Below are 57671 nucleotides of genomic sequence, written 5' to 3' on the forward strand. Positions count from 1 at the left end.
GCTCGTACTCACCCGCTCTGCCCGCCGCGACCAGCAGTGACCTGTAGCTGTAGGAAAGAGCCTTGCGTGCGTCCACGTTGTAAGACGGCAGTCGCTTCGCCTCGACGATGGCGCGCTGAAGCAACGCCTCGCCACGGGCACGGTCGCGCTCCATGTAGAAATGGCCCTCGATGAATGTTGCGAGCGCCATCTCACCTGGAGAAAGACTTCCCGTTCGTCGGCGCGACTCGAGCCCCACCAACAACCGCTGATCCTGCTCTGGATTCGGGCTCAGACGCGAAAGGTCTGCCATGGTCTTGGCCCCCGCCAGCGATAGCGGGCCTTCGCAGGACAGCGCTTCGCTCATGCGCTGGCGAGCCGCCGCGACCGACAACTCGCCTAGCAGTGCCAATGCATCATTGGCTCGGACGAAGTGGCGAACACCACAGTCTTCGGGCGCCCGAACCAGCGCTTCTTCGAGCAAGGCCCGAGCGAGTGCGCTTTCACCTTGATAGCGAGCGTTCTGACCGAGCAGGAGAAGAAACCGGGTTTCGCCCCAGCGACCGTCATTCCGATAAGCCGCGCGAGCCGCCAGCACCTGCGAATTGGACTCGGGGAGGCGATGCAACTGTCGGTAGAGGTCGCCCAGTACCGCGTGGATGGGCGCGCAGCGGTAATCCAACTGCTGCTCACGGCAGCGGGCCACCGCGCCGAGGTAGATTTGTTCCGCCTCAAGCAGGGCTCCACGAGAGATGGCCTGCAACCCCTTCTCGTACTCCGCCAGCAGCAGGAACCACGGGTCCCTCACCTGGCTCGCGACTTCCGTGAAGGCGCCCAGGTGCTTCGACACCTTCTCTTCGCGCACCAGCGCGCCCAGGAACAGGTCCCGCTCCCCCGCGCGCCGCACCTCCTCCAGGTAGGCCTCCAGGCCCCCTTCGACCTTGTGCGTGCGGTACAGCTCCAGGTAGCGCGCGGCGAGCGGCCCCCGGCGACGGAAGTCCCGGGCCTCCGTCCAGCGCAGGGTGTCGCGCAGCGTGGACCCGCCGAAGCGCGCATCGAGCGTCTCCGCCACCGGCCACAGCGCCTTCAACCGCTCCACCGACGGCGCCACGCGCATGGCCTCGTACAGGAACATGCGGAAGACACCGGGACGGGCCTGGAGCTGCTCGGCGGACATGGTGCCGGTCCCCGCCACCAGCGCCTCTCCGGCGGCGACCGCCGCGCGCCACTCCTTCAGCCCGTCCATCCGTCCCCGGAGCGCCTTCGCCCGCGCCCTCGCCTCCGCCGCCCAGCCATGCTCTCCCAGCTCGGCCACGGCCTCGAACGACTGCGCGGCCAGCAGCCACAGGTCCAGCTCCCTCAGCACCAGCCCCCGGTTCCACAGCGCCTGGGCATGCTTCGGCTGCGCCTGGAGGGCCCGCTCCAGCAGCGTGAGCGCCGTGGCATAGTCCTTCCGGTCCAGCGCCATCACCGCCTTGTCGCTGGCCACGTCCGGTGAGTCGCCTGCCTTCTGCAGGTACGGCACCGCCATCTGCGCGTTGCCGCGCACCAGGTAGGCCGCCGCCAGCCCGTGCACGTCACCCGCCGCTTCCATCCGCGCCAGCTCGCGCAGTGGAGCGGGAGGCGGCCCTCCAGCATCGCCCGAGCGCAGCGGCCCGTACGGACGGTGAAGGTCCGCGCCCGGATAGCTCACCCGCGCTTCAATCGTCCGCGTGGGGGCGTCCGCCAGGAACAGGACCGGAGGTACGGACTCGGCCTTGGCCTCCTGCCGCGACCTCACGCCCACCACGGCCACGACCACCACCGCTGCCGCCAGCGCCACGAGCGCGACCTGGCGCGGTCGCGAACTCCCTGAACGAGGCTTGTCGTCAGCCAAGACCGCGCTCCCTGCTTGTGTGCCGTGGCAACCCACGCCCACCCAACGGCGGCGCCCAGGAATCTTCCCGGCCACGAAGCTATGCGGCTTTCAGCGGCGTCGCGACTTTCACTTGCGCGGTGAAACAGCCCACCTTCTGGGAAGCCGAGCAAGGAAGTCCGTCCGCCCGGGCTGCAAGGCGATAGCGGGCAGCCCCCACGCTGCCCGGCCAGCACCGCGCGGAAGCCCCCCTGCTCGGCCGGGCCCGGAAGCACCGCACCACCGCGCCTCCACCGAATTACTGGCCGCACTGCGTTCCGGATATTACTCCGTTCCGGAACGCGCCTCGTTCCCATATTCGAGACCGGCGAGCAGGCTGGCGAGGAGTCCCGGAATGTCCCCGAAGGTCACGAGCGAAGCCCCGGCGCGGCCCGGCCGGCCGCGTGACAGCTCGCGGGACCCGGAGATTCTCGCCGCCGCGCTCGAGGTGCTCGGAGAAGTCGGCTACGAGCAGCTCACCATGGAGGCGGTGGCGGAGCGGGCCCGCGCCGGCAAGGCCACGCTCTACCGGCGCTGGTCCTCCAAGGAGGAGCTGGCGGTGGATGCGCTCGCGTCCCTGACCTCGGTGGACGAGCGCTCCGAGGATGGCCGACAGACGAGCCTCCGCGCCGACCTTCTCACCGCCCTGGGCCACGGCGGTGGCGCCCGGATGCAGATGCTCCAGCGCGTGCTCAGCGGCATGGTGTCCACCGCGTGCGGCCATCCCGAGCTCGCCACCGCGTTCCGCAAGGAGCTGCTCCAGCGCCAGCGTCAGGCCCTGCGCCGCGCGCTCGAGCGGGCCTCGAAGCGGGGCGAGCTCGCGCCCGGCCGGCTGCGCGCCCTGCTCTCGGGCCGCTCACCGGTGGTGCTCGACGTGGGCCCCGCGCTGCTCTTCCACCGCTGCGTCATCTCCGAGCAGCCCATCACCGACGGAAGCCTCGAGGACGTGGTGGACCAGGTCCTGCTCCCACTCATCCGCGCCGGTCAGGAGACTCCATGAACCTTCCCCTCTCGGTCCTCGACCTCGCCCCCATCGGCAGCGGTGCCACCAGCACCCAGGCCCTGCGTGACAGCCTGCGCCTGGCCCAGCACGTGGAGCGGCTCGGCTACCACCGGCTCTGGTACGCCGAGCACCACGGCATGCCCGGCATCGCCAGCTCCGCGCCCGACCTGCTCATCGCCCACGCGGCCCAGCTGACCTCGCGCCTGCGCCTGGGCTCGGGCGGGGTGATGCTGCCCAACCATGCGCCGCTCGCCGTGGCGGAGCGCTTCGGCATCCTCGAGTCGCTGCACCCGGGCCGCATCGACCTGGGCATCGGCCGCGCTCCCGGCGGCGACGCCCGGACGGCCCACGCCTTGCGGAAGGACCCGCGCGCCGTGGAGGACTTCACCTCCGACGTGCGCGAGCTCATCGACCTGCTCTCCGGCAGGACGCCCACGGACCAGCCCTTCGGCGCGATGCCGGCGGTGCCTCGCGCGGAGGGCGTGCCGGAGGTGTGGCTGCTGGGCTCCAGCGGATTCAGCGCACAGCTCGCGGGAGTGCTCGGCCTGCCCTTCTCCTTCGCGCACCACTTCAGCCCGCAGAACACCCTGCCCGCCGTGAAGCTCTACCGCGAGCGGTTCGCCCAGGCGGGCCACGCCCACGCGCCGCGAGTCCTCCTCGCCGTGGGCGTGGTGGCCGCCGACACGCAGGAGCGCGCCACCGAGGTGGCCAGCTCGCTCGCGCTGTCCTGGGTGCGCATCCATACCGGCAAGACGGGCCCCATCCCCTCGCCGGAAGAGGCGCGCCGCCATCCCTGGACGGACACCGAGCGCGCCATCGCGGACAGCTTCCTCTCCACGCAGGTCATCGGCGATGCGGCGGCGGTCCACGACGGCCTCACGCGGCTCGCCAGGGCCACGGGCGCCGACGAGCTGATGCTCAGCACCATGGCCCACCGGGTGGAGGACCGCATGCGCTCCTACGAACTGGTGGCGGAGACGTTCGGGCTGGCGACGGACTTGCGCGCTTCCGCTCGGTGACGCATCCGGGACGCGGACGGCGCGCGCATGGAGGGGGCAGCCCATACGAAGCGAGCGCGGCCGTGAATGCCCAACCGGTACCGCGTGGGGACCGACTCCGCCCCGTGGGGCGGGCCCTGGCCGCTGCGGAATGAACATCCCCTCCAGGCGGCTCCGGCAGCGGGCGGCCTTTGGAATGAACGTTCCTTCCAGGCACCCGCCGGGCGGCAGGAGCCGCGGAATGAACGTTCCTTCCAGGCACCGCCCCGGGCAGCGGGGGTCCTCAAGGAGTGTTCCTTCCGCGTGCCCCCGGGCAGTAGGGCCTGCGGAATGAACGTTCCTTCCAGGCGCCGCCGGGCGTAGGGGCCCGTGGAATGAACGTTCCTTCCGGCCTCACCGGTCGGCCGGGTCCTTGAAGGGACGAGCCTCCGCGCCGGGCCGCGTCTCGCCACCCCACGTGGGCCCTCGGCGCTGCGGCCAGAGGGCCACTGCCGCGTGTCCGCGAGCCCACGGCCTCCACCGCTCCGTCTCGGGGTCTCAGGAATGCCCGGGCTGGCCCGGACCTTGCTGCACTCCCGGCCCGCCTCTTCCTCCCACGGCCCAGGAGCCACGGAATGCCTCAGCCCCACCCCTTCCGGCACGCACGCGCCGGACTGCTCGCACTCGCCACCCTCGCCTCCACCCTCTGCACCGCCGCGGAGCCGAAGCCCGCCGCCCCCGCACACCCGGGCTGCTTCCTGCTGATGGACCTCGCGACGGGGACGGTGACACGCAACGACGCGGCGAAGTGCGCGAAGCGCCTGGTGCCGGCCTCCACCTTCAAGGTGCCCCACGCGCTCATCGCGCTGGAGACCGGCGTCGTCTCCAGCACGGACGAAGTGCGCAAGTGGGATGGCACGAAGCACCGCGTGGAGATGTGGAACCAGGACCAGACGCTGGACACGTCCATGCGCCGCTCCGCGCTCTGGTTCTTCCAGGGCACCGCGAAGCAAATTGGGAAGAAGCGCATGGAGGAGTGGCTGAAGCGCTTCCGCTACGGCAACGCGGACACCTCCGGAGACATCACCCGCTTCTGGCTGGGCGGCCCGCTGCGCGTCTCCCCCGACGAGCAGCTCGCCTTCCTCGCCCGCATGTACAAGGGCGAGCTGCCGGTGAGTCCGAAGACGCTGGAGGCGGTGAAGGCCACCCTGGTGCAGGGCCCGGACACCGTGGCCAGCATCCGCGACGGCATCAACATGGGCGGCCCCTGGAAGGACGGCGCGGTGCTGAGCGCCAAGACGGGCACCTACCCTCACGCGGAGGGAGACATCACCTGGCTGGTGGGCCACGTCGCCTCGTCCGGCGGGCGCAGCCACGTCTTCGTCAGCGCCGTGCAGTCCCCACCCGGCAAGTCCGTCGCGCCGCAGCCCGCGCTCGCCTCCGCCATCGAGGCGCTCACGGCCCACGGGCTGCTCTGAAAGCACCACGGGCCGCCTCCCCAGGTGGGAAGCGGCCCGCGAGTCTCACGAAGAGCGTGCGGCCTAGACGGCCTTCAGGCGGCTGGCCGGCGCGGTGCCACCGGCGGCCTCACGCAGCGCGTCCTTCTTGTCGGTGCGCTCCCAGGTGAACTCCTTCTCGGAGCGGCCGAAGTGCCCGTACGCGGCCGTCTTCTGGTAGATGGGCCGCAGCAGGTCCAGGTACTCGGTGATTTCGCGCGGGCGCAGGCCGAACACCTGCTTCACGGCCTTGGCGATGCGCTCCTCCGGCACCGTGGCGGTGCCGAAGGTCTCCACCATGACGCTGACCGGGTCGGCCACGCCGATGGCGTAGGACACCTGCACCTCGCAGCGCCGGGCCAGGCCCGAGGCCACCACCGTCTTGGCGATGTGACGGCCCATGTACGCGGCCGAGCGGTCCACCTTGGACGGGTCCTTGCCGCTGAACGCGCCACCACCGTGGCGGCCCATGCCGCCGTAGGTGTCGACGATGATCTTCCGGCCCGTCACGCCCGAGTCGCCCATGGGGCCACCCACCACGAAGCGGCCCGTGGGGTTGATGAAGAACTTCGTCTTGTTGTCGAGGAGCTTCTTGGGCAGCGCCTTCGCGATGACGTCCTCGCGGATGGCCTCCTGAATCTTCTTGTTGGAGACCTCGTCCGAGTGCTGCGTGGACACCACCACCGCGTCGATGCGCACCGGACGGCCGTCACGGTACTCCACCGTCACCTGGCTCTTGCCGTCCGGGCGAATCCAGTCGTGCTGCTTGCGGCGCACGTCCGCCAGGCGGCGGGTCAGCGCGTGGGCGTAGTGCAGCGGGGCCGGCATCAGCTCCGGCGTCTCGTCGCAGGCGAAGCCGAACATCATGCCCTGGTCGCCGGCGCCCTGCTCCTTCTTGTTGTCCACGCCGCGGGCAATGTCCTGGCTCTGGCCTTCGATGGCCACCATGACGCCGCAGGTGTTGCCGTCGTAGCCCATGGCGCTGTCGGTGTACCCGATGCGGCAGATGGTGCTGCGGACGATCTTCGGGATGTCCACGTAACAGTTCGTCGTCACCTCGCCCGCGACGATGGCGAGACCCGTCTTGACGAGCGTCTCCACGGCGACGCGCGCCTGGGGGTCCTTGGCGATGATGGCATCCAGCACACCGTCGGAGATCTGATCGGCGATCTTGTCCGGGTGGCCTTCGGTGACGGATTCGGACGTGAACAGGAAGTCGGTAGGCATGTCGTCTCTATACGGGCGCGTCACATCGCGCGGGGGCCGGACACTAAAACTCTGATCCTAGAGGAGTCAAACGTACAAAAGGGGCGTGACATTCGCCGCAACCGCCCGGCGGGCAGGCATGCCCGGATGCACGGCCGCTCCCCTTGGCCAGTGAATTTCGCGAGCCGTCAGCCGTTCCCTTGCGCTAACAGAGTGACCGCGAATTCCCCCTGAGAGGACCGCCCGACATGAACGCCCGCTTCCGTACCCTGACCTTCCTGGCCACCCTGGCCTTCACCGTCCCCGCGCTCGCCGCGCCCAAGGACGATGCGGTCGCCAAGCCCGTGAAGACGGTGGTGCAGTCCGTGCGCTACGAGCGCGACGCCGCCGCCCTGAAGCACTTCGGCAGCGAGGAGCAGGGGAAGTTCCTGCTCGGCGACGCGTGGACCAAGGGCACCGACGCCCAGCGCAAGGAGTTCGTCCAGCTCTTCCAGGACCTCTTCGCCGGAATCGCCTTCCCGCGCGTGCGTGAGAACTTCAAGAACCTGGACTCCATCACCTACGAGCCCGCCGAGGTGAAGGGCACCGAGGCGACGGTGGCGTCGACCATCTTCATCAAGCACCCGCTCAAGACGCAGGAGATGAAGCTGAAGTACCGGCTCGCGAAGGACGCCGCCGCGTGGAAGGTGGTGGACGTGACGGTGCTCGGCTCCTCCATGCTCACCGACATCCGCGACACGCAGGTCAAGCCGCTGATGGAGCAGGGAGGCTGGGACCTGCTGCTGACGCGCATGCGCACGGAGCTGGCGAAGGTGAAGAAGAAGTAGCTCAGTGTCACCTAGCGGCCAGGCCACCAGGCTCCTGGCCGCTGGAAGGGTTCCGGGGCGGCGCGTCATCGCATAGTCTCGCGCCCCCCCCGAGTGCCTGGACGATGAACACCTCTGAAACCCACCCCGTCCTGACCACCCCCGCGCCCGTGCGCGGCCCCGTCCCCTCCGCCCGCGAGGTGGACGCCTTCTGCGTGCAGTATGCGCCGCGCGCCCCCGGCCACTCCGCCGTGCGGGACCTCTACCGGCTCCTGTACGAGGTACCCGAAGACGGCCTGGAGGCGCGGCTGGAGTGGGTGGAGCGCTGGACGCTGTGGCTGAGAGACCGCATCCCCGCCCATGGGCTGGTGGACCCGGCGGAGCCGGAGCTGTCCTCGTCCGACAGCCGCCTGCTGCTGATGGCGCGGGTGATGGAGGGTGAGCCCGCCCTGCGCGCCACCGTCACCCGGCTGGTCTCCGCGGTGTGCGATGGCAGCCGGGGGCTGAAGCTCTTCGCCCAGGTGGGGCTGCCCGCCGGCCAGGGCTTCTTCTCCGAGGCCTCCGACCGGCTGGCGCGCGCGCTGCTGCCCGCGCCGCCGGACCCCGGAAAGCTGTCCGAGCTGCTCCTGCGCCTGTGCCCGGTGCCCGAGGACGCGGACTGGCTGGCCGGGCTGTCGCCCGCCCTGCTGGCGAAGCTGGCGGCGCTGGTGGGCGACGCGAAGCCGCCGGAGCCGGTGCCCGCCACCCGCGTGCGCGCGGACCTGCTGGACGCGCTCTTGCTGCTGGCGGTGCAGACGGCCGCGCTGGGCATGGCCGAGGACGTGAGGGACCGCAGCCCGGAGACGGCCTTCCGCGGCTCGCCCTTCCTGCGCATCCGCCTGGTGTGCGACGCGGTGCTCGCCCGGGACGCGGCGGCCGACACACTGAGGGATTTGTCCACGTGCGTGGCGGACTGCCGGCAGGTGGTGGCCAGCGTGTCGCGGCACCTGGAGGCGGCGGGCGTCAGCGTGGACCTGGTGTACCGGCTGGAGCGCATCCGCCGGAGCCTGGAGCGGATGGAGGCCATTGCCCGGGTGCTGGGCGCGCCCCGCGGCGAGCCCCGCTGGCGCGAGGCGGTGACGCTGCTGTCGGACCTGCTGCGGCGGGCGCACGCGGACCGCTCCGTGCTGGAGCTGGTGAAGCGCAACGTCCGGATGCTGGCCCGCAAGGTCATCGAGCGCGCCGGCCACTCCGGCGAGCACTACATCACCAGCACCCCCGCCGAGTTCCACGCCATGGTGCACTCGGCGGCGGGCGGCGGGCTGTTGACGGCCCTCACCGCCGCGCTGAAGTTCTTCCTCGGCGGGCTGGCGCTGGCGCCCTTCTTCGCGGGCTTCTTCTCCGCCCTCAACTACGCCGGCAGCTTCGTGCTGATGCAGTTTCTGGGCTTCACCCTGGCCACCAAGCAGCCGTCCATGACGGCGGCCACGCTGGCGGGCGCGGTGGGAGAGTCGGGCTCCGCGGCCGGCCGGCAGGAGCGCCTGCTGGAGCTGTTGCCGCGCATCACCCGCTCGCAGCTCGCGGCGGCCCTGGGCAACCTGGGCTGCGTGCTGCCGGCGGCGGTGGCCCTGGCCCTGCTGTACGGCATGGTGATGGGCAGCCCCCTGCTGAGCGAGGACAAGGCCCGCTACGTCGTGCAGTCGCTGCACCCCTGGCGCAGCGCCACCCTGCTGTGGGCGGCCTTCACGGGCGTGCTCTTGTGGGTGTCCAGCGTGGCGGCCGGGTGGCTGGAGAACTTCGTCGTCTACCGGCGCCTGCCGGAGGCCCTGGCGCAGCACCGGATGCTCAAGGCGGTGCTGGGAGAGGCCGGCGCGCGGCGGGTCGCGGACGGCTTCCTGCACCACGTGGCCGGGGTGGGCGGCAGCGTCACGCTGGGCTTCCTGCTGGCCATGATTCCGGTGACGGGCAGCTTCTTCGGGGTGCCGCTGGACGTGCGGCACGTCACCCTCTCCTTCGGCTCGCTGGCCTTCGCCGGCTGCGCGCTGGGGCCGGAGGCCGTGTTGCACCCGGACTTCCTGGCCGCGATTGCCGGGGTGGGCGTCATCGGCCTGCTCAACTTCGGCGTCTCCTTCGCGCTCGCCCTGGGCGTGGCCATGCGCGCCCGGGACGTGTCCACCCGCGAGGCGCTCCCCTTCCTGCGCGCCGCCATCGTCCGCTTCGTGAAGAACCCCCGCTCGTTCCTCCTGCCCCCCCGGCAAATCCAGGAAGACGTGCTCCGGCTGTCCCCCCCGCCCGTGTCCTGAGCCGGGGGCCCGCCGTGACACGGGCATGACATGGGGAGGTATCCGAGGCCGGGGACCGGCCGGGCGGCCGGGCTCTGCTTCCTGGCAGGGGCATTTGCCGGTAGGGTCGCCGCCGCATGAGCGGCGCCCGAAATCCGAACTCCCATTCTCGCTTCGCCTACGCCTTCGCCGGCCTGCTGGTCCGCCGGCCCGGGGCCGTCCTCCTGGTGCTGCTCGCCCTGCTGGGCCTGTCCGCCTGGGGGACGTCGAAGCTGCGCATCAACTCCAACCAGCTCGACCTCATCTCGCAGGACCTGCGAGAGGTGAAGGACGTCAAGCAGGTCATCGACATGGTGGGCGGCAGCGGCTTCCTCATGGTCGCCCTGCGCTCGTCGGACGAGGCCGCCCTCAAGCGCACCGCGGACGACCTGGCGAAAATCATGGAGGCGGACAAGGAGAACGTCCGCAACGTCTCCTACAAGCTGCCCGTCGAGTTCATCCAGCAGAACATGGTCCTCTTCGTGAAGACGGAGGACCTCGTCGAGGGCAAGCGCCGCATCATGGCGTTCCTGCGCGACAAGCTGAAGCGCAGCAACCCGTTCTTCATCGACCTGGGCGGCTCGAAGCCCGTCGAGCTGGACATGCAGGACCTCGTCGACAAGTACTCCTCCGTCGGCAAGAAGAGCATCCGCGACGACTACAACATCTCCACCGACAAGAAGATGGTGCTGATGCTCGTCAAGCCGATGTGGGACACCACGGAGATTGGCAAGACGAAGACGTACCTGGACCGGCTCAAGGGCCAGCTGGACGCGTACTCCGCGCAGCCCGGCGCGGTGAAGCTCGTCGAGGACTACGACAAGAACTCGTACACCCGCGACGGCTCCAAGGACGGCAAGGGCGCCACGAGCATCGCCTACGGCTTCACCGGCTCCTACAAGACGACGGTGGACGACTCGTTCGCCATCGAGGAGTCGCTGCACCCAGTGACGGTCATCGCGCTGGTGGCCATCTTCCTCATCACCATCGTCTTCTTCCGGAAGCTGGCGCCCACGTTCATCGTCGTCAGCGGCACGGTGATTGGCACCATCTACACGCTGGGCTTCACCTACGCGACCATCGGTGAGCTCAACATGATTACGTCCATCCTGGGCGGCATCCTGATGGGCTTCGGCATCGACTACGGCATCCACTTCATGTTCCGCACCCGGCTGGAGCTGGGCGCGGGCAAGCCGTACGACGTGGCCATCCGCGACGCCTTCGTCAACGCGGGGCGCCCGGCGGCGGTGGCCGCGGTGGTGACGGGGGGCTCGTTCTTCGTGCTGATGGTCAGCGAGTTCCGCGGCTTCAGCCAGTTCGGCTTCCTGGCCGGTTGCGGCACGCTCATCCTCGGCCTCACCCTCTTCCTGTGGAGCGCGGCGCTGCTGGCGCTGGCCGGCCGCATCAACCCCGCCCTGCCGCAGAAGCTCATCGGCGTGATGAAGCCGCCGCCCAACACGTCCGCCGCCACGGGCAAGGAGCTGCGCATCCCCAAGCCGGGCCTGGTGCTGGCCATCAGCACCGGCGTGGTGGCCCTCATCTGCGCCGCCGCGGTGCCCTGGGCCGGCCTGGACGCAGAGGTCCCCAAGGGCGTGAAGCTCGGCTTGTTCGAGCGCCTCAAGTACGGCGTCGGCTTCAACTACAACACCCGCGCGCTCATCCCGGATGGCATGTCGTCCGTGCTGCTCCAGGACGAAATCAACGAGCGCTTCAACATCTCCAGCGACCCGATGGCCATCTACACCAAGGACCTGGACGAGGCCGAGGGTGTCTACCGGGAGCTGACGCAGAACCCGCGGAAGTACCCGTCCATCGACCAGGTGGTGAGCATCTTCACCTTCGTGCCTCCCGCGGAGACGGCGAAGGCCAACGAGAAGGTGCTGGCGGAGTGGAAGGCGGAGCTGAAGCAGCTCGAGGACGAGGGCTTCTCCACGGCCGCGCTGCCGCCGGAGATGCAGGACAAGGCCGAGTTCTTCAAGAAGGTGCTGGACGCCAAGCCCTTCGACGTCCACGGCGTGCCGCCCAACTACACCGCCCAGTTCAAGAACCTGCCCAGCGCCCAGCCGGAGAACCACGGCTACCTCACGTTCATCTACGCGAGCGTGGACCTGATGGACGGCAAGAAGATGATGCAGTTCGCCGACGAGACGCGCTCCATCCGGGCGAAGTACTCGCCGGGCGCCTTCGACAAGGACGCCTGGGACGCGCCGGGCCCCACGGCGGAGAAGGAGTTCCGCGCCGCGGGCGCCACGCAGCTCTACGCGAAGCTGGCGAGCATCGTGCTGTGGGACGGCAAGCTGACGGTGGTGCTGACGGCGCTGTGGATTCTCGCCATGCACTTCCTGGACTTCCGCAACGCGAAGCTGGCGCTGGCCTCGGTGATTCCGCTCGGCGTGGGCGTGGCGATGATGCTGGGCATCATGTCGCTGACGGACCTGCGGCTGAACTTCATGAACATCATCATCCTGCCCATCCTCCTGGGCTTCGGGGTGAGCCATGGCCTCTACCTGCTGCACCGCTTCCTGGAGGGCACCTCGCCCCTGGTGGCGCTGCGCAGCGTGGGCGCCGCGGTGGCGTCCTCCACGCTGACGGCGGTGGCGGGCTTCGCGGCGCTGCTGGCCGCCGCCCACAACGGCCTGCGCTCCATGGGCCTGGTGGCGTGCATCGGCCTCATCACCACGCTGGTGGTGTCCTTCACCGTGCTGGCCGCGGTGATGCAGCTCATGCACGACCGCCGTCAGCGCGAGGCGGGCACGCCCTCGTCCGGGACGGACGCGGCCGGCAGCGACGACAGCAGCACGCCGAAGGCGGCCTGAGCTTCCGCCGGCGGTGGCAGTGACGGAGGCCCCTGCCGGACAGAGGGGGGCCTGACGGAGGCCCCCTTCTTCCACGAAGGGGGCCGGGAGAGAGGGACATGACGACGAAGCGACTGTGGCCCGTGCTCGGGCTGGGAATGCTGGCGGCCTGCTCCACGGTGAAGAGCCAGCGGCTGCGCGCCGACTACGAGCAGGTGGACAAGCAGCAGGTGAAGCGGCTGGTGGTGGTGACGCAGCCGTTGCCCGACAGCAAGCCCGCGGTGGGCGAGCTGTGGAGCCTCATCGCCCGCCAGTGGGTGAACCAGAACCGCGACTTCATCGTGAAGAGCAACCTGGCGCTGCCCGACCGGCCGGAGGACGTGTCCTTCAAGGGCCTGTGCGTGGAGGGCATCGAGGGCGTGCTCTGGCTGGAGCCGAGCGTGGCCCTCAAGGGGGACGGCGCGGAGGCCTCGGTGCAGGCGAAGCTGACGCGGTGCCGGGACGGCGAGGAGGTCTGGTCCGCCGAGGCCGCCGGGAGCTGGGGCTCCAAGGACGAGGACTACGCGCAGCGCACCGCCCAGTACGTCCAGGAGCTGGGCTCGGAGGTGGAGCCCTACGTGGTGCCCTCCAGCAAGCTGCTGGGCGCCACGCTGAACACGCTGCCCAATCCCCAACTCACCGAAGCCGATACCGACGAGAAGATAGAGCTGGGTGAGTAGGCTCGTCCCCCGTGGACGAGACGACCATCGCGGTGAGGCTGGCCCTGGCCGCCCTGTTCGGCGGCGTGCTGGGGCTGGAGCGGGAGCTGAGCGGCCAGGCCGCCGGGCTGCGCACGCACATGCTGGTGTCGCTGGGCGCGTGCTGCTTCACCCTGGCCAGCGTCTTCATCGAGGCGACGCTGTCCACCGGCAGCCCGGATGGGACGCGGGGCGACATCAGCCGCATCGCCAGCCAGGTGGTGGTGGGCATCGGCTTCCTGGGCGCGGGCGTCATCATGCGCCATGGCGGCCAGGTGAAGGGGCTGACGACGGCCGCCAACCTGTGGCTCACCGCCTCCGTGGGCCTGGCGGCGGGCCTGGGCTTCTACTTCGCCGCCGGGGCCACCATGGCCATCGCCCTGCTGGCGCTCGCGGGCCTGCGGCCGCTGGAGCGCGGCATCCGGCGCTACCGCCGGCGCCGGGGCCTGAAGGTCGACGGAGACGTGGCGTCCTCCCCTCCCCAGGACTCGGACGGCCCGGACTGAAACGCCGGGCGGGCTAGCGGCGCGTGCCCGGGTCCGTGTCCCGCGGAGCGTCGCGGCGCGGCAGGGCGTCCTCGTCGCGCGCGGCGCGCTGCTCCACCCCCATGGACGGCTGCCTCACCGCCACCACGCTGGCGTCCACCTCGCCCTCGCCCACGTCATACCGGCCGTGGTCCTGGAACTTCGCGCTGTCCATGCGCGCCTGCTCCAAATCCCCGGGCTGCAGGCCCAGGCCGCCGGTGAGGTCGTGCTGCAGGGCCACGCCGGGGGCCGGCCTGGGCGCGTGGCCCGCGCCGAGCGCGTCGGGCCTGACGCCCGGCAGGCGCGCCAGGGGCTCGCGCAGGTACACGTCGTCCCGGTCGATGTCCGTCACGTCGGAGAAGGCCACCCGGCAGTCGCGCGTGAAGAGGCCCCCCTGCCCGATGAAGAAGCCCCCCGCGTCCACGGCGATGATGGTGCCCAGCCGCTCCCCGTCCCGGTCCCTTGCCGTCATGCCCATCTGGATGTTGGCTGGATTGAACATGCTCGCTCCTGGGTGACAACTCCGCTCCCAGGAAGGTGGGCATGGGCGGGGCCACGCGGCACGCCCTCCCCGGACAGCGGGCGGGCGGGCGGGCCTCCGCTCCGCCCGGGAGCCGGGCGGGAGGGGGCGTTCAGCCGGTGGTGCGGTCCGAGGGCGTGGCCTCGTGCGCCGTCGGCTCCGGCTTCTCCGGGTCCGGGGGCGGCTCCACGGACTCGGCGAAGCGGCGGTCCAGCTCCATGCGCACGTAGCGCTCGATTTCCTCCGCGGTGGTCAGCTCCATGGCCCCGCGCAGCAGCTCCACGGCCTCCGTGCGGCCCACCCGGCGGATGAAGCGCTTGACCACCGGAATCTGCCCGGACGTCATCGACAGCTCGTCGAAGCCGAGCGCCAGCAGCACCAGCGTGTACAGCGGGTCACCCGCCATCTCGCCGCACATGGACACCGGGATGTTGGCCGCCTTCGCCGCGCTGACGATGCCCTCCAGGAGCCGCAGCACCGACAGGTGCAGGGGCCGGTAGAGGTAGGCCACCTCGCGATTCTGGCGGTCGATGGCCAGCGAGTACTGGATGAGGTCGTTGGTCCCCACCGAGAAGAAGTCGGCCTCCTGCGCCAGCCGGTCGGCAATCATCGCCGCGCTCGGCGTCTCCACCATGATGCCCACCGGGAAGCGCTTGCCCACGGGCACGCCCGCGCGGCCCAGCTCCGTGCGGCACGCCTCCAGCTCGCTTCGCGCCTCGCGCAGCTCGCTCACCCCGCAGATGAGGGGGAACATCAGCCGCAGGTTGCCGTGCACGCTGGCGCGAAGCAGCGCCCGCAGCTGCACGCGGAACAGCTCCCGGTTGGACAGGCAGTAGCGGATGGCCCGCAGGCCCATGGCCGGGTTGGGCTCCTTCTCGTGCTTCGTCTTGCCCGGCACCTTGTCGCCGCCCAAATCCAACGTGCGGATGGTGACGGGACGCCCGCCCATGGCCTCCAGCACCTGGCGGTAGGCGCGGTAGTGCTCCTCCTCCGTGGGCGCCGTCTTCCGGTCCAGGAACATGAACTCGGTGCGGTACAGGCCGATGCCCTCGGCGCCGTGGGCCAGCAGCGAGGGGATTTCCTCCAGGAACTCCATGTTGCCGTTGAGCCGGATGCGGAAGCCGTCCGTGCTCGTGGCCGGCAGGTCCTTCGTCGTCAGCGCCAGCCGCTCGCCTTCCTGGTACCGGCGCTGCTCCTCGCGGAAGACGGAGAGCTGCTCCTCCGAGGGGTTCACCAGGATGACGCCCCGGATGCCATCCATGGCCACCAGGTCGCCGGGGGAAATCTGCTCGCTGGCCCGGCCCGCGCCCACCACCGCCGGCGTCTCGCGTGCCCGCGCGACGATGGCGGTGTGGCTCGTCTGGCCGCCCAGGTCCGTGACGAAGCCCGCCACCCGGCCGCTGCGCGACATCAGCGACGCGTCCGCGGGGGACAAGTCGTGCGCGACGACGATGGCCTGGGCGGGGACCTCCACCTCTTCGTCCACCACCTGGCCCATCAGGTTGCGGATGATGCGGTCGGCGACGTAGTCCACGTCCGAGCGGCGCTCGCGGAAGTACTCGTCGGGGATGTTGTCGAAGAGGTGCTTTATCTTCCGCGCCACGCGCCGCACGGCCCACTCGGCGTTGATGTGGTCCTCGACGATGAGCCGGTTGACCTCGTCCACGAGCATGGGGTCGTGGAGCATCAGCCGGTGCGCTTCCAGGATGAGGGCGTGGTCGCTGCCCTCGGTGCGCGTAATCTGGTCCTTGAGCTCGGCGAGCTGCCGGTCGGACAGGTCGATGGCGGTCTTCATCCGCATCCGCTCGGGTTCGACTTCCGCCTCGGCCAGCCGCAGCTTGGGGGTGCGGATGCGCTTGCGGTCCAGGATGAAGGCGTGACCGACCGCCACGCCGGGAGACGCGCCGATGCCCATCAACCTCAGTGTGGGGGTGGCCTGGCTGCTCACGTTCCCTTCTTCTCCCGCAGTCTACCGCGTTCGCATTCTCACCCGTTCACTGCGCCTCGCCAAAACGGTCGCCGATGAGCTTCGCCAGCTCCACGAGGCACGCGTCGGCGTCGTCTCCCTTACAGGTCAGCTTCACCTGGGTCCCCTGGGCCGCCGCGAGCATCAGCACGCCCATGATGGACTTGGCGTTGGCCTTCTGGCCCTGGGCCTCGATGGTGACCTCGCTCTTGAAGCGGTTGGCCACCTTGACCATCTGCGCCGCGGCCCGGGCATGCAGCCCCAGCGCGTTGATGATCTCGTACGTCCCTTCGGCCACGGTTGCCATCGCGACTCCCACCTCTCTTCTTAAAGGAATGCTCCCGCAACGCAGGCCAGCCCCGCGGCAAGGTAGAGCACCACGTAGTTCGGCACCCGACGGCTGACCAGCACGTAGGACGCCACCCCCAGGGCCAGGCACCCGGCCGCCAGGAAGGGCGCCGAGGCCCCTCCCGCGTTGGTGCCGAACGAGATGGCCAGCCAGGCCGCCATCCCCCCCGCGCTCAGCGCCGCCACCGCCCGCAGCTTGGCCCCCCGGGCCGGGAGGTTCGCACGGGCCACCGCCTCCACCAGCCTGTCCCCCAGGGTCAGGCCCAGCCAGTACAGCCGCACGCGCAGCAGCACGTGCACCAGATTGTAGAGCACCAGGAACAGCGGCACCGCCCAGACGCCCAAGAGCGGCACCAGGGCCACGCTGACCGCCCCCGCCGCCGGCTTGAGCGACAGCCAGAAGAAGCCGTCCCCCAGCGCCGCCAGCGGCCCCATCAGCGCCGCCTTGAAGGCCACCACCTTGTCCGGCGTCTCCTCGTCCCGGGCGATGCGCACCTCGTGGTACACGACGCCGCCGACGATGGCCGCCGCCACGTACGGGTGGGTGTTGAAGAAGACCAGGTGCCGGCGGACGGCCTCCTCGCGGGAGGCCCCGGCGGGGTACAGGCGCTCCAGGGCGGGGAAGACGGCGTAGGCCAGCCCCAGGTTCTGCATGCCCTTGGGGTTCCACGACGCCTGGAGGAAGAGCGAGCGCAGGAAGACGCGCACCAGCACCCAGAGCGGCAGGGAGGCCTCGGGCGCGCTCACCGGTGCTCCAGCAGCAGGAGGATGACGACGGCCACCGTCACCGCGGCCGCCCCCAGCGACGCGTAGAGGGGCGCCCGCCGGGCATGGCTGCCCTGCGCGGCGAGGGCCGCCGCCACGGAGGCCATGGCGGGCCAGGCCCACGCCAGCCCGCGCACCACGGCCGGAGGCAGCGCCTGCAAGAGCGGCTGCACGAAGAAGCCCAGCAGCGCGCACAGGGCGGTGAGGGTGCCGTACAGCACGAAGTGCGGCCACATGCCCCACAGGTTCTGCCGCATGGCGCGGGTGAGGTCGCCCTGCTCCGCGGAGGCCAGCGCCACCCGGGCCAGCCGCGCCGAGTAGGCCTCCAGCAGCCGGTCCCCCTTGCGGCCCACGCGCCCCAGGCCGATGAACAGCAGCACCGCCAGGGACCAGATGGCGGGCGTGGAGCCGGCGCCGGTGGCCGCCGTGAGGGTGGCGGCGGCGGCGCTGGTGCCGGTGGCCGCCAGGGTGTCGTTCTCCGGCAGCGAGGCGCCCAGGTTGGCGGTGCCCAGGAAGAACAGCTCCAGCACCAGGCCCACCGCCAGGCCGGAGGCCACGTCATCGAGCAGCCCGCCCATGACGGTGGCGGCCACGAGCGGGCGGGACAGCATGGCCTGCAGGAACGCCTTGCGCTCCAAGGCCACCAGTCCGCCCCACAGCCCCGCGAGCGCCACCTGGGTCCAGACGACGCTCACGCGCTCACCCGGCCTTCGCCCACCGCTCGGTGAGGTCCAGCAGCTCCACGGGCTTCTCCGAGGGCACCGCGCGGGCCTCCACGCGGACGCCCTGCCCGGCCAGCTGCTGCAGCGTCTGCAGCTCGGCTTCCGCCAGGAAGACGGACGGGGACACCTGCCGGCGGCCGGTGCCGAAGTGCACGTTGCCCAGGTTGAGCTCGTCCAGCGTCAGCCCGTGGGCGAAGGCGAAGGGCACCGAGGCCACGTCGCGCAGGAGCACCAGGGTGCGGACGCCGTCCTTGGACAGGGCGGAGAAGTCCACCTGGGCCAGGGGGAGGATCTGCACCTCGATGGCGCTCTGCACCGCCAGGGCCATGGCGGCGCGGATGAGGGGGCTGGACGCCGCCTCGTCATCCGCGACGACGACCCGGGAGACCTTGAGGAAGGGCAGCCAGGCCTCGACGACCTGACCATGTATGAGGCGGTTGTCGACGCGGACCAGGGTGATCACGGCAGTCTCGAATCGCCGACCCGCGCGGGCCCGTCAAGTTCGCGGCTGCTGCTGGGCCTCGCGAAGCAGGGCGGATGCGCAGGTGATGTTGCGCTGGCCGTGAGAAGCCAGCTGGTTGGCCATCTCCGGAAGGGACATCTGCTCCGAGCGGAGCGAGTTGGCCTTCAGGAGCATGGGCAGGTTGACGCCGGCAAGGACCTCCAGATTCATGCGCTGACACATCATCAGCGACTCCTTGCAGGGGGTACCTCCGAACAGGTCCGCCAGGATGATGACACCTTCCCCCTCATCCACGCGGGCGACCGCCTGCTTCATCTTCGCGCGAAGCTCCTCGACGGGAGTCCCCGGCTCGATGTTGCAGGTTGCCACCGCGGGAAGCTTTCCCACGATCTGTTCCGCGGTGGAGACCAGCTCCTCCGCCAGACGCCCGTGTGCTGCGACAACGAGGCCGACCATGTCCGCTCCTGACCAACCCCCCGAGGGTGCGTCCTACGCCTGAACGATGCTCGGCGCAACCCCGGCGAAAGTTTCCGCCCTGTTCCCCAGACCCAGGCTCCCACTTCTTGTCTCGAAAGGTAAGACGGCTGTGGCTGTCATGCCCGAAATTTCGGCTCCGGCCGCGCGCAGGGCTGTCGCCTGCCGGACGGGGGGGCGACTCCGCTCCCCCACATAAGTGTGATGCCCTGATGACGGCGGAGATGCGCGGTCGTCGCAAGCTTCTGGCCCCGCCGTCCCACCGCCAGGAGAGCAGGGGGCCAGGCTCGTTATTAAACGAGTGTCACGCGGCGCGATAGAGCGGATGCTCGGTGGGTGGGGCTGGAGTGGACGTGCGCCGGGAGGCCACACGTCGGGTGCGCGGCCAGGCAGCGGCCCCGAGGCGGGGGATGTGGTGGAGCGCACCCGGGTCGGCCCGGACGCGGCGCCTGAGCACGAAGGGCGGAGGCGCGGCGGGACGCCCCGTGGAAGGGACAGGTTTCGCCGCACCGGCCCCGCCGGAGCGGCTGGAGGACATGATGGCGAAGACGAAGCTGCTGAAGGAAGGCGATGCGGTTCCCGACCTCACCCTGGCGGGAGCCGGCGGGCGTCAGGTGCGGCTGCGAGACCTGGTGGGTCAGAAGGTGCTCGTCGTGTACTTCTACCCGAAGGACGACTCGCCCGGCTGCACCGTGCAGGCGTGCAGCTTGAGGGACCAGTACGAGGACTTCGTCGCGGCCGGCGCGGAGGTGGTGGGCATCAGCGGCGACTCGGTGTCGTCGCACGAGGGCTTCGCCGCGAAGCACCGCCTGCCCTTCGTCCTGCTCAGCGACGCGCGCGGCGAGGCACGTGAGGCCTTCGGCGTGCCCCCGTCCCTGCTGGGCCTGATTCCCGGCCGCGTCACCTTCGTCGTGGACCGCGCGGGCGTCATCCGCCACACCTTCGAGTCGCAGCTGCGCGTGGGCGAGCACGTGAAGCGCGCGCTCGAGCTGGTGCGCACGCTGGCGCGCGAGGGCACCGCCCCCGCGGCCTCGCGCCCCGCCGCCGCGGAGTAGCGACCGCGCGAATGCCGCGGGCGCACGCGCGAATCCCACGCGCGAACACGTGGCGCGGACAGACTGTCCCGCACCCGCGCCCATGCACCGACGGCGCGGCCCTGCCCGCCGCGCCAACCCCGCGTACCTCCTCGCTTCCGTGCTCCACGTCCTCGCATGACGAGGCGTGGCCCGGGCCTTGCTCAAGGAACCCGTGCCACGCGACACCCGCGAGGCAGATGGAGCACGGACATGAAGACCCCTGATGAGAGCTTCTTCGATGTGGTCATCCTCACCCTCGGCCCGCTGATGGCCGCGCATGTGCTGGGCCTGGTGATGCTCGTCGTCACCTACGCACATCCCTGAGGGACAACCCCGCGGGACCTGGACGGGAATCCCTCCAGCTCGATATAACCAGGATAGCGCGATAGGTTGGCATTCATGGATGGCCGCCGCGCTGCCGCTGAGTTCCCCTCGAGCTGAGTCGAAAGGATGTCCCCGACATGAGCCTCACCCCCCGTGGTCGTCTCAATTGGTGGATTGGCGCAATCGCGAGCGTGTCCCTGCTGGGTGCCTGTGGCGCGCCGGATGAGCGCGCGGGAGACCTGCCCGAGTCGAACGAGCCGGCCGTGCGCGATGCCGCCGCGGGCGACGTGAAGGTGGAGCTGTCCGCGGGCAAGTCGGCCATGGCCGCTCGCGAGGGCGTGCTGGTGACGGTGACGCTCACCAACGTCTCCGCCAGCAAGGTGCGCCTGCTCAAGTGGCACACGCCGGTGGACGGGATGAAGGAGGACCTGTTCAAGGTGGAGGCCGACGGCCTCACCGCCGAGTACAACGGCCGCCACTACAAGTGGGCGACGCCGGAGGCACACGACTTCCTGCAGCTGGCGCCGGGCGAGAGCGTGTCGCGCACGGTGGACCTGGCCACCCTCTACGATTTGTCGAAGACGGCCACGTACAGCATCCGGTACGACTCCGCGTCGCACCACGACGCCACCCATGACGGCGTGTCGCAGCTGCGCTCGGACAGCCTGAGCGTCTTCGTCGAGGGCCGTCCCTTCGTGCACCCGGAGACGTACGAGGCCGGCACGGTGTCCGCGCAGGCCCTGTCCACGGCGAACTGCTCCACCACCCGCGCCTCCACGGCGGCCCAGGCCTTCAGCGCCGGCTCGAACATGGCCAACGGCGCGGTGACGTACCTCAACGGCACGCCCTCCAACACCACGCGCTTCCGGACCTGGTTCGGCACGTACAGCACCACCAACTGGGGCACCGTCAAGAGCCACTTCGCGTCCATCAAGAACGCCTTCGACACCAAGTCGGTCATCGTGGACTGCGGCTGCTCGGACAGCGCCTACGCCTACGTGTACAAGAACCAGCCGTACCGCATCTGGGTGTGCAACGCGTTCTGGAGCGCGCCGCTGACGGGCACGGACTCCAAGGGCGGCACCCTGGTCCACGAGCTGAGCCACTTCACGGTGGTGGCGGACACGGATGACCACGCCTACGGCCAGAGCGCCTGCAAGAGCCTGGCGACGTCCAACCCCACCCGCGCCCGCGACAACGCGGACAGCCACGAGTACTTCGCGGAGAACACGCCGTCGCTGCCGTGACGCGCCCGCGGTGACATGATGGGTCTCGAGACGGGGGCGCCAGGCGCCCCCGTTTCTTTTTCAGCGGCGGTGGCCATGCCGGCGCCGCCTGGAGCCGGGAGGCCCATCTCAATGACACGTCGGATGACAGGTCGAGTCGCGCTGCTGTGCCTGGGAGTGCTGGGTGGCGCGTGCGCGTCGCGCCCCGAGGCAGCACCGCCGCAAGAGGGAGCACGCCAGGAGGCCGCCGTGGCGACGACGCTGGACTGCGCGCTGAGCGCGCCGGAGCAGGTGAAGGCGGGGGAGCCGGTGGAGGTGCTCTTCCGGCTGAGCAACCCCACGTCGCAGCCGCTGTACGTGCTCGACTGGCACACCCCGCTGGAGGGGCTGCGCAACGACATCTTCCAGGTGACGCGCGACGGCGCGGAGCAGCCCTACCAGGGACCGATGATGAAGCGCGCGGCCCCCCAGGCCGACGACTACGTCACCCTGGCCCCGGGCGCCTCGGTGGAGGGCCGGGTGGATGTCTCGCTCGGCTATGAGATGCGGCAGCCGGGGCGCTACACGATTGCCTTCCGCGGCCGGCTGATGGACGTGGCCACCCGGCGCGAGGACGCCCCTCATCCCCAGGGCGAGTTCCGCGAGGCCCAGGTGCGGTGCCCCGAAGTCCAGACGACAGTCGTCGCCCCCTGAGCCGGAAGGGTCGCCGCGCGTGGCGGGAGTCCCACGCGCGGCCCCCTCGCGCGCCTTCAGCCCACCACCAGCCGCGCGCGCTGCTTCGCCGGACGGATGCGTGCGGTGGCGCCCGCGCCGAACTTGAGGAAGTCCTCCTCGACGCCGTCGCTGAAGATGACGCCCCCCGACGCCATCCGCGACTCGAGCACCAGCTCCTGCTCCGCCGTCACGAAGCCGCCCACCACGCCCGCGTCCGAGTGGCGGCTGAGGAAGGGCTCGCGCACCACGAAGGCCAGCTTCGGCTCCTCCCACCCCAGCTTCCACGGCTGCCCCGGCACTCCGCCCGTCATGGCCGTGAGCTGCCCCGCCAGCGTGAAGACCGAGGACAGCCACCCGCTGGAGCCCGCCCCCGTGGACACCAGCACCCCGCTGGACGACTGCGACTCCTCCCGCGCCCCGTAGCGCACCCGGTAGCGCGCCGACACGTGCGAGCGCGCCCCGATGAACAAGTCATTGAAGGCCAGGAGCCGCTGCCCGTCCCCCAGCAGCGCCTCCGCCAGCGTCACCTGACGGAAAGTCGCCCGGCCCTCCAACACCTTGCGCACCGCCCCCCGCGCTCCCGCCACCTCATACGGCAGGAGGATGCCGTCGAAGTGCTCGGGGTCCGGATTCACGCCCACCAGCGGCTGCTCGCCCACGTACTTCGCGACGTTGGCCACCAGCCCGTCCTGCCCCACCACGACGACAATCTCCTTCCCCGAGAAGAGGAAGGTGGGCACCAGGCTCCGGTCCACCTGCTGCACCGGCAGGCCCAGCGCCAGCGAGTCGCGCAGCGTGTCCACCGCCACCCGGTAGGCCTCGTCCTCCCGGGCGAACTCCTCGAAGTCCTGCCCGGCGTGCTCCACGTAGAACTTCGCCTGCTTCTTCGTGTTGAAGCGCTCCACCAGGCCCGCCAGCCGCGTGCGGCGGGTGACGAGCACGAGCTTCTCGTACATGGCCCACCCTCCCCTTCCGGCTCAGCGCTCGCGGGGTGAGTTCGGCGCGTGGCCCTGCGCCGGCCGCTGCGGCTTCGAGCCGCCAGCGCCCCCCGAGGCCCCGGCTCCCATCAGGGAGTGCAGCAGGTCCGGCGACACGTTCAGCTCGCCGATGCGCTGCGCGTTCTCCGCCATCTCCCGGAAGGCCAGGGCGATGTTCAGCGCCGGGTCCGCGCCGCCGGCGGAGGTGGCCATCAGCGTCTTCCAGTCCACCCCGCGCACCGGCGCCAGCGTCTTCTCCAGCGCGTAGGCGCGGGCGTCCGCGGCCTGTCGCTCGTTCTCGCTCCAGCGCGCCATCAGCGCGGAGCGCTGCTCCTCTACGGCGATGTCCGCCGCCATCTTCGCCTCGCGAATCTGGCGCTGCCGGGCCTCCACGGCCAGCTCCGTGGCCAGCTCGCTCTCCTTGATGCGGCGCTCCTGCTCCACGGCCGCGTTGCGGCGCGCGTAGATGGCCTCGTCCGCCGTGCGCTGCAGCCCCTCGCGGGCCTCCGCCTCCAGCGCCCGCGCCATCTCCGGCGTCGGCTGCACCGACAGCAGCGAGAAGGCCATCACCTCCACCCCCAGCGCCTTCACCGGCTCCGCCACCGCCAGCGCCGCGAGCACCTGCGCTTCAATCGCCCCCGTCTGCACCAGCACCTCGCGCAGCGGCAGCCCCTGCACCACCGTGCGCGCCCGCACCTGGGCCACCTGCACCAGCCGCTCCTCCAGCTTCTCCGGGTCGTCCGAGCGGTAGCGCCCCGACGCCGTCAGCGAGTAGTCCAGCAGCGACGCCAGTCGCCGGGGGTCCGCCACCCGCCAGGTGAGCTGCCCCTGCAGCGTCACCGCCTGGAAGTCCCGCGTCACCTCGTTGAAGGCGAAGGGCACGTCCGCGCTCGACAGCGGCACGGAGACCAGCGTCGCGGACGGCTTCCAGTAGAAGAACGCCAGCCCCGGCCCCTCCCGGACCACCTTTCCCCCCTCGAACTGCATCACGTACGTCGTCGGTGCCGCCTTCATGTAGCCAATGACCATGGCCCGCCCTCTTCGTGCCTTCGTGTATTTTCTACACAGTCTTAGTGTCGATGCTACACTCTTGCAAGTCGAAGTGGGCGGGCCAGGTGTGGGAGTGCTCAGCCGGTGTGGACGGCGCCGGACTCCTCGGCCGGGGTGAAGAGGGCCGGGTAGAGGGCGCGCGTGGTGCGGGCGGAGAGCAGGAGGGCCTCCTGCTCGGCGGGGTCCTCCAGGCGGCTCAGCACGCTGGCCAGCTCCGCCACGTGGTCTCCGTCCGCGCCCGCGTGGCCTCGCAGGAAGGTGACGGCGCGGCGGACGTTGGGGATGGCGCCGCGTGCCACCAGTCGCTCCGCCGCCAGGCCGGCGCGCTCCACGGACAGGTGCTCCAGCATGTAGGCCGTGCCGAGGAAGGCGGTGGGCATGCCGGCCTCCGCGGTGAAGCGGTTCCAGTTCACGTAGGCGCGCACCGCGGCGCAGGCCGGCGTGGCCTCCACGCGCTCCTGGCTCCAGCCCAGCGCGCGCAGGTCGGCGAGCAGCCAGCGCTCGTGGCCGGACTCCTCCCGCGACTTCTGGACGAGCAGCTCCGCCAGCATCGGGTGGCGGCCCAGGCGCAGCATGCGCCGGCCCGCGAGGCCGAGCAGCGGCGCCGTCCACCGCACGTAGTGGTAGGTCTGCACGAGGTAGCCCGCGTACTGCTCCGCGTCCGCCGTGCCCTCGAAGAGGCGCCGGGCCTCCGGGTGGACGTCCAGCGCAGTCACCAGGGACTTCGCCTCCTGCTCCAGGTTCCGAATCAGCTCCGTGGTCATGGTCTTCTCCCGTGCGGGCGCGCCGGTGGCGCCCCGCTCATGAATGGAATGGGTGATGGGTTGAGAGGTGGGGCCTGGCTTCAGGCGGCGCGCGAGGCGCAATCTCGCAGCGAGTCGAACCAGGCCAGGGTGTTGCTCGGAATCGCGTCCAGCGCGGCGACCAGCGGCGTGGAGTACCGGTGGAAGCGCGCGTCGTAGATGGGCTCGCCGATGAAGCGCGCGCCCAGCTTCTTCGCGAAGAGCGACAGCGTGCGCGGCAGGCGCAGGCCGTCGAAGTGGCCCTGGCAGGCGCGCAGGCGCTCCTCCGGCGTGTACAGCGGAGCCTCGGGAGTCTCGGGCGGCTGGGAGGACTCGTGCGGCGTCACCTTCCAGCGGGGGCTCACGCACTTCATGCGTGCGGCCACCTGGAAGGCGATGAGCGCGTCGATGGAAGAGTCCGTCTCCGTGTTGGCGGAGGCAATCCAGTGGGTGACGCCGTGCTCACGGCTCGCGCGGTACATCTCCGCCTGCAGGCGCAGGAGGACCTCCGAGCCGCGCCAGCCGCTCATCACGCAGTAGCGCGTCGTCTCCGCCAGGCGCATGCCGGGCTCGTCCACGCTGCCGAGGTCGAGCTTCTGCTCCAGCTCGATGCCCAGGCGCAGTCCGGCCGTACGCGCGACCTCCGTGTTCGGCAGCAGCAGTCGCGAGGTGGCCACGGCCTTGTCGTCCGCGTACACGATGAAGTGGAGCGTGGTCTCCAGCGTGTCGAAGCAGCTCACGTCACGCGGCGCCGGAGGCGGAGCACCCAGGAGTCCCAGCTCCGCGCCGAACACCGCCCAGCGCACCCGCAGCGCATCGTCCAGTTGCCTCTGGTTCGAGGCAATCACACAGCGCACCGTCGTCATCTTCACCGGCCCCCTTGCAATGGCGGATGGCGCTCGGCAGGCATGACGCCCCGGGTCCCCCAAGGACCCGGAGCCACCACCGCGCCCCGCTCATCTCGTTCATCGCGGGGGGGATTTTCCGTGGGACTTTTTTCTTCGCGGTCTCCCATCCCCCTGCCTTGAAACCCCGTCACCTGCCATTGGAGTTCTGACAACGCGCTGGCATACGCTGCGGGAGCACTCGCGTTTCCGAGGTTGCGCGAGTGCGAACCAGGCTCTGGAGGCTCACGTGAAGAAGACGCTTCTTGCTGTCCTCGCAGGCTTCACCGTTGCATTCGTCGCAGGTGCCGTTACCGCTCCGAAGGCGGAGGCGCAGACCACCCCGAGATGCCGGACCAACAGCGACTGCACCGCCTATGGGCAGACCCACTGCGCGGGCGACCCGGGCTACTGCTGGCACGATGATTGGTACGGCCAGTACGGCTACTGCTACTGCCCTTGATGAAGCACAGCGGCGCTTCGGCACCTGAACGTCGGTGACCGAGCTGCCCCAGCGACGGCGGACCGCCACTCGTAGCCGACCGTCGCTGGACCCTCGTAGGGCGCTACCGCTTCACGAAGCCGACGTGCTCCACCGTCACGCCTCTGGGCGCCGCCGCCTCCAGCTTCTGGCCCGCCTTCAGCGCGGCCACCGCCCAGTCCAGCTCGAAGGGCTTGCGCGCGTGCAGGGCATACACGTCCTCATGCCCGCGCACCGCGTCCAGCTCCACCGCCCCCGGCAACAGCGGGCGCGCCACCTGGTAGGGCGCCGACCTCATGCCTCCGTACGGGTGGTACACCGTGACAGCGCCCTCCCCGTCCCGGCTCAGCACAGCCACGAAGCCGTCCTCGGCCGCCCGCACCTCGAACTGGAGGACGTCCCCGGCGGCCAGCTCCTCGCCCGGCGCCACCCGGGCGGTGCCCTCGCCCGCCTTGCGGTGCACCACCAGCGCCACCCCGCCCTTCACCGTGTAGGCGTCCTCGCGGGGCCACACCACCACCAGCACCGAGGCCGCCAGCGCCGGCACCAGCAACATCCACCACGGCCGCCGCCGCGCCGGCAGCGATGCCTCGTAGCGCGCCACCAGCGGCCCGGGCGGGTTCTGGACGAGGAAGGCCGCCGAGTCCGCCCGCAGTTCCTCCAGCCGCGCCCGGTCCGCCTCCGAGTCCGCCAGCACCGCCTCCACCTGGCGCCGCGCGTCCGGTGACAGCGCGTCCGCCAGGTAGCGCTCCAGCAGCGGCTCCTTGATGCGACGCTCGCCCGGACTCATGGGGCCGCCCCGGGGGAAAGGCGGAGGCTGCGCTTCTGCGCGCGCTCCGCGAACCGGGCCAGCATCCGGGACACCGTCTTCCGTGACAAGTCCAGCACCTGCGCCACCTCCTCGGTGGTGTGTCCCTCCACGAAGTAGAGGACGGCGACGGTGAGCACCTCCGGGTCCTCACCCTGGGTCAGCAGCGCCAGGTCCTGCAGCGCCTCCACCCGCTCCAGCCCGCCCGTGTGTGCGCTCGCCACATCCTGGCCCCGCTGCTCCGCCTCGCCGTCCGCGTCCTCCACCGACAGCGGCCCCAGGCGCCCGTACCAACGCGCCCGGCGGCGCACCCGGTCCACCGCCCGATAGGTGGCGATTTGATACAGCAGGGTGAAGGGTGACGCCTCCGCGCGCGGCGTGTCCCTCGACTTCATGTACGCCAGGAAGGTGTCCTGGGTGACGTCCAGGGCCTCCTCGGCGTCACGCGTGAGGGACAGCGCACGTCGATGCACCGCGGGACCGAACCGCCGGTAGAGCCCCGCCAGGTCCCCGGCGTCCGGAGACGCCTGCGAAGTGGGGGCTCCCGGGGGAGCGGTGGACCGCGAGCTCAACCGCCACACCTCCGGCCCATGGGCCCTCGCGAACCGTCACTCCCAGGTCCACGAGCCCTCGCGGGCCGGAGGCTCCAGGACGTCCGTCACTCCATGAGGGCCAGCCGGCTCGCGAGCCGCCCCTCGCACTGCTGCTTCATCTTCACATAAAAGTCCTTCGAGGCCAGAGAGATGGCCCGCGAGTAGTGCTCCAGGGCCTGCTCGTACTCGCCGCTGGCGTCCTGCAGGACGGCCAGGTTGTACCAGGCCCCTCCATTCTCCGGGTGCTGCTCGGCGTAGGCCTTCAGCTGGGTGATGGCCCCCTCGAGGTTCCCCTTCTCGGCCACCTCGATGATGCCCTTCTGGGCCTCGTCGTCATCGTCCATGCGGAGCGAGTGGGTCACCTGGCGGGGCGTCAGGTCATGGAGCAGCCGGTACACCGCGTTGCTGGCCGCGAGCGTCAGGAGTCCGTCCGCCTTGTCGCCCTCCTGCTTGTACACGTACTCATCCTCGGCGAGCAGCACCTTGCCCGCGGCGTTGTAGGCCGTCACGCCCAGCGCGACCTTGCCGACGTAGACGTCCTGCTTGCGCTTGTGGACGTTGCCCTTGTCGTCCTTGGTCTCGGTGACGCGGGTCTCCATGTCGGTGTTCCAGTCGAGCACGTCGACGCGCAGGCCAATCTCCCCCGGCGCGAGCGGGGTGGCCTTGTCGCCGTGCACCTCCACCGTGCGCCCGGCGACCTTCACGATGGTGCCCTCGTCGGTGCGGTCCACGAGCGCGAAGTAGCCGTCATTGCGGCTCTGCCGCTTCAGCTCCCGGACGACGTAGTCGCGGGCGCTGCGGCGGCCCTCGGTCTGCACGAGGGCCAGCTGCTTCGCGGAGCCGACGTTGACCTTCGCGGGCTCGAGGACCCGTACCTTGAGGGCAGGCGAACAGCCGACGACGAGCGTGGCCAGCAGCAACAACGGACGCAGTGAGCGCAAGTGCATGGGATTCTCTCGAAGAAGCAGGGGACGACGCTCCACCGGGCGCGAGACCTGAAGCCCCGGCCCGGGGAGCAGCAGGAAGGTGTCGCAACCCACCTCCCTGGCGATATTCCACTTAAGGGGTACGGCGCCGGGGCCCGCGCTCAGCGCAGGGTGACGGACAGCCGGTAGTCGAAGACCGTGGCCGCGCCACTCGACGAGGACGAGGCGCCCACCCGGAGGTAGTAGGTGCCGGCGGGCAGGTCCCGGGCGCCGAAGTGGTCGGGCGTCGGTCCGCGGCCATCGAGGCGCGAGCAGTAGCCCCGGCCCGTGTCATCGTCGCTGGCCAGCACGTTGCCGCCGGCATCGAGCAGCGCCAGGACGCTGTCCATGCCGTTGGACTCGCAGGTCTCCGCACCGGCCCCGGTGCCCTCGGTGATTTCCGCGAGCAGCGAGCGTCCTCCCACGGGCAGGGTGAGGCGGTAGACGTCCACGTCCCCCTGCGTCGGATGCGTGGCGGTGACGAACGCCTCTCCGCCCGTGAGGGTCAGCGGCGTGGCGGTGGCGGGCGTCTCGTTGGGCTCCGTCTCGCCCCCCGCGCTGGCCAGGAAGGACACGTCCAGCACGTAGGCGAAGGAGGACTCCCTTCCCGGCGTCGCGGAGACCTCCACGTAGTGCGTCCCCGCCGCCAGGTGGACGGTGAGCGCCGCGCAGGCGCTGATGCCCTCGTCGTAGGACACCGCCGTGACAGCGCCCGCCGTGTCCAGCAGCCGGACCCGCGTGTCCACGTCGAAGCCGCAGCGCAGCAGCCCTCCGTGGAAGGTCTCGAAGCGCACCACGGTGGGCGCCGCGAGCTCCACGCGGTACAGGTCCAGGTCGCTATCGGAGGGGAGGCTCCCGGTGAACCGCGTGCTGCCCGTGACTCGCACGGGCGCCCCGCCGGTGGCACGGGCGTCCGCCTCCGTCCGCGTCCCGTTGGGCTCCACCTCCGCCGAGGCGCCTTCCACGGCACAGGTCCGGCTGCAGCCATCTCCGTCCGTGGTGTTGCCGTCGTCGCACGGCTCGGGGGCATCCAGGAAGCCATCGCCGCACACCGGGACGCGCTCACACGTGCTGGTGCAGCCCTGCCCGCCGTCGCACTCCTCGCTGCCGGTGACGGTGCCGTCGCCGCAGACGGCCTCGTGGCGCATCCGCAGGGTGTACGCGGGAACCGCGTCGCCCGAGACGGACCGGAGGCGCACGTACCAGGTGCCCGGCGCGAGCCGGCGCATGGCGCGGTTTCCATCCGACGCGGAGAGGCGGGGGCAGTAGCCCGGGCCGCTGTCGTCGTCGGAGGCGACCTGGTTGCCGCTCGCATCGAGCAGGGCCATGCCCGGGTCGATGGCCGCGCAGTACGACGGCCCCGACTCGTCGAAGACCTCCAGGGCCAGGTCCGTGGTGGCCGTGAGCGTGAAGCGGTAGAGGTCCACGTCGCTCCCGCTGGAGAGCGCGCCTCCGGAGAAGCCCATGGGCACCAGCGGCCCGCTGGCGGTGGCCGTCGTGTCGTTGGGCTCCGCCTCCAGGGTGGGCGGCACCATGCAGAACCGGTTGCACGCGTCTCCGTCCACCGTGTTGCCGTCGTCGCAGGCCTCGCTCCCCGTCCGCTCGCCGTCGCCACAGGTGGCGACACGCTGGACGTTCAGACCATAGGGAAGGGCGGTCGTCCCACTACTGAAGACCGACGCTTCGACCTCGACGTAGTAGGTGCCGGGAAGCAGGCGCGTCAGGGCGGCATTGCTCGTGGGGTCCAGCAGCGAGCACAGGCTCAGGCCGCTGTCGTCGTCCGAAGCGAGGCTGGAGCCGTTCGCGTCCAGCAGCCGGACATAGGTGTCGATGTCCTGGCAGCTGTGAGGCCCCCGGCTGTCGTCCGTGCTGATGCGAAGGTCCGTCACGCGGGTGAGGGTGAAGCGGTACACGTCCGTGTCACTCCGGGAAGCCAGCGCGCCGAAGGCCCGCGCCGGCACCCAGGGCAGCACGGTGGCGGTGGTGGTCTCCTCGTTCGGCTCGGCCTCGAACACGCCTTCCACGTTGCACGTGGCGTTGCACCCGTCGCCCGCCGCCGTGTTGCCGTCGTCGCACGTCTCCGCGCCGCGCACGCGCCCGTCACCGCACACGCCCGCGCAGACGCTGGGCGTGCCGTTGCACGTGTACCCGGACTCCACCGCACACGTGGCGCCGCACCCGTCGTTGGCGGCCGTGTTGCCGTCGTCGCACGCCTCCGCTGCCGTCCGCACGCCGTCACCGCAGCGGGGCGCGCAGGTGCTGGGCGTGCCGGAGCAGGTGTACCCGGACTCCACCGTGCACGTGGCGCCACACCCGTCACCCGCGGCGGTGTTGCCGTCGTCGCACGTCTCCGCGCCCCCCCACACCCCGTCGCCACAGCGGCGCGCGCAGGTGCTGGGCGTGCCGGTGCACGAGTACCCGGACTCCACCTGGCACGTGGCGCCGCACCCGTCGTCCGCCCTGCGGTTGCCGTCGTCGCAGGCTTCCGTGGAGGACAGTCGCCCGTCGCCACACCCCTGCAGGGCGACGCACTGGCCCGCCACGCAGGTATTGCCCGCCGAGCACGCGGTGCCACATGCGCCGCAGTGCTGGACGTCCGTGGTCAGGTCGCGACAGGTGCCCGAGCAGGACGTCTGTCCGGTGGGACAGTCCTCGGGTGAGTCCGGGGGTTCCGGCGAGGTACAGGCCATGGCGGACAGGGTCAGGGCGACCAACACGAGCAACCCCGACGTGGGGCGGCGAGACATCGTCATTTCATGACTCCCAGCAAGGGCCAGCGGCGCTCGCACAGCAGGTGCGAACGTCCGCCAGCGTGAGGGAGTTCACGCGCGAGGGCTCTACCACTTAAGGCGTAGCCGCCCGCCCCGTCAGTCCACCGGAATCCACCAGGAGAGCTTCACCGCGAAGGTGTGGCTGCCCGGCGCGGAGAAGGTGTTGCCCAGCGCGGAGGGCTCCAGCACGGTGCCCAGGGCCTCCTCGTTGGAGCGGTCCTGCTGCCACACGAAGAAGAGCGTGCTGCCGGGGCGGAACTCCCAGCGCACCACCAGGTTGCTGCGCAGCGAGCGGAGGTTGAAGTCCGGGTCGTCCACCTCGAAGGACTCGCCCGCGGCATCCACCACGCGCAGCCGGCCGTCCGCCCGGGTGATGCCGTCCTCCGGGTAGCGCAGCAGCGCGCGGCCTCGCGGCTGGAGCAGCTCGCCGAAGCGGCGGTACTTCCCGCTGGACGCGAAGGGCTCCGCGTACAGCTCCACGCTCAGGTTCGGGGTGACGAAGAAGTCCGCGCGCAGCCGGGCGAACAGCTCGCGCCGGTCCACCGCGCCGAAGACGTAGCGCCGGCCGAAGGTCTGCTCCCGGCCGCCGCCCACCGTGGCCACGTACTGCGGCTCCTCCGTGAAGGAGGACAGCCCCGGCTCCACCGCCAGGCGCAGCCGGCGGTTGGGCTGCACGCTCAGGCTGCCGCCCAGCACATAGCCGTGGCTGCCCGTCTCGTAGCGCCACACCTCCCCTTCCAGGCTCCACCGCGTCGTCGCGCTGAAGGCGTTCTCCAGGCTGCCGAGGAACGTCATGCCCTGGCCCGTCTGCATCAGCGGCCCGCCCCGCGTCAGCACGTCCGACAGCGCGCGCGGCAGGTACGTGCCCGTCACCGACGCCGTCCAGAAGTTGGGGAAGGTGAGCCCCACCGTCGACGACAGGCTGGTGGTCTGGCGCACCCCGCCGTAGTTCCAGTTGTTGGAGAGCGCCAGCGTCGCCTCCAGGCCGCGCAGCAGCGGCCCGGGCTCCGTGTCCCGGTACGTGAGGCTCAGGTCCGCGTTGAGGTCGTCCGCCGTCTGCAGGCTGCCCGCGTCGTTGAGCTCGAAGCCCGGTGACTCCGCGTAGCCGCCCACGCTCCACAGCCAGTGCCGGCCGCTCACCCGCTCCAGCGTGGCGCCCGCCGTGTAGCCCGACAGCGACGTGGCCTCCGGGTCCACCCGCACGTACGTCTGGTCCGGCCGCTGGTAGTAGCGCGCGCTGGAGCGCTGCAGCCGCTCCATGGCCTCGCGGCTGCCGCTCACGTGGCTGCCGCCCGCGTACGCGGTGAGCGCGTACTGGCCCCCCTCGCCCAGGCGGAACGACGCGTCCGCGCCCGCCGTGTACGCCTGCCGGGGCAGGTTGCCGTCCAGGTCCGCTTCCGCGCCACCCGAGCGGATGGCGCGGTGCACGCCCGTCAGCGTGGCCCCCACCACCGAGGCCCCGCCGCCCAGCTCCTGCTGCACGCGCATCACCCCGTAGCCCGTGAAGGGCTCCAGCTTCACCCGGCCCGTCTGGGCCGTGTCGAAGTCGTAGGTGTCCGCGAAGCTGGAGCCGGTGACGGCCGCCAGCCCGCCCAGCGACAGGCCCGAGGCCAGCCGCCCGGTGAGCTTCCCCGCGCCCCACAGCGTGCTGGCCCGGGGCGCCTCCACGAAGTCCCGCTGCGACTCCAAGTCCCCGAGCAGGCGGGGCGAGGCGCCGATGCGCCGCGAGTAGAAGTACTGGGGGCCGCTGCCGGTGAACAGCTGGCTGCCCTCGGTGAAGAAGGGCCGGCGCTCCTCGAAGAAGGTCTCGAAGGCGCTCAGGTTCACCACCGCCGGGTCCGCCTCCAGCTGGCCGAAGTCCGGGTTCACCGTGGCGTCCAGCGTGAAGTTGGGCCCCAGCCCCACCTTGGCGTCACCGCCGACGCGGCCGCTCCAGTCCCGCCGCGAGTCGAAGGGCGTGCCCGCGCGCGGGTTGAGGCCCGCGTTGAGCAGCCAGTCCCCGGCCACGTAGGGCAGCAGCTCCAGCCGGCGCGAGGGCCGCACGCCGCGGATGCCCTGCAGCTCGCCGAACCACGAGGCCCAGCCGGTGACGTGGCGGGGCACCACCACCCAGAAGTCGTCCTCGTTGCGACGGGGCACGTAGCGGTTGATGTTCAACCCCCACACCTGCTCCTCCGCCGCATTGAAGCGCAGCTGGGAGAACGGAATCCGCAGCTCCGCCACCCAGCCCTCTCCCGTCAGCCGGGTGCGTGCCTGCCACACAGGGTTGAAGGAGGAGTCGCGCTCGAACTCCTCGTCCACCGGGTGGTACCAGTCCACCCGCTGGCCCGCCGCCGTCACCGCGAAGCTGTACGCGGTGCGCCTGTCGAGCCAGGTGTCGAACGAGAGGATGAGCCGCTCGGCCACGCCGCTCTCGTCCCTGCGCGTCATCACCGCTTCGATGTCCGCTGGCGAATCGCTGAACATCCGCGCGCCGACATAGAGCGCGTCTTCGTCGTAGACGAATGCGACCTCCGTGCGCAGCGTGGCGGGAAGCCCCTGGTCCGGCTCCTTCTGGACGAGGTCGGTGGTGAAGGTGGCCTGCCTCCAGGCCGCGTCGTCCAGCACGCCGTCCAGCTCGGGCGGGCGTTCCACCCGCACCGCGGACACCGTCCGGCGAGGCCCGGGCACCTGGGCGTGGGCCAGCGCGGTACCCAGGAGCAGCATGCAGAGAGTGAACGGGATGACTCGGCGACACATGGAAGTGGCGAAACGTACACAGCCGCTCCCGCGAGTCACGCGGTATGAAATTCCCGAGCCCGTTACGAAGAGGGCCACGTTCGCGGGGGAGGGCCGGCCCCGCCCTTGCACCTTGAAGCCGGGCCTGGAGGCGGTATGCGCATCGCGGTGATTTCGGACCTGCACCTGGGAAGGCGGGACGCCGCGGACCACTTCGGACATGACGACTCCGCCTTCCTGCGCTTCCTGCGGTTCCTGGAAGGCAACTTCGAGCGCATCATCCTGCTGGGTGACATCTTCGAGACGCTGACGCCGCGCACGCCGGGGCGGTACGCGGCGGAGCTGGCGGCGGCGCGCGCCGCGCACCCGGACATCGTCCAGCGCTTCGCCCTGCCCCAGTACCACTACATCCACGGCAACCACGACCTGGTGGCCGGGACGCTCCTGGGCGCGCCGGAGCAGCTCGTGCTGGAGGCCGACGGGGTGAGGATGCTGTTCACCCACGGGCACCACCACGACTGGGTCATCCGCAAGGCGCGCTGGCTGTCGGAGGCGGCGGTGTGGGCCGGCGCCTGGCTGCGGCGGATGCGGCTGCGGGCCATGTTCCGCATGTTCCAGGCGCTGGACGAGCGGATGACGAACGCGCTGCCGGACCCGGCCCGGTGCACCTTCCAGCGCTGGGCCCTGGCGCGCGCCAACGACAGCGCCGCCGACATCGTCGTCACCGGGCACACCCACCTGGGCATGCGCGTGGAGCATGGCAGCCGGCTGTTCCTCAACAGTGGGACGTGCTCGGAGGGCCAGTTCTCCTTCCTCAGCCTGGACACCCGCACCGCGCAGTACGGCCTGCACACGCGCTGGTAGTGCCCCTGGCTGCCCGGCGTGGAGGCGGGGCAGCGGGGCCCCCGCGTTTCGGCCGCTCAAGTTGGAGAAGGGCTGGGTAGAATCGGCGGATGTTCAGGCGGTTCACCGAGGCGCTCCGCGTGCTGGCGCGACGCTCCCCGAGGCAGGCCTCCACTCCCGGAGCCCTGTGGGAGAATCCGCCCGAGGTGTCGGAGCAGGCCGCCGAGCCGGCCCTGGGCGAGCCGCCCCGCCGGATGTCGGCCGCGCGCCGGCCCGCCGCCCGCGCCTCCCGGCCGGTGCGCTACTTCGACCTCCACGACGACTACCGCTTCCCCGAGCGGGTGGAGCTGTCCGACCCCGTCTCCCTCGAGAAGGTGAAGGTGGACTCCGTCTGGCAGTTCACCTCCGGCGCGCGGGTGACGGGCCTGGGGAAGCTGCGCTGCGCCCCCCAGCCGCCCGGAGTCCCGCTCGACTTCTCCCTGGCGGGCGCGGGGCTCACCCCCATCGTCAGCGCGCGGGTGGCCTCCATCTTCCGCGAGCTGGCCCCGGACGACGTGCAGCTGCTCCCGGTGGAGATTGAGGACCGCCGCGAGCGGTTCTTCATCCTCGTCGCCACGCGCCTGCTGCGCTGCATCGACGAGCGCGCGTGCACGGAGCTGCGCCTCTACACGCCGGAGGACGGCCTGCCCGAGCGCGTGGGCCAGTACCGCACCGTGCGCGGCCTGCGCGTGGACCCGGAGAAGACCGCCGGCGCCCGGGTCTTCCGCTCCTGGGGCTGGCCCGTGAGCCTCATCGTCTCCGAGGGAATCAAGGAAGCCCTGGAGCACGCGGGCGTCACCGGGGCCCGGTTCGCCGAGGTGACGGGCCCCGTCCCGCCGCAGCACCGCCGCAAGGCGGGAGCGAAAAAGCCAAGGAAGACACGGCGTTAGTCCCGTCCGTCCACTGTCCGCCGATGTTCAAATCTGGTTGACAGCCGGCCCTGGACTTGTGGGGTAGGGAAAACGCCGATAGCCTCTCAATTTTCTAATAATTCTTGAGGGGACAGTTGGACAGGGTCAACACGTCATTGCCGGCTCCCGCAGAAGAGAGCTACTTCGGCAAATACAGGATTGTCCAACAACTCGCGTCTGGTGGGATGGCCCACATCTTCCTGGCCTCCATCGACGGGCCGGACGGGTTCTCCAAGCCGTGCGTGGTGAAGCGCGTGCTGCCGGAGTACGAGAACCAGGAGGCCTTCAGCCGGATGTTCGCCGACGAGGCGAAGGTCGCCGCGCTGCTGACGCACCCCAACATCGTCCAGGTCTTCGACTTCGGGAAGATTGATGGCCAGTACTACCTGGCCATGGAGTGGATTCAGGGCCAGTCGTTGGACCGGCTGCTGCGCTCCGCCTCGAAGGTGGGGTACCCCATTGGCCCGCGCGTGGCGGTGGAGGTGGGGCTCGCGCTGGCGGACGCGCTGGCGTACGCGCACGCGAAGACGCTGCCGGACGGCACGCCGCTGCGGCTGGTGCACCGGGACGTGACGCCGGGCAACGTGCTGGTGTCGCGCGAGGGCATCGTCAAGCTGGCCGACTTCGGCATCGTGAAGAGCGCGGTGAACCTGGAGCGCACGCTGGTGGGCGTGGTGAAGGGGAAGTACCCGTACATGTCCCCGGAGCAGATCCACAACCGGGAGCTGGACCACCGCTCGGACCTGTTCTCGCTGGGCATCGTCCTCTACGAGACCTCCACCGGGAAGCGCCTGTTCAAGCGCGACACCGTGGAGGCCACCATCTTCGCCACGTCCCAGGCGGAGGTGCCTCCGCCCTCCGAGGTGGTGCCGGGCTTCCCCGCCGAGCTGGAGCGCATCCTCCTGCGGCTGCTGGCGAGGGAGCCCGATGCGCGCTACGCGAATGCGCGCGAGGTGCGCGAGGAGCTGGAGCAGTTCCGCGCCTCGCAGGGCTGGACGCCCGGCGGCCGCGAGCTGGCCACGGCGGTGACGACGCTGTTCCCCCCCGACAAGACGGGGCAGGTCCCCACCGCCCTGTCCGCCTTCGGCGCGTCCGCGTCCGGGTCCGGCAGCGGCTCCAGCAGCAGCCGCACGCCCAGCGGCGTCCCGGGCTCGCGGCCCGCCCCCGTCGAGGCCACCAGCGCGACGGAGCACGTGCCGAGCGCGCCCGCCATGGCGCCCGCGAAGGCCGAAGGATTTCCCCTGGGGATTGCGGTGGCCGCGGGCGTCGCGGTCCTCGGCACCGCCCTGTTCTGGATGTTCGTCGCCTGAGGGGCGACACCCGCGCGGCGACCTGGCGCGGGAATGAGACGCAGATGAAACAGAAGACCTGGATTGCCGTCATCCTCCTGGGCACCGTCGCCGTCAACGCGGTGGCCTACCTGGCCGTGCGCTCCCGGCGCGCCGCCGAAGCGCCCTTCGCCGCTGGTGCCGAACCCGCTCGCGCGGCGCCCGCCACCGTGGCGTCGGTCTCGCCCCCGCCAGCCCCCGCCGCCGTCGAGCCCGCGCGGGAGGATGCGAACGAGGGGCTGGCCCGCGCCCGGCGGGCCGCCGGTCTGGCCGCGCTGGAGGACCGCGAGTACGACACCGCCGTCTCCGAGTTCACCGAGGCGCTGCGGCTGCGCGGGGACGACAAGGGAGACCTGGTGGAGCTGCTGCGCATCGCGGTGGACCTGCAGACGCGCGAGCAGGCCCGGGCGGCGCGCGCCGAGCGCTCCAAGCCGTCGCGGGAGACGGCCGCGACGTCCCGCGCGGCGAAGACCCGGGCGGCCCGGCTCGCCGCGCGCACGCAGCCCAAGGAGAAGGAGAAGGAAGCCGCCCCCGCCGAGGTGGAGGAGTCCCGGGGCGCGCTGCTGCTGGTGACGTCCACGCCCCCGGGGCTGACGGTGCTGGTGGATGGGAAGGCCGTGGACCTCACGCCGGCGCGCGTGCCCATGCGCGTGGGCACGTACCGCGTGGCCATCGCCCAGGGTGGGCGCAAGCTGGCCGAGGAGACCGTGGAGCTGGCCGAGGACGATGTCCACTCCATCAACCGCGACCTGACGGCCGACGTCGCGCCGCCTCCCGCTCGCGCCGCTCCGGCGCCGATGGCGGCGGCGCTCCCCTCCCCCGCGGCCGCGAGCCCCGTGAGCGCGCAGCAGCCCGCGGCGGCCCGCGCCGTGCCTGCAACCGCGCCGGCCAGCCCCGAGCCCCCGCCGCCCGCCACGGCCCGCACCGCGCCCACCTCCGTGGCCTCCGCCGCCGTCGCGCAGAAGGGCGACCTGGACGTCTCGTCCCCGTCCCTCTACGGCGAGGTGTGGATCAACAACCGGCCGTATGGCTTTCCACCCATCAAGGCCCAGGGCCTTCCGGCGGGCACCGCGCGCGTCGAGGTCCGCGTCAACGGCGTGGTGAAGCGGAAGATGAACGTCGAGGTCGAGCCCGGCCGCCTCACCGCGGTCCGCGTCCGCTGAAGCCTCACCCTCTCCCGCGCCCCTTCCCCAGTTCCCCCCCGGGTGACGGCCTCAGGAGGCCCGCACCCCGGCTCGTTCGAGGTCCCCATGCCCCGCACCCCCAGCTGCCCTGGCATCTCCCTTGGCTTGTCCTTCCTCCTGTGCGCGGCGCCCGCCGTCGCCGGACAGGAGGCGCCCCCAGCGGAGGCCCTTCCCGTAGAGGAGCAGCCCGCGAGCACCAGCGAGGAGCCCGAGGTCCACAGCCAGGTGGCCTCGTTCGCCGTCACCCGGCTGCAGGAGTCTCCCGCCGTGGTCACCGCGATGAACGCGGACGAGATTCGCGCGTCGGGTGCGCGAGACTTGATGGACCTGCTGCTGCTGGTGCCCGGCTTCTTCTTCGGCGTGGACGTGCAGGGCTCGGTGGGCCCCGGCTTCCGCGGCCTGTGGGGCTACGAGGGCAAGGTGCTGCTCGTCGTGGACGGCAAGGAGCTGAACGAGCAGCTCTACTCCACGATGCAGCTGGGCAACGAGTTCCCCGTCGAGCTCATCGAGCGCATCGAGGTGGTGCGCGGCCCGGGCTCCGTCATCTACGGCGGCAACGCCGAGCTGGCCGTCATCAACGTCATCACCCGCGGCGTCCAGGGCAGCACGGACCTGTTGGTGTCCGGCACCTACGGGCAGCTCGAGAGCGTCAACGGCCGGCGCGGCGTGACGCTCTCCGGGCGCAAGGTCTTCGAGTCCGTGCCCGGCCTGAGCCTCTTCGCCTCGGCCGGCCTGGGCCAGGCCCAGCGCAGCGACGCCGAGTTCCAGGACTTCTTCGGCAACTCCGCGCAGATGGGCGGCAACAGCCAGCTGGACCCGACGACGGTGCAGGCGGGCGTGGGCTACAAGGACACGCAGCTGAGCGTCCTGTATCAGCGCTACAACACGTCCACCGTCGTCGCCTTCGACGAGGTGCTGTCGGCGCCGGCCCCCACCGAGTTCGAGAACCTCCACGCCGAGCTGAGCAACCGGCTCCGCCCGAGCGAGCAGCTGGAGCTGGTCACCCGCCTCAACCTCACGCTGTCGGAGCCGTTCCGCGATTCCGACCAGCAGTCCGAGTTCTATTACGAGAAGCAGGTGCGGCGGCTGCGTGGGCGCGCCATGGCCCGCTGGGCGGCGCTGGACTTCCTGCAGCTCACCGCGGGCGCGGACGTCACCTCCGATGAGGGCCGGCTCAACGGCCCCGCGGACGTCGGCCTGCAGACAGCCTTCGGCGAGGAGGGGGCCGACCGCGTCTCTTACCTGAACCTGGCCGGCTTCATGGAAGCGTACCTGGACAACCCCATCGCCACGGTGGTGGCCGGCGCGCGCTTCGAGAACCACAGCGCCTTCGGCAGCTCCTTCGTGCCCCGGCTGGTGCTGCTGCGCTCCTTCGGGCCGTTCAGCGCCAAGGCCCTCTTCAGCCGCGCGTTCCGCGCCCCCGGCATCGAGAACATCAGCCTGGGCGACGACGTCCGGCCGGAGCGCACCACCGTGTTCGAGCTGGAGGGCACGCTGCGGCTGGGTGAGGGCCACGCGGTGAGCGCGAACGCCTTCGACATGGGCGTGTCGGACCCCATCATCTACTCGTACGACGCGGTGTCGAACACGGAGGCCTACCGCAACCTGGGACGCCTGGGCAGCCGCGGCGTCGAGCTGGACTACCACCTCAAGGGTAGCTGGGGCCGCGCGACGCTCAACTACTCCTTCTATGCGCCGTCCGGCCGCAACGACGTGGAGGACTACCAGGTGCCCGGGCACTCCAACACCTTCACCGGCATGCCCACGCACAAGGCGTCACTCGCGGGCAGCGTGAAGGTGCTGCCGTGGCTCTCCATCAGCCCCACCGCCGTGCTCGTGGGCAAGCGCTACGCCGTGGACGCGCCGGATGACGCGGGCACCTCCGCCGTGCAGGAGCTGCCCACGCAGCTGCTCTTCAACCTCTTCGTGCGCGCGGAGAATGTGGGCACGCCCGGACTCGAGCTGGGCGCCGGTGTCTACAACCTGATGGGCACCAACTTTCGCATCGCCCAGCCCTACAACGGTGGCCATGCCCCGCTTCCCGTTTTCTCCCGGGAATTCATGGTGCGTGTGAGCTATCTGCTCGAGCCGGGCCTCGACTCATAATTCGAGAATCCGCCGTGACTCCCCCCGCCGTGACAACACCCGTGTGTCACGGCGGATAATACAAATGCCTGATGCATTTGTTCGAGGGGGACACGGTTCATGCGCGTCGATGGTTCATCACGTTCGTCACAGGCTCATTCACCGAAGGACGCGGGGGACGTCCAGAAGAGCGAGTCAGCCGAGCACAACGAAGTCCGGACGGAGGAGTCGTCCCAGGCCACGGGGCATGACTCCGAGTCGCACTTCGAGGAGGAGGACTCTTCTTCGTACCGGCTGAGCCCGCCGCCTCCGCCGCCGCCTCCCGAGCCGGAGCCCGAGGAGGAGCTTCCGCTTCCGAGGAAGGACCTGAAGCGCGGCGCCACCGGTGAGGATGTGGCGGCGGTCCAGGACTCGCTGGTGGAGCTGGGCTATCTGACGAAGGAGCAGGTGGCCACCGGGCCGGGCCTCTTCGGCCCGCAGACGGAGGCCGCGCTCAAGAAGTTCCAGCAGGAGCATGGCGTCACCGCCAACGGTGAGTATGCCGCCAGCACCCGCGAGGCGCTGTCGAAGGCGCTGTCGCAGGCGGCGCGCTCCGGTGGCCGGGCGCCGGGCTCGGCCATGTCGGCGGAGCAGGCGTTCATCACCCAGTTCACCTCCGAGTACAACCCGTACGGTCCGCGCGGCAGCACCAACTGCGGCCCCGCGAGCCTGGCGATGTCGCTGGCATACACCGGGCACATGCCGCCGGGGCTCACCAAGGAGCAGCAGGTGGACCATGCGCGCGCGCTGATGAGCCCGCGCCGCGCGTCGGAGTTCACGTATGCGCAGGCGTCGGACGGCACGCGCGTGCCGATGCTCAACCGCGACCGCGAGCTGACCGGCGGCACCATGGTGGGTGACGGCATCAAGGGCGCGGGGCTCGACTCGCGCTACGGGCAGGGCTGGGAGACGCTGGACAAGCAGCTCGCCGCGGGCAACCCCGTCATCGCCAATGGCTACACCAACTCGGCCTGGCGCTCGCAGTTCCCCGAGCGCATGGGCTCGGGCGACGTGGGCCACCTCAACGCCATCCTCGGCAAGACGGCGGAGGGGAAGTACATCGTCGCGGACCCGCTGCACACCGGCGGCCCGGTGGAGATGACGCGCGCGCAGCTCAGCGTCTTCTTCTCGCCCACCGGCGGCCAGCCCTCGTTCAACGCGCTGGAGGGCGCGTCACGCGGTGCTGGAGCCGCCGCCGCGGGTGCCAGCGCGGGCGCGGCGGCGGCCGGGGGCGCGGCGGGGCTGCCCTCGGGCCGTGGGACGAATGTCGCGGAGCTGCTGCGCAACGCCGCCAGCGGCCTGCCGCTGCCCCAGCCCGGCGTGGCGACGAGCAACACCCAGGTGCGGACCCAGGTGGCGACGCAGGCCACGGGCGCCACTCCCGCGACAAAGGCCCAGGAGGATGCGAAGGCGCTCGACGCGACGCTCCAGCGCAGCCTGCAGGAGGGCGCGGCCCAGTTCGAGAGGCTCATCAACGACAACCCGGACCCGGCCTACCAGGAGGCCCTGGTCAAGGCCGCCCGGCCCGCGCTGGTGAAGATGGGCGAGTACTTCTCCAGCGTGTCGCCTGAGACGGACCGCAAGCTGCGCCCGCCGCCGCCGCAGAAGCCGCCGGACCTGAGCGACCGCACGGTCCTCAACGAGCTGGGCGGCCAGGAAAACAACATCAAGTACCAGACGTACTACAGCCTGGCGCGCGCGGCGGAGAAGCTGCGGGAGCCGTCCGCGGGGCTGATGGGCGCGGCCTTCGCGGACAAGATGCCGCCGGGCATCACCCAGGGGCCGCTGCTGGGCGCGGTGAGGAACACGCTCGCCGCGGACATCGGCACGAAGCTGGCCTTCGAAATCGAGCGCTCGCTCTCGCGGTCTACCGTCACCACGCCCAACGCCCCCACGCACTTCCGCGACGCCCAGCTGCTCCACGAGGCGCTGTGGAAGCCCATCGATGCGATTCGCACGAACTTCGTCGCCGCCGCGGAGAAGGCGGAGGAGCACCAGAAGAAGCTCACCGAGCTGCTCAGCGGCCCGGCCAAGGTGCTCACCGACGAGCAGAAGCAGGCCGTCATCGCCGCCTTCATGACGCCGGAGCGCAAGGCGGACATGGAGAAGTTCGAGCAGCTCAGCAAGCAGCTCGCCCAGGTGGCGCCGGACGGGGTGCCGCCGAGCGACGCGGACCCGCGGGTGCAGGAGCTGGCGCGCGCGCTGCCGCGCATGGCCGAGACGGACTCGGGCGCCGAGTACCTCGCGAGGCAGCTGGAGGCCAAGGGCGAGGGCAAGCATGTCTTCCTGGACGTGGCGTCCAAGCTCAAGGACGGCAAGGACTTCGACGAGAAGCTCGCCATCGCGCTCGTGAAGTCCGCGGGCCGTGACGCCATCAAGGCCGCCAGCATCCGCGACGTCACCACGGCGAAGGAGATCTACGAGGGCCTGGCGCAGTACGCGCCCCTCTTCGGGATGCGCCCGGATGACATGCGGACGTACACGTCCGTGCTGCAGACGCTCAAGCCCAACATGTCGGCCGAGCAGTACAAGCGGAACATGGAGCCGCTCGACACCCTGCTGCGGAAGCAGGAGGCGGGCCTGATTGGCAATCCCGACACCCGGGGCGGCCAGGCGCTGCGCGGCCTGGGTGTCGCCATCTCCTTGGCGGCGCTCGCCTCGGATGCCAGCGAGTGGTCCGAGGGGGACGTGGCCGCCCATCTGAAGGTGGTCGGCGACTACATCAGCGTGGGCGCGGACGGCGCGGGCTACCTCACCGACATCCTGGTGAAGGGCGCGTCGGCCTCCAAGCTCATGGGCCGGCTGTCCGCGGTGGGCGCCATCCTCGGCGCGGCGGGTGATGCCATCCAGGGCTTCCAGGCCGTGAAGGAGGGCAAGTACTTCAGTGGCGCCGCCTCGGGCGCGCAGGCCATCGGCGGGGCCATCCTCGCCGCGTCCGCCTTCGTCAGCCTGGCCCCCGGCCTTCAGCTGGCGGGCGCCGCCCTGTTCGTGGGCGGCCTCATCGTGAAGTTCCTGGACCCGGACCAGCTCGTCCTGCGCGAGCAGCAGATTGATTTGCTGGAGCAGAGCGGCATGGACCGGCAGCTGGCCGAGAGCCTCATCTACTCCGGGCCCGAGTTCCTGGAGGAGACGCTGGGCCAGGGCTCCGGCATGTCCCCGAAGGACATCCAGCACTTCCTCGGCACGCACCCGGAGCTCGCGGGCCACAAGGGCTACATCCGGACGCTCGCCCAGGCCGCACACGAGTTCGGCATGACGGGCCCCAACATGGAGGAGTTCGTCGAGCGCCTGTCGCGGGCCCACAACCACGGCTCCGAGGACATGTTCAACCTGGGCGACCAGCTGCACACGCTGTTCTTCGGGCAGATGCCGACGATGGACGCCAATGGCAGACCCGTCACCCAGGGGCAGCGCTTCCGCGACTGGGTGGAGCGCAGCCACCCGGAGGTCGCCACCTGGGTGCGCGACGCCCAGCGCCGGGCGGGCGGCGACTGACGCGGCGCCGGCTCCGGCAGGAGGGGATGTGGGGAAAATGCAGGTCTGAAGCAACAACAGACCTGCATGTACGACAATGAATTACGGGGTTGGTTTCCAGCCCCTGTTCCCCTACCCCCTGCCCGGAGCAAAACCATGAGCGGCATCTCCAAGCTGTCCGCGGGTCCCTCGCTGGCTTCCTTCCGTTCCATCGGCTCGGACTTCAAGCCGCCGGAGCTGGGCGCGGTTCCGGGGCAGCAGACGGCGGACAACGCGCTGAAGGCGCTCAGCCAGAACCCGCTGCTGCGCTCGCTGCTGGGGGAGAGCTCCTTCGATGCCGCCACGGGCACCACCAAGGCGGACAAGGCCAACGCGTCCGCGAAGGCCCGGCCGGAGGAGGCGCTGAAGCAGATCCTCGACACCCTCAAGCAGCTCGTCAGCGTGCTCAAGTCGCTGGCCGGCCAGAAGCCCGGCGAGGACTCCGGCGCGGGCGCGGGTCAGCAGCCCCAGGGCGCGGCGTCGGCCGGCTCTCCCCAGAGCCCGGCGCAGCCGCAGACGCAGCAGGCCGGTGCGCCCCAGAACCCGGCGCAGTCCGCGGCCCCGCAGGGCGCGGCCCCGACGGAGGGTGCCGAGGGCGCGCAGGCCCCCGCCGCCGAGGAGGAGACCGACCCCCTCCAGAAGCTCATCAAGGCGCTGGAGCAGATCGTCTCGCAGATTGGCGAGCTGCTGAAGTCGCTGGGCGGGCAGGGCACGCCGGGCGCGGCCGACACGTCCTGCCCCTCCGGCGTGTGCGGCACCACCCCCACGCAGCAGCCCGCCGAGGCCTGAGCGCCCCGAGCACCGCCAGTCCATGAGTCATGCGTCGGCCCGCCAGCCCTCCGGTTGGTGGGCCGTCGTGCGTTCGAAGCCCCGCGCCGTCAGCTCCGGATGTAGCCGCGCTTGAGGCGCTCCAGCTCCGCGCCGAGCTTCTTCATCTCCTCGGACTGCTCGGGGACCATGCCGTTCTGCTGCAACACGGTGGCAAGCTGGCTCTGGAAGACCTCCACCAGCGCCGCCGAGGCCGGTGAGGCCGTGCTCTGGAGCTGACCGCCCAGCTGGGTGAGCAGCTCGCCCAGCGCCGCCGTCACCCGGCGAACCTCGTGCTCCAGTTGCTCCCGCGACAGCCGTCCCGGCTCCTTCGCCGCCTGCGTCAGCTGCCGCAGCGACTCGAGCAGCGAGTTCAGGTCCTGTGCCATGGCGATGCGCCTCCCGCGCCCGAGCCACGAGCCTACCCCCCCTGCCCAATCCCGGCCCAGGCCCCTCCCTGGAAACCCTCCTAAGGGATTCCCACCACCCCTGACGTCGGCCAGCGCCCGTGTGCCCCGGAGACGTGGTGAATCCGAGCGCCCCCGCTTGCAATTCCAGCAAAACCGCTGCTACTTTCTCCACCACTCGAACGAACTTGGGTGCGTTCGCTGCGGGCATGGGGCGGGACTCCGGAGGCGTGGGCATCCGGACGGGGCGTGAATCAGGGCCGTACTGCTCTGATGCGGCGCATCCACGGTGACGCGACGCGCAACGCAATCCCAGGCTGTCTGCGGTAGCTCAATCCTTCGGAATACGAACGAAGTCTCCACGGCGCTCGGGAGGGGCACATGCATCGCAACCAGCGCTTCTCCTGGACGTGGGTGGGCGCGAACGCGCTACCTGACCCAGGTCCCGACTCGGTACACAATCGACCCTGGCCGCGTTCGAGACGGCAAGGTCGTGGGTGGGGTCGGTTGGGTGGCCGATGGACGGACGACTCCGCTCGTCTTCTTCGTCGACGACATCCACTGGCACTGGACCCACGCCCCTGCCCCGCGGCGGAACGGGAGCGTGAGAGGCACATGCGAGTGGGAACGGTGGAGATGACGGTCGACGCGGCGGGCATGCGCGCGCAGAACAGCAGCCTGTTGCTCAACATGATCTGGCGCGAGCGGCAGATCTCCCGCGCGGAGATAGCCCGGCGGACGGAGCTGAGCCCGTCCACCGTGTCGGCCATCGTGGCCGACCTGGAGCACTCGGGCCTGGTGCGCAGCATCGGCGCCGGGGTGTCCCGGGGCGGCCGCCGGCCCACCCTCATCGGCTTCTGTGACGACGCGTTCAGCATCGTGGGCGTGGAGCTGGGCGCCACGCACGTGACGGCCGTCCTGTCCGACCTGCGCGGCCGGGTGCGCGCCCACCGCCACGCGCCGCAGGCGGTGCGCGACGACCCGAAGGGCACGCTGCAGAAGGTGCGCGAGCTGGTGCAGGAGTGCCTGGACGCCGAGCGCGTGCCGAAGCGCTCGGTGGTGGGCATGGGCGTCGCGGTGCCCAGCCCCGTGCACCCGTCCGCGCCGGGCAAGCTGTCGCCGCTCATCGTGCCGGCGTGGCGCGACTACGACGTGCAGGAGTCCTTGAAGTCGGCCTTCGGCCTGCCGGTGTTCGTGGACAACGACGCGAACCTGGGCGCGCTGTCGGAGTGCTACTGGGGCGCGGGCGTGGGCGGCGAGGACCTGACGTACATCAAGCTGGCCACGGGCATCGGCTCGGGCTTCATCATCCACGGCGACGTCTACCGTGGCTCCGGCGGCACCGCCGGCGAGATTGGCCACATCGCGGTGGACCCCGCGGGGCCGCAGTGCGTGTGCGGGCTGCGCGGGTGCCTGGTCACCCTCATCGGCTCCGGGCCGCTGGTGGAGCGCGCGCGGGAGCTGATGGGCGTCAAGGGGCGCCGGGCGCCCACGGTGCGGGAGCTGGTGGAGGGGGCGCGCGCGGGTGAGCCGGCCGCGCGCCAGGTCATCGACAGCCTGGGGCACTACCTGGGCATCGCCGTGGCGGGCCTGCTCAACCTGCTCAACCCCGCCATCGTCGTGCTGGGCGGAGAGATCTCCTCGGTGGGAGACCTGCTGCTGGACCCGCTTCGCGCGTCGGTGCGCAAGCGGGCGCTGTCCACCTCCATGGCGGAGACGCGCATCGTCACCTCCGCCCTGGGAGACCGCGCCATCGCCGTGGGCGCGGCCACGCTCGTGCTGCAGGCGGCGCTGCGCGACCGCTCCTTCTTCCCACTCCAACATGCAGGAAAATCCGCATGACCTCAGCCCGTCTCCTCCCCTGGCTCGCCGCCGTGGGGACCCTCGCGTGTGACCCCGCGGCGCACAGGGCCAACAAGCCCGAGACGCCGCCCATCACCACCCCCCAGCCGAGCACCGACTGGGAGCTGGTGTGGCAGGACGAGTTCGACGGACCCGCGGGCATGCCCCCTTCCGCCGAGCGCTGGTCCCACGACGTAGGAGGAGAGGGCTGGGGCAACGAGCAGCTGGAGTACGACACGGCGCGCACGGAGAACGCGGCGCTGGACGGTGACGGCAACCTGGTCATCACCGCGCGCAAGGAGCGCTACGGCGGACGCGACTACACCTCCGCGCGAATCAAGACGCAGGGGAAGTTCGAGCGCACCTATGGCCGGTTCGAGGCGCGCCTCCAGCAGCCGGTGGGGCGCGGCCTGTGGCCGGCGTTCTGGCTGCTGGGCTCGGACATCACCACCGTGGGTTGGCCGGACTGCGGCGAAATCGACATCATGGAGTACCGGGGCCAGCTGCCGTCCATCACCACCGGTGCGCTGCACGGCCCGGGCTACTCCGGCGGTGACAGCCTCCATGGCCAGGTCGTCATCAGCGGCACGAGGCTCAACGAGGACTTCCACGTCTACGCGGTGGAGTGGGAGCCGGACCGCATCCGCTGGATGGTGGACGGCAACGTCTTCTTCGAGGCGACGCCCGCGAGCCTGCCCGCCGGGAAGCGGTGGGTCTTCGACCATCCGCACTTCATCATCCTCAACCTCGCGGTGGGCGGCGGCTTCGTGGGCCCGGTGGACCGCACCACCGTCTTCCCGCAGCAGCTGAAGGTGGACTACGTCCGCGTCTACGCCAAGGCCGCCCCGTGAAGTCCGCGACCTGGCTGCTGCTGTCCGTCCTGTGGCTTTCCTGCACGACGGAGTCCCGCCCCCGTCCTCCGGCCACGCTGTTCGTGTCCGTGGAGATGCACAGCGCCTGGGTCCGTAACTTCAACCCGCTGTTCGCGGGGGCGGGCTCGCGCTGGCCCACGCGCGCGGGCGTCTACGAGTGCATGGAGATCTACACCCCCTCCACCGGGAAGTGGGTGCCGTGGCTGGCCACGGGGCACACCTGGTCCGAGGACCGGCGCACCCTGCGCTTCACGCTGCGCGAGGGCGTGCGCTGGTCCGACGGCCGGCCCTTCCACGCGGAGGACGTGGCCTTCACCTTCCAGCTCATGAAGCGGCACGCGGCGCTGGACGGCGGCGGCATCTGGCGCTTCATCGAGGACGTGCGCGCGGAAGATTCGCACACCGTGGCCTTTCACTTCTCGCGCGTCTACATCCCCGGCTTCGCGGAGCTGGCGCACCAGCCCATCGTCCCGCGCCACGTCTGGGAGAAGGTCGCCGACCCGGTGACGTTCACCAACCCGGAGCCGGTGGCCACCGGGCCCTTCACCGAGGTGCGCGTCTTCCGCAACCAGGTGTACGAGCTGGGGAAGAACCCGCACTACTGGCAGCCCGGCAAGCCCGCCGTGGACGCGCTGCGCTTCCTGGCCTTCCCCACCAACGACCAGGCCAACCTGGCGCTGGTGGAGGGCGACGTGGACTGGGCCGGCAACTTCGTGCCCGCGGTGGACCGCACCTTCGTGTCCAAAGACCCGGAGCACCACGCGCGCTGGTTCCCGCTCTTCGGCAGCACCGTCTTCCTCTACCCCAACACGAAGCGCGCCCCGTTCGACGACGTGCGGGTGCGCAAGGCGCTGAGCATGGGGGTGGACCGCGAGCGGCTGGTGGACATCGCCATGTACGGCTACACGCGCCCGGCGGACTCCACCGCGCTGAATGACTCGTACACCCGCTGGCGCGACGAGGAGGCCGCGAACGGCACGTGGGTGCGCCACGACGTGAAGGAGGCGGCGCGGCTCTTGGACGAGGCGGGACTGAAGCCAGGCCCGGACGGCCTGCGGCGCGGGCCGGACGGCCTGCCGCTGAAGCTCGACATCGAGGTGGTGGGCGGCTGGTCCGACTGGGTGCGCGCGGGCCAGGTGCTGGCGAGGGACTTGCGCAAGCTGGGCCTGGACGCGCACCTCAAGACGTACGAGTTCGGCGCGTGGCAGGCCCGCCTGCAGAAGGGCGAGTTCCAGCTGTCCATCGCCTGGTCGCTGGACGGGCCCACGCCGTACACCTTCTACAAGTGGCTCATCTCCTCGCACACGGTGCGCCCGCTGGGCGAGGTGGCGGCGTCCAACTGGCACCGCTTCGGAGACCCGGAGGCGGACGCGCTGCTGACGCGCTTCGAGACGGAGGTCTCTCCAGAGGAGCAGAAGGCGCTGATGGCGGCGGTGCAGCGGCGCTTCTCGGAGCTGGCGCCGGCCATTCCCCTGTTCCCCAACCCGTCCTGGGGCGAGTCCAACTCGAAGCGCTTCACCGGCTTCCCGACGGCGCAGAACCCCTACGCACGGCTGTCTCCCCATGCCGAGCCCGACAGCCTGCTGGTGCTGACGGAGCTCGCCCCGAGGAAGCCCTGACATGCGCTACGTCCTGCGGAGGCTCGGCTTCTACCTGCTGGCGGCGTGGGCGTCGCTGACGCTCAACTTCGTCATCCCCCGGCTGGCCCCGGGAGACCCGGCGTCGGCCATGTTCGCGCGCTTCGAGGGCCGCATCCAGCCGGAGGCCATGGCCGCCATGCGCGCCGCCTTCGGCTTCACCGAGGCGCCGCTGCACGTGCAGTACGTCACGTACCTGAGGCACCTGTTCGCGGGCGACCTGGGCCTGTCCTACGCGTACTACCCGTCGCGCGTGTCGGAGGTCATCGGCACGGGGCTCATCTGGACGGTGGGGCTGGCCGGGTGCGCGGTCGTCTTCAGCTTCGCGCTGGGCTCCATGCTGGGCGTGCTGGCCGCGTGGAACCGGGGCGGGTGGCTGGACACGGTGGTGGCGCCCGCGCTCGCCTTCCTGGGGGCCTTCCCCTACTTCTGGCTGGCCATGCTGGCGCTGTACCTCTTCGGGTTCGGCCTGGGCTGGTTCCCGCTGCGCCACGCGTACTCGCACGACCTGGAGCCGGCGCTGTCGTTCGCCTTCGCCACGGACGTGGCCCGGCACGCGGTGCTGCCGGCGGCCTCCATCGTCGTGGCGACGATGGGCGGGTGGATGCTGAGCATGCGCAACACCATGGTGGCCACGCTGGGCACGGACACGCTCCGGCTGGCGCACGCCAAGGGGCTGCCGCCGCGGCAGGTGATGCTGCGCTACGCCGCGCGCAACGCGCTCTTGCCCAACGTCACCGGCTTCGGCATGGCGCTGGGCTTCGTGCTGAGCGGCTCGCTGCTGACGGAGATTGTCTTCTCGTACCCGGGCACCGGGTACCTGCTCATCCTGGCGGTGCGCAACCAGGACTACCCGCTCATGCAGGGGCTCTTCCTGGTCATCACCCTGGCGGTGCTGGCCGCCAACTTCGCCGTGGACCTGCTCTGCCTCTGGCTGGACCCGAGGACCCGCGCCCATGCGTGACTCCATCCGTAGCCTGCTCCGCCACCGGAAGGCCGCGGTGGGCGGGAGCATCCTGCTGTTCTTCCTCGTGCTCGCCGTGGTGGGCCCGTGGCTGGTGATGGACCCCACCGACCTGGTGGGCCGCCCCCACCAGCCGCCCTCCGGCGCGCACCTGTTCGGGACGACGGGCCAGGGCCAGGACGTGCTCGCGCAGACGGTGGTGGGCGCGCGCGAGACGCTGGCGATTGGCTTCGCGGTGGGCGCGCTCGTCACGCTGGTGGGCGCGCTCCTCGGAATCACGGCCGGCTACCTGGGCCGCCGGGTGGACGACGCGCTGTCGCTCACCACCAACATCTTCCTCGTCATCCCCGGCCTGCCGCTGGCCATCGTCCTGGGCGCGTACCTGCCGTCCGGGCCGCTGCGCATGGTGGCGGTGCTCACCGTGGCCGGCTGGGCGTGGAATGCCCGCGTCTTCCGCGCCGAGGCGCTGGCGCTGCGCAACCGCGACTTCGTGGCGGCGGCCCTGGTGGCCGGTGAGAGCCGGGCCCGCATCGTCGTGCGCGAGCTGCTGCCCAACATGGCGTCGCTGGTGGCCTCGTCGTTCATCGGCAACACGCTCTACGCGGTGGGCGCCCAGGTGGGCCTGGAGTTCCTGGGCCTGGGCGACGTGGGCTCGGTGACGTGGGGCACCAACCTCTACTGGGCCGGCAACGACGCGGCGCTCCTGACGCGCTCGTGGTGGATCTTCGTCCCCACCGGCCTGTGCATCGCCCTGGTGGGCTTCTCGCTCACGCTGCTCAGCTCCGCCATCGACGAGCTGACCAACCCGTCGCTGCGCAAGCCGCCGGCGCTGGCGCCGCTGAGCCCCGCGGTGTCCGCCGCCCAGGCCGAGCCCCAGGCGCCGGGCGTGCTCTTGAGCGTGCGCGAGCTGTGCATCGACTACGCGACGGAGCGCGGCCCCTCGCGGGTGGTGGACACGGTGTCCTTCGACATCGCGCCCGGCGAGGTGCTCGGCCTGGCCGGCGAGTCCGGCAGCGGCAAGTCCACCATCGGCTACGCGCTGCTGCGCCTGCTGCCGTCGGCGGCGCGCATCTCCCAGGGGCGCATCCTCTTCGACGGCACGGACGTCACCGCGCTGGACGAGCCCTCGCTGCGCGCCTTCCGCTGGGCCCAGGTGTCCATGGTGTTCCAGAGCGCGATGAGCGCGCTCAACCCCATCCTCACCCTGGGCGAGCAGTTCCACGACACCCTGGCCGCGCACGGGCGCACGTCGCGCACCGCGTCCTATGCCCGCGCGCGGGAGCTGCTGGCCATGGTGGGGCTGGAGCCCCGGCTGGTGGACGCGTGGCCGCACCAGCTGTCCGGCGGCATGCGCCAGCGGGTGGGCATCGCCCTGGCGCTGGCGCTGCAGCCGAAGCTGGTCATCATGGACGAGCCCACCACCGCGCTGGACGTCGTCGTCCAGAAGGAGCTGCTCCAGCGCGTGCTCGAGCTGAAGGACCGGCTGGGCTTCGCGGTCCTCTTCATCACCCACGACCTGCCGCTGCTGCTCGCGCTGTCGGACCGGGTGGGAATCCTCCAGGGCGGCAAGCTGGTGGAGGTGGACACCTCGGAGCGGCTGCGCACCGAGGCGCGCCACCCGTACACGCGCCTCTTGCTGTCGGCCTTCCCGCACCTGAGCGCCGCGGACGCGCACGGACCGACGCCGGACGTGGCGCTCGCCGCCGCCGGGCTGACGCCCCCGCGCACCGCCCTGGGAGGAGGTCCCCGATGAGCACGCCCCTGCTCGAAGTCACCGACCTGACGCGCAGTGTCCCGGTGGGCGGCTTCCTGTCGCGCTCGCGCCGCACGCTGCTGGACCACGTGTCCTTCACCCTGGAGCGCGGAGAAATCGTCGCACTGGTGGGCGAGTCCGGCAGCGGCAAGTCCACCCTGGCCCGCCTGCTGGCGCGGCTGGACTCCCCTGACGGCGGCCGGCTCCAGCTGGGCGGCGTGGACGTGCTCGCGGGCGAGCAGCGGGGCGCCTCGCTCGCGTACCGGGGCCGGGTGCAGATGGTGTTCCAGGACCCGTTCGCGTCCCTCAACCCCGCGCACACCGTGGCGTACCACCTGGAGCGGCCCCTGCTGCGCCACGGGCGCGCCACGCAGGCCAACCTCCAGGCGCGCGTGTACTCGCTGCTGGAGTCGGTGGGGCTGACGCCGCCGGAGTCCTTCGCCCGGCGCTTCCCGCACGAGCTGTCCGGCGGCCAGCGCCAGCGCGTGGCGGTGGCGCGGGCGCTGGCGGTGGAGCCGGACGTCATCATCGCGGACGAGCCCACCTCCATGCTGGACGTGTCCACCCGCCGGGGCGTGCTGCAGTTGCTGCGCGGGCTGACGCGCGGCGAGCACGGCATCGGCATGCTCTTCATCACCCACGACCTGGCGAGCGCGCGCCACCTGGCGGACCGCATCCTGGTGCTGTACGCGGGCCGCGTCGTGGAGTCCGGCCCCACCGCGCAGGTGCTCTCCGCGCCGCGCCACCCGTACACCCGGCTCTTGCTGTCCGCCCTGCCGGACGGCGCGGACTTCCTCCGGGCCCCCCTGCCCGTCCGTGCCTCGGCGGGCCCCATGCCGCGGCACGGCTGCGCCTTCGCGCCCCGCTGTCCCCATGCGGACGCGCGCTGTCACGACACCCTTCCCGCCGAACACCTCCCCGCGGCGGACCACCGCGTCCGCTGCCATCTCGAATCGTCAAAAGGAGTCCCCGACAATGCGGCAGTTTCCTCCTGACTTCCTGTGGGGCGTGGCCACGTCCTCCTACCAGATTGAAGGCGCCACCGACGTGGACGGGCGCGGCGAGTCCATCTGGGACCGCTTCGCCGCCACCCCGGGCAAGATTGCGGACGGGACGGACGGCTCGGTCGCGTGCGACCACTACAACCGCTGGCGTGATGACGTCGAGCTCATGCGCTGGCTCGGCGTGAAGTCATACCGCTTCTCCGTCGCCTGGCCCCGCGTCTTCCCCACGGGCCGCGGCAAGGTGAACCGCGCCGGCCTGGACTTCTACTCGCGCCTGGTGGACGGGCTGCTGACCGCGGGCATCGAGCCCATGGTGACGCTGTACCACTGGGATTTGCCGCAGCTGCTCCAGGACAAGGGCGGCTGGCCGGCGCGCGACACGGTGAGCGCCTTCGTCGAGTACGCGGACGAGGTCAGCCAGGTGCTCGGCGACCGCGTGACGCGGTGGATTACGCACAACGAGCCCTGGTGCATCAGCGTGCTGGGCTACGCCAACGGCGAGCACGCGCCCGGCATCAAGGACTGGAGCCAGGCGCTGGCGGCGGCGCACCACCTGCTGCTGTCGCACGGCCAGTCGGTGTCCGTCATCCGCTCCAACGTGAAGAACGCCGAGGTGGGCATCACCCTCAACCTGGTGCCCGCCCAGCCCGCGTCGCCCAGCGCGGCGGACCAGGACGCGTGCCGCGCGTTCGACGGGACGTTCAACCGCTGGTACCTGGACCCCCTCTACGGCCGGGGCTACCCGAAGGACGTCATCGCCGACCACGTGGCGGCGGGCCGCCTGAAGTCCGAGGCGCTGGACTTCGTGCGCCCGGGCGACCTGGAGGCCATGGCCGTGCCCACGGACTTCCTGGGCGTGAACTACTACTCGCGCGCCATCCTGCGCAGCGACCGCATCCCCGAGTCGCAGAACGCCCCCCGCACCGTCCACGCCGAGCCGGAGCGCACGGACATGGACTGGGAGGTGTATTCGGGCGGCCTGACGAACCTGCTCGTCCGGCTGCACAAGGACTACGCCCCGAAGCGCCTCTACATCACCGAGAACGGGGCCGCGTACGCCACCGGGCCGGACGCGGACGGGCGCGTGCGCGACACCAAGCGCGCGCACTACCTGCGCACGCACCTGGAGGCCTCGCATGACGCCATCCAGCAGGGCGTGCCGCTCGGCGGCTACTTCGCCTGGTCGCTGATGGACAACTTCGAGTGGGCCTACGGCTACCAGAAGCGCTTCGGGCTCGTCTTCGTGGACTACGCCACCCAGAAGCGCATCCCCAAGGACAGCGCCCACCTCTACCGCGCAGTCGTGACCCAAAACAGCCTGGATGCGGAGCGAGCGGCATGAAGTCACTCATCTTCGTGACGTACCTGGCCGTCTCCCTCGGCCAGACCCCCACCCCCGCCCCCACGGGGGCCGCGACGACGGGCCCCACGCAGGCGAACCCGACGGCGGCAGGGCCGGCGCCCACCGAGCCCACGGCGGCGCAGCCCGCCACCACCGAGCCCCCGGCGACGCAGCCCGCGGCGGACGCACCGGCGGCGCAGCCCGCTCCGGACGCGCCGGTGGCGGCCCAGCCTCCCGCGCCCTCCCTGGATGCCACACCCGCGGCGGCGGCCCGGGCCGCGGCGCCCAAGGCGGCGGACGTCCGCGTCCACCGCGACGAGCGCGGCTTCAAGCTCCAGGTGGACGGGCGTGACTTTCCCGTCTTCGGCATGAACTGGGGCTACACGCCCATCGGCGAGAACTACCGGTACTCGCTGTGGGTGCAGCCGGACGACTTCATCCGCGCGGTGCTGGCGCGCGAGATGACGCTCCTGCGCGACATGGGCGTCAACGCCATCCGCCAGTTCGACGACATCCCCCCGCGCTGGGTGGAGTACATCCACACCAACTACGGCATCTACACCGTCGTCAATCCGCTGATGGGCCGCTACGGCACCAACGTGGACGGCGTCATGGTGCCCAACACGGACTACTCCAACCCCAACCACCGGCGCGCGCTGCTCACGGACCTGGCGGCCAAGGTGGAGAAGTACCGCGACACGCCCGGCGTGCTGATGTGGATGCTGGGCAACGAGAACAACTACGGCCTGCACTGGACGGGGTTCGAAATCCAGGCGCTGCCCGGCCAGGAGGACGCCGCGCGCGCGGAGTCGCTCTACTCGCTGATGGGCGAGGCGGTGCGCGTCATCAAGAAGCGCGACACGCGCCACCCCGTCACCATCGCCAACGGTGACGTCCAGTACGTGGACCACATCGCGCGGCACATGCCGGAGCTGGACATCTTCGGCACCAACGTCTACCGCGGCGCCTCGGCGCGCGACTTGTTCGACGTGGTGCTGCAGAAGCTGAACAAGCCGGTGATGTTCACCGAGTTCGGCGCGGACGCGTACAGCGCGAAGGCCGGGCGCGAGGACCACCTGGCGCAGGCGGAGTACCTGCGCCAGCAGTGGGAGGAGATCTACGCGCAGAGCTACGGCCACGGCCGCGCGGGCAACGCCATTGGCGGCTTCGTGTTCCAGTGGGTGGATGGCTGGTGGAAGATGGGCCAGGAGGCCAACCTCTCCGTCCACGACACCACCGCGTCCTGGCCGAACGGCGGCTACCCGGCCGACTTCGTCGAAGGCCAGAACAACATGAACGAGGAGTGGTTCGGCATCTGCGCGCTGGGCCCCGAGGACGAGGCGGGCATCGCCCGGGTGCAGCCGCGCACGGCCTACTACGTCCTGCAGGCCGCCTTCCGGCTGAACCCGTACGCGGACACCACCAACGCCGACCGCATCCGCGAGCACTTCGCCGCCATCCGCCCGTCGGAGATGTCGAAGAGCTACGTGTCCGACGTGGCGCTGGCGCGCACGGAGGAGCTGAGCGCGGTGCGCGTGTCCAACCTGCGCCTCTTGCTGGACAGCTCGATGTCGCGGGGCAGCATCGCCACGACACGGGCCAACCAGGTGGCCGCGGACCACACGGAGTCCATCTTCTTCGACCTGGCGCTCCAGCCGGCCTCCGGCGTGTACGGGCGCGCCTCGTTCAACGTCGTGGGCAACGTGGCGACCAACCGCCTCAACAACCTCTTCTACGAGAACCGCGGCACGCAGCCGACGCCCCCGCCCACCCAGGGCGCCAACCCGGTGCCCACCCAGGGCGTGGCCACCGGCCAGCCGCTGGGCCTGGAGCGCTTCGCGCTGTACCAGGCCGAGTTCAAGCTGGACCGGCAGGACTTCACGCTGGACGGCTTCTACCGCGTGGGCCACTACCACTGGGCGGAGGAAGGTGACTTCTTCGGCCTGTACCGCGAGGCGAACTACGGGCCGAACATCGACATCTACCACGGCAACGCGCCCTTCGGCGTGGTGTTCAGCGGCAAGCGCGGGCTGGAGGGCCTGAAGATTGCCGTGGGCCCGGAGCTGTACTGGGGCGCCAACCCGTCCATCGTCGCGAAGTACCGCAAGGGCTTCGGCGCGCTGAACGTGACGCTGATGCACCAGGAGGACATCGCCCGGGGCTCGTCGGTGCAGACGGCCGCGGTGGTCCGCGAGCGCGTGGCGCGCCGCACGGCGCTGACCTTCGAGTGGAACCGGGGCCCCGTGGGCCTGGAGGTCGGCGGCATCCTCGCCGCGCCCCAGCGCATCGGGGAGGGCTTCACCTATACCGAGCGCACCGACGGCCCCAGCTACATGAACAGCGGGTACCAGGTGCTGCAGGACAAGGTGCAGTTCCTGGACACGCTCGGCGCGAAGGCGCGGCTCACGCTCGACACGGGCGCGGCGCGCTGGTTCGTGCAGTCGTCGGTGCGCGGCCTGGTGGCGGACGGCGGTCCGGACCAGCGCACGGTGCTGACGGGCTGGAGCCTGCGCGAGAGCGGCCGCGGCAACCACTACGCCGGGCAGGCGGGCGTGGCGGTGCAGCTGGGCACCTTCCAGGTGTCGCCGAACCTGCTCTACCAGAAGCCCCTCATCGGGCCGAACCCGCGCATCGACGACGCGTACCAGAACGGCATGTACTTCCCGGGCGTGCAGCCCCGGAATGTGCTGACGGACGCCTTCACGGTGCTCGACAACCGCGAGACGCTGGGCGCCGAGCTGCTGCTCACCTTCGACC

The 57671-nt window shown here is 71.0% G+C and carries 46 protein-coding genes (2 of these 46 running past the window's edge); 27 read left to right on the top strand and 19 right to left on the bottom strand.

Annotated elements, in window-relative coordinates:
* On the bottom strand, positions 1–1573 hold the 5' portion of the coding sequence (locus tag LXT23_RS18295; RefSeq protein ID WP_253981487.1) for a CHAT domain-containing protein. 899 nt of this gene lie to the left of the window's left edge; only the first 1573 of its 2472 coding nucleotides appear in the window; the start codon lies at positions 1571–1573; its stop codon lies off the left edge, out of view.
* Positions 1574–2228: 655 nt separating this feature from the next.
* Here LXT23_RS18295 and LXT23_RS18300 point away from each other — a divergent pair.
* The 3 genes from LXT23_RS18300 (at position 2229) to LXT23_RS18310 (ending at position 5331) form a co-directional block, all read left to right on the top strand.
* Complete coding sequence (locus tag LXT23_RS18300; protein WP_253981488.1) at positions 2229–2873, top strand: TetR/AcrR family transcriptional regulator; 645 nt, start codon at positions 2229–2231, stop codon at positions 2871–2873.
* A complete protein-coding gene (locus LXT23_RS18305; RefSeq protein ID WP_253981489.1) occupies positions 2870–3895 on the top strand; it encodes an LLM class flavin-dependent oxidoreductase in 1026 nt (341 codons plus the stop codon). The genes LXT23_RS18300 and LXT23_RS18305 overlap by 4 nt, the downstream gene beginning before the upstream one ends.
* 593 nt (positions 3896–4488) lie before the next feature.
* A complete protein-coding gene (locus tag LXT23_RS18310; RefSeq protein ID WP_253981490.1) occupies positions 4489–5331 on the top strand; it encodes a penicillin-binding transpeptidase domain-containing protein in 843 nt (280 codons plus the stop codon).
* 63 nt (positions 5332–5394) lie between these two features.
* Here LXT23_RS18310 and metK read toward each other — a convergent pair whose 3' ends face one another.
* The gene (gene metK / locus LXT23_RS18315; RefSeq protein WP_253981491.1) at positions 5395–6576 is read right to left on the bottom strand and encodes a methionine adenosyltransferase; all 1182 of its coding nucleotides are present in this window, start codon (positions 6574–6576) and stop codon (positions 5395–5397) included.
* A 227-nt stretch (positions 6577–6803) separates the two neighbouring features.
* On the opposite strand from metK, the gene LXT23_RS18320 reads away from it, so the two are divergent.
* The 5 genes from LXT23_RS18320 to LXT23_RS18340 all read left to right on the top strand — a co-directional run bounded on the left by LXT23_RS18320 (position 6804) and on the right by LXT23_RS18340 (position 13699).
* Positions 6804–7382 carry a Tgt2/MlaC family protein gene (locus LXT23_RS18320; protein WP_253981492.1) on the top strand — a complete coding sequence of 193 codons (579 nt, stop codon included), beginning with the start codon at positions 6804–6806 and terminating at the stop codon, positions 7380–7382.
* Between the two features lie 104 nt (positions 7383–7486).
* Positions 7487–9643 (top strand): site-specific recombinase, encoded by a 2157-nt coding sequence (locus LXT23_RS18325; RefSeq protein ID WP_253981493.1) that lies wholly within the window; start codon positions 7487–7489, stop codon positions 9641–9643.
* A 116-nt stretch (positions 9644–9759) separates the two neighbouring features.
* Positions 9760–12477 carry an efflux RND transporter permease subunit gene (locus LXT23_RS18330; protein WP_253981494.1) on the top strand — a complete coding sequence of 906 codons (2718 nt, stop codon included), beginning with the start codon at positions 9760–9762 and terminating at the stop codon, positions 12475–12477.
* Between the two features lie 98 nt (positions 12478–12575).
* Positions 12576–13175 carry an MXAN_6521/LA_1396 family lipoprotein gene (locus tag LXT23_RS18335; RefSeq protein ID WP_253981495.1) on the top strand — a complete coding sequence of 200 codons (600 nt, stop codon included), beginning with the start codon at positions 12576–12578 and terminating at the stop codon, positions 13173–13175.
* Positions 13176–13186: 11 nt separating this feature from the next.
* Positions 13187–13699 (top strand): MgtC/SapB family protein, encoded by a 513-nt coding sequence (locus LXT23_RS18340; protein ID WP_253981496.1) that lies wholly within the window; start codon positions 13187–13189, stop codon positions 13697–13699.
* 13 nt (positions 13700–13712) lie between these two features.
* Here LXT23_RS18340 and LXT23_RS18345 read toward each other — a convergent pair whose 3' ends face one another.
* The 7 genes from LXT23_RS18345 to LXT23_RS18375 form a co-directional block, all read right to left on the bottom strand.
* On the bottom strand, positions 13713–14219 hold the full coding sequence (locus LXT23_RS18345) for a hypothetical protein (RefSeq protein WP_253981497.1): 507 nt from the start codon (positions 14217–14219) through the stop codon (positions 13713–13715).
* A 130-nt stretch (positions 14220–14349) separates the two neighbouring features.
* Positions 14350–16185: a phosphoenolpyruvate--protein phosphotransferase gene (gene ptsP / locus LXT23_RS18350; RefSeq protein WP_253981498.1), complete on the bottom strand. Its 1836-nt coding sequence runs from the start codon at positions 16183–16185 to the stop codon at positions 14350–14352.
* Positions 16186–16231: 46 nt separating this feature from the next.
* Positions 16232–16510, bottom strand: coding sequence for an HPr family phosphocarrier protein (locus tag LXT23_RS18355; RefSeq protein ID WP_253981499.1), 279 nt, complete (start codon positions 16508–16510; stop codon positions 16232–16234).
* 20 nt (positions 16511–16530) lie between these two features.
* Positions 16531–17298, bottom strand: a complete 768-nt coding sequence (locus tag LXT23_RS18360) for a PTS system mannose/fructose/sorbose family transporter subunit IID (RefSeq protein WP_253981500.1) — start codon at positions 17296–17298, stop codon at positions 16531–16533.
* A complete protein-coding gene (locus LXT23_RS18365) occupies positions 17295–18011 on the bottom strand; it encodes a PTS sugar transporter subunit IIC (protein WP_253981501.1) in 717 nt (238 codons plus the stop codon). The genes LXT23_RS18360 and LXT23_RS18365 overlap by 4 nt, the downstream gene beginning before the upstream one ends.
* Before the next feature lie 4 nt (positions 18012–18015).
* Positions 18016–18501, bottom strand: coding sequence for a PTS system mannose/fructose/N-acetylgalactosamine-transporter subunit IIB (locus LXT23_RS18370; RefSeq protein ID WP_253981502.1), 486 nt, complete (start codon positions 18499–18501; stop codon positions 18016–18018).
* Between the two features lie 33 nt (positions 18502–18534).
* A complete protein-coding gene (locus LXT23_RS18375) occupies positions 18535–18957 on the bottom strand; it encodes a PTS sugar transporter subunit IIA (protein WP_164015313.1) in 423 nt (140 codons plus the stop codon).
* Positions 18958–19514: 557 nt separating this feature from the next.
* Here LXT23_RS18375 and LXT23_RS18380 point away from each other — a divergent pair.
* The 3 genes from LXT23_RS18380 to LXT23_RS18390 all read left to right on the top strand — a co-directional run bounded on the left by LXT23_RS18380 (position 19515) and on the right by LXT23_RS18390 (position 22294).
* A complete protein-coding gene (locus LXT23_RS18380; protein WP_253982324.1) occupies positions 19515–20030 on the top strand; it encodes a peroxiredoxin in 516 nt (171 codons plus the stop codon).
* 482 nt (positions 20031–20512) lie between these two features.
* Positions 20513–21622 (top strand): M35 family metallo-endopeptidase, encoded by a 1110-nt coding sequence (locus LXT23_RS18385; protein ID WP_253981503.1) that lies wholly within the window; start codon positions 20513–20515, stop codon positions 21620–21622.
* A 123-nt stretch (positions 21623–21745) separates the two neighbouring features.
* The gene (locus LXT23_RS18390; protein ID WP_253981504.1) at positions 21746–22294 is read left to right on the top strand and encodes a protease; all 549 of its coding nucleotides are present in this window, start codon (positions 21746–21748) and stop codon (positions 22292–22294) included.
* A gap of 56 nt (positions 22295–22350) precedes the next feature.
* On the opposite strand, the gene LXT23_RS18395 is transcribed toward LXT23_RS18390, so the two are convergent.
* The 4 genes from LXT23_RS18395 to LXT23_RS18410 all read right to left on the bottom strand — a co-directional run bounded on the left by LXT23_RS18395 (position 22351) and on the right by LXT23_RS18410 (position 25990).
* A complete protein-coding gene (locus tag LXT23_RS18395) occupies positions 22351–23271 on the bottom strand; it encodes a diacylglycerol kinase catalytic domain-containing protein (protein WP_253981505.1) in 921 nt (306 codons plus the stop codon).
* Positions 23272–23292: 21 nt separating this feature from the next.
* Complete coding sequence (locus LXT23_RS18400) at positions 23293–24321, bottom strand: SPFH domain-containing protein (protein WP_253981506.1); 1029 nt, start codon at positions 24319–24321, stop codon at positions 23293–23295.
* 98 nt (positions 24322–24419) lie between these two features.
* Entirely contained in the window at positions 24420–25106 is a 687-nt protein-coding gene (locus LXT23_RS18405; RefSeq protein ID WP_253981507.1) for an iron-containing redox enzyme family protein, read from the bottom strand.
* Positions 25107–25186: 80 nt separating this feature from the next.
* The gene (locus tag LXT23_RS18410; RefSeq protein ID WP_253982325.1) at positions 25187–25990 is read right to left on the bottom strand and encodes an N-acyl amino acid synthase FeeM domain-containing protein; all 804 of its coding nucleotides are present in this window, start codon (positions 25988–25990) and stop codon (positions 25187–25189) included.
* A 268-nt stretch (positions 25991–26258) separates the two neighbouring features.
* Here LXT23_RS18410 and LXT23_RS18415 point away from each other — a divergent pair, with 268 nt between their 5' ends.
* The gene (locus LXT23_RS18415) at positions 26259–26471 is read left to right on the top strand and encodes a hypothetical protein (RefSeq protein ID WP_253981508.1); all 213 of its coding nucleotides are present in this window, start codon (positions 26259–26261) and stop codon (positions 26469–26471) included.
* 103 nt (positions 26472–26574) lie between these two features.
* Here LXT23_RS18415 and LXT23_RS18420 read toward each other — a convergent pair whose 3' ends face one another.
* The 5 genes from LXT23_RS18420 to LXT23_RS18440 form a co-directional block, all read right to left on the bottom strand.
* Complete coding sequence (locus LXT23_RS18420; protein WP_253981509.1) at positions 26575–27279, bottom strand: hypothetical protein; 705 nt, start codon at positions 27277–27279, stop codon at positions 26575–26577.
* Entirely contained in the window at positions 27276–27869 is a 594-nt protein-coding gene (locus LXT23_RS18425; RefSeq protein WP_253981510.1) for an RNA polymerase sigma factor, read from the bottom strand. The genes LXT23_RS18420 and LXT23_RS18425 overlap by 4 nt, the downstream gene beginning before the upstream one ends.
* Positions 27870–27955: 86 nt before the next feature.
* Positions 27956–28837 (bottom strand): tetratricopeptide repeat protein, encoded by an 882-nt coding sequence (locus tag LXT23_RS18430; protein WP_253981511.1) that lies wholly within the window; start codon positions 28835–28837, stop codon positions 27956–27958.
* A gap of 140 nt (positions 28838–28977) precedes the next feature.
* A complete protein-coding gene (locus tag LXT23_RS18435) occupies positions 28978–31608 on the bottom strand; it encodes a DUF4215 domain-containing protein (protein ID WP_253981512.1) in 2631 nt (876 codons plus the stop codon).
* A gap of 114 nt (positions 31609–31722) precedes the next feature.
* The gene (locus LXT23_RS18440; protein ID WP_253981513.1) at positions 31723–34332 is read right to left on the bottom strand and encodes a DUF5916 domain-containing protein; all 2610 of its coding nucleotides are present in this window, start codon (positions 34330–34332) and stop codon (positions 31723–31725) included.
* A gap of 168 nt (positions 34333–34500) precedes the next feature.
* Here LXT23_RS18440 and LXT23_RS18445 point away from each other — a divergent pair, with 168 nt between their 5' ends.
* The 7 genes from LXT23_RS18445 to LXT23_RS18475 all read left to right on the top strand — a co-directional run bounded on the left by LXT23_RS18445 (position 34501) and on the right by LXT23_RS18475 (position 45075).
* Positions 34501–35208 (top strand): metallophosphoesterase family protein, encoded by a 708-nt coding sequence (locus LXT23_RS18445; RefSeq protein ID WP_253981514.1) that lies wholly within the window; start codon positions 34501–34503, stop codon positions 35206–35208.
* Between the two features lie 89 nt (positions 35209–35297).
* Positions 35298–36116, top strand: a complete 819-nt coding sequence (locus LXT23_RS18450; protein ID WP_253981515.1) for an imm11 family protein — start codon at positions 35298–35300, stop codon at positions 36114–36116.
* A 137-nt stretch (positions 36117–36253) separates the two neighbouring features.
* The gene (locus LXT23_RS18455; RefSeq protein ID WP_256560988.1) at positions 36254–37447 is read left to right on the top strand and encodes a serine/threonine protein kinase; all 1194 of its coding nucleotides are present in this window, start codon (positions 36254–36256) and stop codon (positions 37445–37447) included.
* A gap of 44 nt (positions 37448–37491) precedes the next feature.
* Positions 37492–38628, top strand: coding sequence for a PEGA domain-containing protein (locus LXT23_RS18460; protein ID WP_253981517.1), 1137 nt, complete (start codon positions 37492–37494; stop codon positions 38626–38628).
* An 87-nt stretch (positions 38629–38715) separates the two neighbouring features.
* On the top strand, positions 38716–40755 hold the full coding sequence (locus tag LXT23_RS18465; RefSeq protein ID WP_253981518.1) for a TonB-dependent receptor plug domain-containing protein: 2040 nt from the start codon (positions 38716–38718) through the stop codon (positions 40753–40755).
* A gap of 99 nt (positions 40756–40854) precedes the next feature.
* A complete protein-coding gene (locus LXT23_RS18470; RefSeq protein WP_253981519.1) occupies positions 40855–44268 on the top strand; it encodes a peptidoglycan-binding protein in 3414 nt (1137 codons plus the stop codon).
* A gap of 135 nt (positions 44269–44403) precedes the next feature.
* Positions 44404–45075, top strand: a complete 672-nt coding sequence (locus tag LXT23_RS18475; RefSeq protein WP_253981520.1) for a hypothetical protein — start codon at positions 44404–44406, stop codon at positions 45073–45075.
* Between the two features lie 89 nt (positions 45076–45164).
* Here the strand turns inward: LXT23_RS18475 and LXT23_RS18480 are convergent, their stop codons facing one another.
* Positions 45165–45482: a hypothetical protein gene (locus tag LXT23_RS18480; protein ID WP_253981521.1), complete on the bottom strand. Its 318-nt coding sequence runs from the start codon at positions 45480–45482 to the stop codon at positions 45165–45167.
* A gap of 633 nt (positions 45483–46115) precedes the next feature.
* Between LXT23_RS18480 and LXT23_RS18485 the strand changes: the two genes are divergently transcribed.
* The 8 genes in view from LXT23_RS18485 to LXT23_RS18520 are tightly spaced (at most 1 nt apart) and all read left to right on the top strand, a layout consistent with a single transcriptional unit that may run on beyond the window.
* Positions 46116–47342 carry an ROK family transcriptional regulator gene (locus tag LXT23_RS18485; protein WP_253981522.1) on the top strand — a complete coding sequence of 409 codons (1227 nt, stop codon included), beginning with the start codon at positions 46116–46118 and terminating at the stop codon, positions 47340–47342.
* Positions 47339–48193, top strand: coding sequence for a glycoside hydrolase family 16 protein (locus LXT23_RS18490; RefSeq protein WP_253981523.1), 855 nt, complete (start codon positions 47339–47341; stop codon positions 48191–48193). Before LXT23_RS18485 ends, LXT23_RS18490 begins: the two co-directional genes overlap by 4 nt.
* On the top strand, positions 48190–49833 hold the full coding sequence (locus LXT23_RS18495) for an ABC transporter substrate-binding protein (RefSeq protein WP_253981524.1): 1644 nt from the start codon (positions 48190–48192) through the stop codon (positions 49831–49833). Before LXT23_RS18490 ends, LXT23_RS18495 begins: the two co-directional genes overlap by 4 nt.
* A gap of 1 nt (position 49834) precedes the next feature.
* A complete protein-coding gene (locus LXT23_RS18500) occupies positions 49835–50815 on the top strand; it encodes an ABC transporter permease (protein WP_253981525.1) in 981 nt (326 codons plus the stop codon).
* Positions 50808–52568 (top strand): ATP-binding cassette domain-containing protein, encoded by a 1761-nt coding sequence (locus LXT23_RS18505; protein WP_253981526.1) that lies wholly within the window; start codon positions 50808–50810, stop codon positions 52566–52568. The genes LXT23_RS18500 and LXT23_RS18505 overlap by 8 nt, the downstream gene beginning before the upstream one ends.
* Positions 52565–53563, top strand: a complete 999-nt coding sequence (locus LXT23_RS18510; RefSeq protein ID WP_253981527.1) for an ABC transporter ATP-binding protein — start codon at positions 52565–52567, stop codon at positions 53561–53563. The genes LXT23_RS18505 and LXT23_RS18510 overlap by 4 nt, the downstream gene beginning before the upstream one ends.
* Positions 53544–54914 carry a GH1 family beta-glucosidase gene (locus LXT23_RS18515; protein ID WP_253981528.1) on the top strand — a complete coding sequence of 457 codons (1371 nt, stop codon included), beginning with the start codon at positions 53544–53546 and terminating at the stop codon, positions 54912–54914. Before LXT23_RS18510 ends, LXT23_RS18515 begins: the two co-directional genes overlap by 20 nt.
* A protein-coding gene (locus tag LXT23_RS18520; protein ID WP_253981529.1) for a glycoside hydrolase family 2 TIM barrel-domain containing protein crosses the window boundary here: on the top strand, positions 54911–57671 show its 5' portion. 593 nt of this gene lie beyond the right edge of the window; the window shows 2761 of its 3354 coding nt (coding positions 1–2761); its start codon is at positions 54911–54913; its stop codon lies beyond the right edge, outside the window. Before LXT23_RS18515 ends, LXT23_RS18520 begins: the two co-directional genes overlap by 4 nt.

The organism is Pyxidicoccus xibeiensis (genome assembly GCF_024198175.1).
GTDB classification, from domain to species: Bacteria; Myxococcota; Myxococcia; order Myxococcales; family Myxococcaceae; genus Myxococcus; species Myxococcus xibeiensis.

Excerpts from the sequence above, each read along its gene's own strand:
- LXT23_RS18300 (WP_253981488.1), top strand. The coding sequence starts at position 2,229 with ATGTCCCCGAAGGTCACGAGCGAAGCCCCGGCGCGGCCCGGCCGGCCG.
- LXT23_RS18305 (WP_253981489.1), top strand. The coding sequence starts at position 2,870 with ATGAACCTTCCCCTCTCGGTCCTCGACCTCGCCCCCATCGGCAGCGGT.
- LXT23_RS18310 (WP_253981490.1), top strand. The coding sequence starts at position 4,489 with ATGCCTCAGCCCCACCCCTTCCGGCACGCACGCGCCGGACTGCTCGCA.
- metK (WP_253981491.1), bottom strand. The coding sequence starts at position 6,576 with ATGCCTACCGACTTCCTGTTCACGTCCGAATCCGTCACCGAAGGCCAC.
- LXT23_RS18320 (WP_253981492.1), top strand. The coding sequence starts at position 6,804 with ATGAACGCCCGCTTCCGTACCCTGACCTTCCTGGCCACCCTGGCCTTC.
- LXT23_RS18325 (WP_253981493.1), top strand. The coding sequence starts at position 7,487 with ATGAACACCTCTGAAACCCACCCCGTCCTGACCACCCCCGCGCCCGTG.
- LXT23_RS18330 (WP_253981494.1), top strand. The coding sequence starts at position 9,760 with ATGAGCGGCGCCCGAAATCCGAACTCCCATTCTCGCTTCGCCTACGCC.
- LXT23_RS18335 (WP_253981495.1), top strand. The coding sequence starts at position 12,576 with ATGACGACGAAGCGACTGTGGCCCGTGCTCGGGCTGGGAATGCTGGCG.
- LXT23_RS18345 (WP_253981497.1), bottom strand. The coding sequence starts at position 14,219 with ATGTTCAATCCAGCCAACATCCAGATGGGCATGACGGCAAGGGACCGG.
- LXT23_RS18355 (WP_253981499.1), bottom strand. The coding sequence starts at position 16,510 with ATGGCAACCGTGGCCGAAGGGACGTACGAGATCATCAACGCGCTGGGG.
- LXT23_RS18375 (WP_164015313.1), bottom strand. The coding sequence starts at position 18,957 with ATGGTCGGCCTCGTTGTCGCAGCACACGGGCGTCTGGCGGAGGAGCTG.
- LXT23_RS18380 (WP_253982324.1), top strand. The coding sequence starts at position 19,515 with ATGGCGAAGACGAAGCTGCTGAAGGAAGGCGATGCGGTTCCCGACCTC.
- LXT23_RS18385 (WP_253981503.1), top strand. The coding sequence starts at position 20,513 with ATGAGCCTCACCCCCCGTGGTCGTCTCAATTGGTGGATTGGCGCAATC.
- LXT23_RS18390 (WP_253981504.1), top strand. The coding sequence starts at position 21,746 with ATGACAGGTCGAGTCGCGCTGCTGTGCCTGGGAGTGCTGGGTGGCGCG.
- LXT23_RS18395 (WP_253981505.1), bottom strand. The coding sequence starts at position 23,271 with ATGTACGAGAAGCTCGTGCTCGTCACCCGCCGCACGCGGCTGGCGGGC.
- LXT23_RS18400 (WP_253981506.1), bottom strand. The coding sequence starts at position 24,321 with ATGGTCATTGGCTACATGAAGGCGGCACCGACGACGTACGTGATGCAG.
- LXT23_RS18405 (WP_253981507.1), bottom strand. The coding sequence starts at position 25,106 with ATGACCACGGAGCTGATTCGGAACCTGGAGCAGGAGGCGAAGTCCCTG.
- LXT23_RS18410 (WP_253982325.1), bottom strand. The coding sequence starts at position 25,990 with ATGACGACGGTGCGCTGTGTGATTGCCTCGAACCAGAGGCAACTGGAC.
- LXT23_RS18420 (WP_253981509.1), bottom strand. The coding sequence starts at position 27,279 with ATGAGTCCGGGCGAGCGTCGCATCAAGGAGCCGCTGCTGGAGCGCTAC.
- LXT23_RS18430 (WP_253981511.1), bottom strand. The coding sequence starts at position 28,837 with ATGCACTTGCGCTCACTGCGTCCGTTGTTGCTGCTGGCCACGCTCGTC.
- LXT23_RS18435 (WP_253981512.1), bottom strand. The coding sequence starts at position 31,608 with ATGACGATGTCTCGCCGCCCCACGTCGGGGTTGCTCGTGTTGGTCGCC.
- LXT23_RS18440 (WP_253981513.1), bottom strand. The coding sequence starts at position 34,332 with ATGCTGCTCCTGGGTACCGCGCTGGCCCACGCCCAGGTGCCCGGGCCT.
- LXT23_RS18445 (WP_253981514.1), top strand. The coding sequence starts at position 34,501 with ATGCGCATCGCGGTGATTTCGGACCTGCACCTGGGAAGGCGGGACGCC.
- LXT23_RS18450 (WP_253981515.1), top strand. The coding sequence starts at position 35,298 with ATGTTCAGGCGGTTCACCGAGGCGCTCCGCGTGCTGGCGCGACGCTCC.
- LXT23_RS18460 (WP_253981517.1), top strand. The coding sequence starts at position 37,492 with ATGAAACAGAAGACCTGGATTGCCGTCATCCTCCTGGGCACCGTCGCC.
- LXT23_RS18465 (WP_253981518.1), top strand. The coding sequence starts at position 38,716 with ATGCCCCGCACCCCCAGCTGCCCTGGCATCTCCCTTGGCTTGTCCTTC.
- LXT23_RS18470 (WP_253981519.1), top strand. The coding sequence starts at position 40,855 with ATGCGCGTCGATGGTTCATCACGTTCGTCACAGGCTCATTCACCGAAG.
- LXT23_RS18475 (WP_253981520.1), top strand. The coding sequence starts at position 44,404 with ATGAGCGGCATCTCCAAGCTGTCCGCGGGTCCCTCGCTGGCTTCCTTC.
- LXT23_RS18480 (WP_253981521.1), bottom strand. The coding sequence starts at position 45,482 with ATGGCACAGGACCTGAACTCGCTGCTCGAGTCGCTGCGGCAGCTGACG.
- LXT23_RS18485 (WP_253981522.1), top strand. The coding sequence starts at position 46,116 with ATGCGAGTGGGAACGGTGGAGATGACGGTCGACGCGGCGGGCATGCGC.
- LXT23_RS18490 (WP_253981523.1), top strand. The coding sequence starts at position 47,339 with ATGACCTCAGCCCGTCTCCTCCCCTGGCTCGCCGCCGTGGGGACCCTC.
- LXT23_RS18500 (WP_253981525.1), top strand. The coding sequence starts at position 49,835 with ATGCGCTACGTCCTGCGGAGGCTCGGCTTCTACCTGCTGGCGGCGTGG.
- LXT23_RS18505 (WP_253981526.1), top strand. The coding sequence starts at position 50,808 with ATGCGTGACTCCATCCGTAGCCTGCTCCGCCACCGGAAGGCCGCGGTG.
- LXT23_RS18510 (WP_253981527.1), top strand. The coding sequence starts at position 52,565 with ATGAGCACGCCCCTGCTCGAAGTCACCGACCTGACGCGCAGTGTCCCG.
- LXT23_RS18515 (WP_253981528.1), top strand. The coding sequence starts at position 53,544 with ATGCGGCAGTTTCCTCCTGACTTCCTGTGGGGCGTGGCCACGTCCTCC.